Annotated in this window: 65 protein-coding genes (2 of these 65 running past the window's edge); 60 read left to right on the top strand and 5 right to left on the bottom strand. The window is 42.4% G+C overall.

Annotated elements, in window-relative coordinates; genetic code table 11:
• The 10 genes in view from MUF05_05595 to MUF05_05550 are tightly spaced (at most 52 nt apart) and all read left to right on the top strand, a layout consistent with a single transcriptional unit that may run on beyond the window.
• Positions 1-506 carry the 3' portion of a thiamine pyrophosphate-dependent enzyme gene (locus MUF05_05595; GenBank protein ID MCU0666547.1) on the top strand. 1,207 nt of this gene lie to the left of the window's left edge, so the window shows 506 of its 1,713 coding nt (coding positions 1,208-1,713); its start codon lies off the left edge, out of view; it ends in the stop codon at positions 504-506.
• A gap of 7 nt (positions 507-513) precedes the next feature.
• Positions 514-990, top strand: coding sequence for an indolepyruvate oxidoreductase subunit beta (locus MUF05_05590; protein ID MCU0666546.1), 477 nt, complete (start codon positions 514-516; stop codon positions 988-990).
• Positions 977-2,278: a phenylacetate--CoA ligase gene (locus tag MUF05_05585; GenBank protein ID MCU0666545.1), complete on the top strand. Its 1,302-nt coding sequence runs from the start codon at positions 977-979 to the stop codon at positions 2,276-2,278. The genes MUF05_05590 and MUF05_05585 overlap by 14 nt, the downstream gene beginning before the upstream one ends.
• Positions 2,279-2,330: 52 nt before the next feature.
• On the top strand, positions 2,331-2,762 hold the full coding sequence (locus MUF05_05580) for an ACT domain-containing protein (protein MCU0666544.1): 432 nt from the start codon (positions 2,331-2,333) through the stop codon (positions 2,760-2,762).
• 3 nt (positions 2,763-2,765) lie between these two features.
• Positions 2,766-4,082: a phenylacetate--CoA ligase gene (locus MUF05_05575; protein ID MCU0666543.1), complete on the top strand. Its 1,317-nt coding sequence runs from the start codon at positions 2,766-2,768 to the stop codon at positions 4,080-4,082.
• 12 nt (positions 4,083-4,094) lie between these two features.
• Entirely contained in the window at positions 4,095-4,532 is a 438-nt protein-coding gene (locus MUF05_05570; protein MCU0666542.1) for a hypothetical protein, read from the top strand.
• Positions 4,529-5,314: an amidohydrolase family protein gene (locus MUF05_05565; protein ID MCU0666541.1), complete on the top strand. Its 786-nt coding sequence runs from the start codon at positions 4,529-4,531 to the stop codon at positions 5,312-5,314. The genes MUF05_05570 and MUF05_05565 overlap by 4 nt, the downstream gene beginning before the upstream one ends.
• 50 nt (positions 5,315-5,364) lie before the next feature.
• Entirely contained in the window at positions 5,365-6,306 is a 942-nt protein-coding gene (gene bamD / locus MUF05_05560) for an outer membrane protein assembly factor BamD (protein MCU0666540.1), read from the top strand.
• Entirely contained in the window at positions 6,303-6,839 is a 537-nt protein-coding gene (lptE, locus tag MUF05_05555) for an LPS assembly lipoprotein LptE (GenBank protein ID MCU0666539.1), read from the top strand. The genes bamD and lptE overlap by 4 nt, the downstream gene beginning before the upstream one ends.
• Positions 6,833-7,459 (top strand): hypothetical protein, encoded by a 627-nt coding sequence (locus tag MUF05_05550; GenBank protein MCU0666538.1) that lies wholly within the window; start codon positions 6,833-6,835, stop codon positions 7,457-7,459. Before lptE ends, MUF05_05550 begins: the two co-directional genes overlap by 7 nt.
• Here the strand turns inward: MUF05_05550 and rpsT are convergent.
• A complete protein-coding gene (rpsT, locus tag MUF05_05545; GenBank protein ID MCU0666537.1) occupies positions 7,451-7,705 on the bottom strand; it encodes a 30S ribosomal protein S20 in 255 nt (84 codons plus the stop codon). The two genes, MUF05_05550 and rpsT, sit on opposite strands and share 9 nt — an antisense overlap.
• A gap of 76 nt (positions 7,706-7,781) precedes the next feature.
• Here rpsT and murJ point away from each other — a divergent pair, with 76 nt between their 5' ends.
• The 7 genes from murJ to lnt all read left to right on the top strand — a co-directional run bounded on the left by murJ (position 7,782) and on the right by lnt (position 17,506).
• Entirely contained in the window at positions 7,782-9,335 is a 1,554-nt protein-coding gene (gene murJ, locus MUF05_05540) for a murein biosynthesis integral membrane protein MurJ (GenBank protein ID MCU0666536.1), read from the top strand.
• Between the two features lie 3 nt (positions 9,336-9,338).
• Positions 9,339-10,580 carry an excinuclease ABC subunit UvrC gene (locus tag MUF05_05535; protein MCU0666535.1) on the top strand — a complete coding sequence of 414 codons (1,242 nt, stop codon included), beginning with the start codon at positions 9,339-9,341 and terminating at the stop codon, positions 10,578-10,580.
• A complete protein-coding gene (locus tag MUF05_05530; protein MCU0666534.1) occupies positions 10,577-10,846 on the top strand; it encodes an MGMT family protein in 270 nt (89 codons plus the stop codon). Before MUF05_05535 ends, MUF05_05530 begins: the two co-directional genes overlap by 4 nt.
• A 22-nt stretch (positions 10,847-10,868) precedes the next feature.
• Positions 10,869-11,942 carry a PilT/PilU family type 4a pilus ATPase gene (locus MUF05_05525; GenBank protein MCU0666533.1) on the top strand — a complete coding sequence of 358 codons (1,074 nt, stop codon included), beginning with the start codon at positions 10,869-10,871 and terminating at the stop codon, positions 11,940-11,942.
• Between the two features lie 16 nt (positions 11,943-11,958).
• A protein-coding gene (prfB, locus tag MUF05_05520; GenBank protein ID MCU0666532.1) for a peptide chain release factor 2 occupies positions 11,959-13,063 on the top strand; the annotation gives its coding sequence in 2 pieces (ribosomal slippage) (positions 11,959-12,027 and positions 12,029-13,063; 1,104 coding nt in all).
• A gap of 118 nt (positions 13,064-13,181) precedes the next feature.
• On the top strand, positions 13,182-15,983 hold the full coding sequence (secA, locus tag MUF05_05515) for a preprotein translocase subunit SecA (protein ID MCU0666531.1): 2,802 nt from the start codon (positions 13,182-13,184) through the stop codon (positions 15,981-15,983).
• 47 nt (positions 15,984-16,030) lie between these two features.
• Entirely contained in the window at positions 16,031-17,506 is a 1,476-nt protein-coding gene (gene lnt, locus MUF05_05510) for an apolipoprotein N-acyltransferase (protein ID MCU0666530.1), read from the top strand.
• Here lnt and MUF05_05505 read toward each other — a convergent pair.
• Positions 17,503-18,372: a cation diffusion facilitator family transporter gene (locus MUF05_05505; GenBank protein MCU0666529.1), complete on the bottom strand. Its 870-nt coding sequence runs from the start codon at positions 18,370-18,372 to the stop codon at positions 17,503-17,505. The two genes, lnt and MUF05_05505, sit on opposite strands and share 4 nt — an antisense overlap.
• 247 nt (positions 18,373-18,619) lie before the next feature.
• Between MUF05_05505 and MUF05_05500 the strand changes: the two genes are divergently transcribed.
• The 9 genes from MUF05_05500 to crtI all read left to right on the top strand — a co-directional run bounded on the left by MUF05_05500 (position 18,620) and on the right by crtI (position 26,557).
• Positions 18,620-19,102: an adenosine-specific kinase gene (locus MUF05_05500; GenBank protein MCU0666528.1), complete on the top strand. Its 483-nt coding sequence runs from the start codon at positions 18,620-18,622 to the stop codon at positions 19,100-19,102.
• Between the two features lie 72 nt (positions 19,103-19,174).
• Positions 19,175-20,092: a lysophospholipid acyltransferase family protein gene (locus MUF05_05495; protein MCU0666527.1), complete on the top strand. Its 918-nt coding sequence runs from the start codon at positions 19,175-19,177 to the stop codon at positions 20,090-20,092.
• A 17-nt stretch (positions 20,093-20,109) separates the two neighbouring features.
• Positions 20,110-20,301, top strand: a complete 192-nt coding sequence (locus tag MUF05_05490) for a hypothetical protein (GenBank protein ID MCU0666526.1) — start codon at positions 20,110-20,112, stop codon at positions 20,299-20,301.
• A gap of 52 nt (positions 20,302-20,353) precedes the next feature.
• On the top strand, positions 20,354-20,914 hold the full coding sequence (locus MUF05_05485) for a biotin transporter BioY (protein MCU0666525.1): 561 nt from the start codon (positions 20,354-20,356) through the stop codon (positions 20,912-20,914).
• Positions 20,915-20,936: 22 nt separating this feature from the next.
• Positions 20,937-22,319 (top strand): SLC13 family permease, encoded by a 1,383-nt coding sequence (locus MUF05_05480; protein ID MCU0666524.1) that lies wholly within the window; start codon positions 20,937-20,939, stop codon positions 22,317-22,319.
• Between the two features lie 94 nt (positions 22,320-22,413).
• The gene (locus tag MUF05_05475; protein MCU0666523.1) at positions 22,414-22,863 is read left to right on the top strand and encodes a hypothetical protein; all 450 of its coding nucleotides are present in this window, start codon (positions 22,414-22,416) and stop codon (positions 22,861-22,863) included.
• Positions 22,864-22,940: 77 nt separating this feature from the next.
• Positions 22,941-23,591 carry a hypothetical protein gene (locus MUF05_05470; protein MCU0666522.1) on the top strand — a complete coding sequence of 217 codons (651 nt, stop codon included), beginning with the start codon at positions 22,941-22,943 and terminating at the stop codon, positions 23,589-23,591.
• A gap of 162 nt (positions 23,592-23,753) precedes the next feature.
• The gene (locus tag MUF05_05465; protein MCU0666521.1) at positions 23,754-25,097 is read left to right on the top strand and encodes a TrpB-like pyridoxal phosphate-dependent enzyme; all 1,344 of its coding nucleotides are present in this window, start codon (positions 23,754-23,756) and stop codon (positions 25,095-25,097) included.
• A 20-nt stretch (positions 25,098-25,117) separates the two neighbouring features.
• Positions 25,118-26,557 carry a phytoene desaturase family protein gene (gene crtI / locus MUF05_05460; GenBank protein ID MCU0666520.1) on the top strand — a complete coding sequence of 480 codons (1,440 nt, stop codon included), beginning with the start codon at positions 25,118-25,120 and terminating at the stop codon, positions 26,555-26,557.
• Here crtI and MUF05_05455 read toward each other — a convergent pair.
• On the bottom strand, positions 26,544-27,389 hold the full coding sequence (locus MUF05_05455; GenBank protein MCU0666519.1) for a 4-hydroxy-3-methylbut-2-enyl diphosphate reductase: 846 nt from the start codon (positions 27,387-27,389) through the stop codon (positions 26,544-26,546). The two genes, crtI and MUF05_05455, sit on opposite strands and share 14 nt — an antisense overlap.
• Positions 27,380-28,162, bottom strand: a complete 783-nt coding sequence (locus MUF05_05450; protein ID MCU0666518.1) for a phytoene/squalene synthase family protein — start codon at positions 28,160-28,162, stop codon at positions 27,380-27,382. The genes MUF05_05455 and MUF05_05450 overlap by 10 nt, the downstream gene beginning before the upstream one ends.
• An 80-nt stretch (positions 28,163-28,242) precedes the next feature.
• Here MUF05_05450 and MUF05_05445 point away from each other — a divergent pair, with 80 nt between their 5' ends.
• The 3 genes from MUF05_05445 to MUF05_05435 are packed head-to-tail and all read left to right on the top strand — an operon-like array spanning position 28,243 to position 29,719.
• Positions 28,243-28,536: a lycopene cyclase domain-containing protein gene (locus MUF05_05445; GenBank protein MCU0666517.1), complete on the top strand. Its 294-nt coding sequence runs from the start codon at positions 28,243-28,245 to the stop codon at positions 28,534-28,536.
• A 3-nt stretch (positions 28,537-28,539) separates the two neighbouring features.
• Complete coding sequence (locus MUF05_05440) at positions 28,540-28,851, top strand: lycopene cyclase domain-containing protein (GenBank protein ID MCU0666516.1); 312 nt, start codon at positions 28,540-28,542, stop codon at positions 28,849-28,851.
• Positions 28,838-29,719, top strand: coding sequence for a hypothetical protein (locus tag MUF05_05435; GenBank protein ID MCU0666515.1), 882 nt, complete (start codon positions 28,838-28,840; stop codon positions 29,717-29,719). The genes MUF05_05440 and MUF05_05435 overlap by 14 nt, the downstream gene beginning before the upstream one ends.
• Here the strand turns inward: MUF05_05435 and MUF05_05430 are convergent.
• On the bottom strand, positions 29,697-30,749 hold the full coding sequence (locus MUF05_05430) for a polyprenyl synthetase family protein (GenBank protein ID MCU0666514.1): 1,053 nt from the start codon (positions 30,747-30,749) through the stop codon (positions 29,697-29,699). The genes MUF05_05435 and MUF05_05430 overlap by 23 nt on opposite strands.
• A gap of 28 nt (positions 30,750-30,777) precedes the next feature.
• Here MUF05_05430 and MUF05_05425 point away from each other — a divergent pair, with 28 nt between their 5' ends.
• From MUF05_05425 to MUF05_05275, 31 genes are all read left to right on the top strand, one after another.
• Positions 30,778-31,698 carry a prenyltransferase gene (locus MUF05_05425; GenBank protein MCU0666513.1) on the top strand — a complete coding sequence of 307 codons (921 nt, stop codon included), beginning with the start codon at positions 30,778-30,780 and terminating at the stop codon, positions 31,696-31,698.
• Between the two features lie 59 nt (positions 31,699-31,757).
• Positions 31,758-32,888 (top strand): FAD-dependent oxidoreductase, encoded by a 1,131-nt coding sequence (locus MUF05_05420; GenBank protein ID MCU0666512.1) that lies wholly within the window; start codon positions 31,758-31,760, stop codon positions 32,886-32,888.
• An 83-nt stretch (positions 32,889-32,971) separates the two neighbouring features.
• Positions 32,972-33,367 (top strand): DoxX family protein, encoded by a 396-nt coding sequence (locus MUF05_05415; protein ID MCU0666511.1) that lies wholly within the window; start codon positions 32,972-32,974, stop codon positions 33,365-33,367.
• Complete coding sequence (locus tag MUF05_05410; protein ID MCU0666510.1) at positions 33,354-33,698, top strand: cupin domain-containing protein; 345 nt, start codon at positions 33,354-33,356, stop codon at positions 33,696-33,698. Before MUF05_05415 ends, MUF05_05410 begins: the two co-directional genes overlap by 14 nt.
• Positions 33,699-33,702: 4 nt before the next feature.
• Positions 33,703-34,443 carry a ZIP family metal transporter gene (locus MUF05_05405; GenBank protein ID MCU0666509.1) on the top strand — a complete coding sequence of 247 codons (741 nt, stop codon included), beginning with the start codon at positions 33,703-33,705 and terminating at the stop codon, positions 34,441-34,443.
• Positions 34,443-34,676 carry a ferrous iron transport protein A gene (locus tag MUF05_05400; GenBank protein MCU0666508.1) on the top strand — a complete coding sequence of 78 codons (234 nt, stop codon included), beginning with the start codon at positions 34,443-34,445 and terminating at the stop codon, positions 34,674-34,676. Before MUF05_05405 ends, MUF05_05400 begins: the two co-directional genes overlap by 1 nt.
• Positions 34,673-36,400, top strand: a complete 1,728-nt coding sequence (locus MUF05_05395) for a ferrous iron transporter B (GenBank protein ID MCU0666507.1) — start codon at positions 34,673-34,675, stop codon at positions 36,398-36,400. Before MUF05_05400 ends, MUF05_05395 begins: the two co-directional genes overlap by 4 nt.
• The gene (locus MUF05_05390; protein MCU0666506.1) at positions 36,400-37,404 is read left to right on the top strand and encodes a tRNA 4-thiouridine(8) synthase ThiI; all 1,005 of its coding nucleotides are present in this window, start codon (positions 36,400-36,402) and stop codon (positions 37,402-37,404) included. Before MUF05_05395 ends, MUF05_05390 begins: the two co-directional genes overlap by 1 nt.
• A complete protein-coding gene (amrS, locus tag MUF05_05385) occupies positions 37,401-38,420 on the top strand; it encodes an AmmeMemoRadiSam system radical SAM enzyme (protein MCU0666505.1) in 1,020 nt (339 codons plus the stop codon). Before MUF05_05390 ends, amrS begins: the two co-directional genes overlap by 4 nt.
• Positions 38,421-38,433: 13 nt before the next feature.
• Positions 38,434-40,464: a tetratricopeptide repeat protein gene (locus MUF05_05380; protein ID MCU0666504.1), complete on the top strand. Its 2,031-nt coding sequence runs from the start codon at positions 38,434-38,436 to the stop codon at positions 40,462-40,464.
• Between the two features lie 186 nt (positions 40,465-40,650).
• On the top strand, positions 40,651-41,055 hold the full coding sequence (locus MUF05_05375; protein MCU0666503.1) for an Rrf2 family transcriptional regulator: 405 nt from the start codon (positions 40,651-40,653) through the stop codon (positions 41,053-41,055).
• 46 nt (positions 41,056-41,101) lie between these two features.
• A complete protein-coding gene (gene hcp / locus MUF05_05370) occupies positions 41,102-42,394 on the top strand; it encodes a hydroxylamine reductase (protein MCU0666502.1) in 1,293 nt (430 codons plus the stop codon).
• 66 nt (positions 42,395-42,460) lie between these two features.
• On the top strand, positions 42,461-43,186 hold the full coding sequence (locus MUF05_05365; GenBank protein MCU0666501.1) for an ATP-binding cassette domain-containing protein: 726 nt from the start codon (positions 42,461-42,463) through the stop codon (positions 43,184-43,186).
• Positions 43,143-44,264: a SufD family Fe-S cluster assembly protein gene (locus MUF05_05360; protein MCU0666500.1), complete on the top strand. Its 1,122-nt coding sequence runs from the start codon at positions 43,143-43,145 to the stop codon at positions 44,262-44,264. Before MUF05_05365 ends, MUF05_05360 begins: the two co-directional genes overlap by 44 nt.
• Before the next feature lies 1 nt (position 44,265).
• Complete coding sequence (locus tag MUF05_05355; protein ID MCU0666499.1) at positions 44,266-44,976, top strand: FAD-binding oxidoreductase; 711 nt, start codon at positions 44,266-44,268, stop codon at positions 44,974-44,976.
• 20 nt (positions 44,977-44,996) lie between these two features.
• A complete protein-coding gene (locus MUF05_05350; GenBank protein MCU0666498.1) occupies positions 44,997-45,380 on the top strand; it encodes a class II SORL domain-containing protein in 384 nt (127 codons plus the stop codon).
• A gap of 10 nt (positions 45,381-45,390) precedes the next feature.
• Positions 45,391-46,596, top strand: coding sequence for an FprA family A-type flavoprotein (locus MUF05_05345; protein MCU0666497.1), 1,206 nt, complete (start codon positions 45,391-45,393; stop codon positions 46,594-46,596).
• Positions 46,597-46,650: 54 nt separating this feature from the next.
• Positions 46,651-46,809, top strand: a complete 159-nt coding sequence (locus tag MUF05_05340) for a rubredoxin (GenBank protein MCU0666496.1) — start codon at positions 46,651-46,653, stop codon at positions 46,807-46,809.
• A complete protein-coding gene (locus MUF05_05335; GenBank protein MCU0666495.1) occupies positions 46,810-47,274 on the top strand; it encodes a pyridoxamine 5'-phosphate oxidase family protein in 465 nt (154 codons plus the stop codon).
• Between the two features lie 20 nt (positions 47,275-47,294).
• Positions 47,295-47,534, top strand: coding sequence for an NrdH-redoxin (locus MUF05_05330; protein ID MCU0666494.1), 240 nt, complete (start codon positions 47,295-47,297; stop codon positions 47,532-47,534).
• A 3-nt stretch (positions 47,535-47,537) separates the two neighbouring features.
• Entirely contained in the window at positions 47,538-48,443 is a 906-nt protein-coding gene (locus MUF05_05325) for an FAD-dependent oxidoreductase (protein MCU0666493.1), read from the top strand.
• A gap of 7 nt (positions 48,444-48,450) precedes the next feature.
• Positions 48,451-49,107 (top strand): 4Fe-4S binding protein, encoded by a 657-nt coding sequence (locus MUF05_05320; protein ID MCU0666492.1) that lies wholly within the window; start codon positions 48,451-48,453, stop codon positions 49,105-49,107.
• Positions 49,108-49,185: 78 nt separating this feature from the next.
• Complete coding sequence (locus tag MUF05_05315; GenBank protein MCU0666491.1) at positions 49,186-49,746, top strand: LemA family protein; 561 nt, start codon at positions 49,186-49,188, stop codon at positions 49,744-49,746.
• Positions 49,747-49,762: 16 nt separating this feature from the next.
• Positions 49,763-51,409: a zinc metalloprotease HtpX gene (locus MUF05_05310; protein ID MCU0666490.1), complete on the top strand. Its 1,647-nt coding sequence runs from the start codon at positions 49,763-49,765 to the stop codon at positions 51,407-51,409.
• Between the two features lie 54 nt (positions 51,410-51,463).
• Positions 51,464-51,910 (top strand): Rrf2 family transcriptional regulator, encoded by a 447-nt coding sequence (locus MUF05_05305; GenBank protein ID MCU0666489.1) that lies wholly within the window; start codon positions 51,464-51,466, stop codon positions 51,908-51,910.
• Positions 51,911-51,914: 4 nt separating this feature from the next.
• Positions 51,915-52,838 (top strand): cysteine synthase A, encoded by a 924-nt coding sequence (gene cysK / locus MUF05_05300; protein MCU0666488.1) that lies wholly within the window; start codon positions 51,915-51,917, stop codon positions 52,836-52,838.
• Between the two features lie 30 nt (positions 52,839-52,868).
• Positions 52,869-53,090 carry a NifU family protein gene (locus tag MUF05_05295; protein MCU0666487.1) on the top strand — a complete coding sequence of 74 codons (222 nt, stop codon included), beginning with the start codon at positions 52,869-52,871 and terminating at the stop codon, positions 53,088-53,090.
• A 26-nt stretch (positions 53,091-53,116) separates the two neighbouring features.
• Complete coding sequence (locus tag MUF05_05290; GenBank protein ID MCU0666486.1) at positions 53,117-54,319, top strand: homocysteine biosynthesis protein; 1,203 nt, start codon at positions 53,117-53,119, stop codon at positions 54,317-54,319.
• A 13-nt stretch (positions 54,320-54,332) separates the two neighbouring features.
• Positions 54,333-54,740 (top strand): 4Fe-4S binding protein, encoded by a 408-nt coding sequence (locus MUF05_05285; GenBank protein ID MCU0666485.1) that lies wholly within the window; start codon positions 54,333-54,335, stop codon positions 54,738-54,740.
• 2 nt (positions 54,741-54,742) lie between these two features.
• Positions 54,743-55,546 carry an ATP-dependent sacrificial sulfur transferase LarE gene (gene larE / locus MUF05_05280; protein ID MCU0666484.1) on the top strand — a complete coding sequence of 268 codons (804 nt, stop codon included), beginning with the start codon at positions 54,743-54,745 and terminating at the stop codon, positions 55,544-55,546.
• Positions 55,543-55,617: the 5' portion of a biotin--[acetyl-CoA-carboxylase] ligase gene (locus tag MUF05_05275; GenBank protein ID MCU0666483.1), read on the top strand. The gene runs 885 nt beyond the window's last position; the window shows 75 of its 960 coding nt (coding positions 1-75); it begins with the start codon at positions 55,543-55,545; its stop codon lies beyond the right edge, outside the window. The genes larE and MUF05_05275 overlap by 4 nt, the downstream gene beginning before the upstream one ends.

Raw genomic sequence — 55,617 nt, 5'->3', positions numbered from 1 at the left:
ACTCCACATTTGTGCATTCCGGGATTACCGGCCTAATAAACTTAAGTTATAATAAAACCAACGCGGTTCTGGTTATTTTAGATAATTCCACTACTGCCATGACTGGCAGCCAGCCGCATCCCGCTACAGGATGCACCATAAAAGGCGAAGCCACCAAGAAGCTTATTTTAGAAGATATCTGCCGTGCCTGCGGGGCGGACAATGTGGATGTGGTTAACCCCTATGATATTGAAAGCCTTGAGAATCTGGTTAAACAGCGCTCTTCTGAAGATAAGCTTTCAGTTATTATCGCGCGTTATCCTTGTCGTTTGATAAAAAAAGATAAGGCGCCTTATCCGGAATATGACGCCGGCCTTTGCAAATCTTGTTATCTGTGTTTAGCCCTGGACTGCCCGGCGATAAAAAAGGACAGTGACGGGAAGATTAAAATAGAGATTTCTTTTTGCGCGGGATGCAACTTATGCGTAAAGACGTGTAAATTTGGCGCGCTTAAGGCCAGAGGATAATTTCTAAATGAATATACTTTTTTGCGGCACAGGCGGGCAGGGGATTTTAAAGATGGCGGAAATTTGCGCGGTAGCCTGCATGTTTGACGGGTTTCATGTTAAGAAATCCGAGGTGCATGGCATGGCCCAGCGCGGAGGGTCAGTAGAATCGCATCTTCGCTTCGGCAAAGAGATTTTTTCTCCCCTTATCCCTTACGGCCAGGCGGATTTCTTGGTTTCTATGCATGCGGATGAAGAAGCGCGGCTTGCAGGGTTTCTTAAAAAAGAAGGAGTAAACCTTAGCCGCTATTTAGAAGAAGTAAATAAGCTTAAGGATAGAAAATACGCCAATACATTTTTACTGGGGGTTTTATCCGCGCATCTTAAGATAAAAGAGGAAAATTGGATTAAATCAATAGAGCAGGAATTTGCAGGTCGCGCTCCAGAAGAAAACAAAAAAATATTTAAAGAAGGCAGGAAGAGAGGGCAAGATGATTTGGAATGAGAATATGGAATGTATGTCTGCTGGAGAAATGCAAATTCTGCAGTCTGAACGCTTGCGCAAAAAAGTGCAGTATATCTGGGATAATAACAAACTCTACCGCAAGAAATTAGAAGCAGCTGGAGTGCGCCCTTCGGATATACAGGATTTGCGTGATTTGAAAAAGATTCCTTTTACCACCAAAGAAGACATGCGCGATAGTTACCCTTTCAATCTTTTTTCAAGCCCTCTTAAAGACATAGCCGAGATCCATGTCTCAAGCGGGACGACCGGCAATCCCACGGTAGTTGGTTACACCAAAGAAGATTTAGGGCTTTGGTCAGAAGTGATGGCGCGCGTCTTAGGCTGCGCTGGAGCTGTTCCGGGGGACATTATCCAGATTGCCTATGGCTATGGTTTGTTTACCGGAGGATTAGGTTTTCATTATGGGGCTCTTGAGATGGGGTTAACGGTAATCCCTGCTTCATCGGGGCAAACCAAAAGGCAGTTAAAGATCATGAATGATTTTAAGCCCAGGATTTTAGCCTGCACGCCCAGTTATTGTTTGTATATGTCAGAAGAAGCCCGGGAAATGGGATTAAACCCTAAAGAAAGCAGTTGGGAAGTGGGGGTCTTTGGGGCAGAGCCGTGGAGCGAGACCATGAGAGGCGAAATAGAAAAAACATGGAATATTCTTGCTACGGATGTTTACGGCTTATCTGAAGTCATCGGGCCGGGAGTGGCCCAGGAATGCCAGCATAAAAAGGGTTTACATATTTTTTCGGATGTTTTTTATCCCGAAATAATAAACCCCAAAACCGGCAAAGAGGTAAAAGAAGGTGAATTCGGGGAATTAGTTATTACTACGCTTATCAAAGAAGGGCTTCCTTTATTGCGTTATCGCACGCGGGATATTGTTTCTATAAAGTATGAAAAATGCCGTTGCGGGAGGACATCCCCGCGCATAAGCAAGATCAAAGGCCGCACAGATGATATGATCATTGTGCGCGGGATCAATGTCTTCCCGTCGCAGATTGAGCACGTTCTTCTGGGCATTGAAGGGACTAAACCGCATTATCAGCTTGTGGTAGATCGAAAAGTCGGCGACATGGATGAGCTGGAAGTTTTGGTGGAAGTGGAAGATAAATTCTTTTCTGATGAAATGAAGAGTTTGAGCGCGCTTTCCGACAAGATTAAGAAAGAAATTGAATCCGTGCTTGGTGTTTTTGTGAAAGTTAAGCTTGTTGAGCCTAAGGTCCTTGAGCGAAGCGAAGGAAAAGCCAAAAGAGTTATAGATAAAAGAATTCTTTAGCTGATAGCTGAAGGCTGACAGCTGAAAGCTGATAAAATGAAAGGGGAAAGAGATGACGATAACTCAAATTTCCATATTCTTAGAGAATCGCAAGGGCAGGCTCTATGAAGTCTGCGATATTTTAGGAAAGAATAAAATCAATATCCGCGCGCTTACTATTGCTGAGACGCAGGATTTTGGTATTTTAAGGATTGTAGTAGATAAGCCGCAGCAGGCGCTAAAAGCCCTTAAGAAACAGGGGTTTGTAGTGCATCTAAGCGATATTGTGGCTATTGAAGTAGATGACTCTCCCGGAGGATTGGCCGGGATATTAAAGGTTTTATCCCAGGACGGGATCAACCTTGAATATATGTACGGATTTGTGGAAAAATTCTCCAAAAACGCGCTTCTTGTTTTACGCTTTGACCAGCCGGACAAGGCAGTCGCCTTATTAAAGAAAAATAAGATCCGGGTTATCGGAAAAGAAGAAATTGTCAATCTTTAAACTATGCCTAAAGAAATATTTTATTGGGATAAGAATACCGAAACCTTAAGCGCGCAAGAATTAAAAAAGATGCAGCTGGCGCATCTTAAGCAGTCTGTGCATTACGCGATGCATACTGCTTTTTACAACCACCGCCTGAAAAAAGCCGGCATCCGTTCGGCATCCGACATAAAATCGCTTGATGACTTAAAACGCATCCCCTTTACCAGTAAAGATGATTTAAGGCAGTGTTACCCCAATGGCCTGCTGGCGGTAAATATGCAGGATGTGGTCAGGGTGCATACTTCAAGCGGGACTACCGGCACCCCCACGGTAATTTACCATACCCAAGAAGATATCAAGCACTGGGCGGAATTGGTGGCCCGCTGTATTATCGCAACCGGCGCCGACAAGAATGATATTTTCCAGAATATGATGACCTATGGGCTTTTTACCGGAGGCCTGGGGCTTCATTATGGGGCAGAGCGCGCGGGGTTAACAGTTATTCCATCTTCGGCAGGAAATACCAAGCGTCAACTTTCTTTGATGAAAGATTTTAAGGCCACCGTCGTGCATGCCACTCCGAGTTATCTTTTGCATATATATTCAAAGCTGGAAGAATGCGGATTCAGCAAGAAAGACCTTTGCCTGAAGAAGGCCTATGTCGGGGCAGAGCCGTATTCAGATAATACGCGCAAAAAGATAGAGGCTCTTTATGATATTGATGTCTATAATTCTTACGGCCTAAGCGAGCTAAACGGCCCGGGGGTAAGTTTTGAGTGTGTCTATAAAAACGGAATGCATTTGTGGGAAGATAGCTATATCCTGGAGGTAATTGACCCTAAGACAGGCAATATCCTGCCTGAAGAAAAAGAAGGAGAAATTGTTTTAACCCATCTTACCCGCCGCGCAACTCCGTTATTGCGCTATCGCACAAGAGATTTGGCTTTTGTCTATAAGGGTGCCTGTAAATGTAAGCGCACGCACCGCAGGATCTCGCGGATTACCGGAAGAACCGATGATATGCTTATCGTTAACGGCGTGAATATGTATCCTTCGCAGATTGAAGAAATAATCATGCGCATCCCGGAAGTGGGGAATAATTACCAGATCCATCTGGAAAAAGAAGGCACCCTGGATAAACTTATTGTTAAGGTAGAAATATACTCTAAGCTTTTTACCGGAGATGTTGCTCAATTGGACACGATCAAAGAGAAGATCAAGAATGAATTGCGGGCTTCTATTATTATAAGCCCAGTGATAGAGCTTCATGAGCCCGGGGTATTGCCGGAATTTGAAGGAAAAGCCAAACGCGTAGTGGATAACCGCGATAAATTATAAAAGGGGGCAATAATGGCTAAACAACTTAATATTTTCATTGAGAACCGTCCGGGAAGGTTAAAATCTGTTTCTAAAGTCCTTTCCGAGAAGAAAATCAATATTATCGGTTTTACCATTCAGGACAGGGGCGATTTCGGGATGATGAAATTATTTGTTGATTATCCTAAACAGGCGCAATTGGCGCTTACTGAAAGCGGCTTTGCCTCGGCAATGAAGGATGTCCTGGCAGTTTCTATAAAAGATAAAGCCGGGAATCTGTATAAATTAACCGATGTTCTGTCTGGGCACAAGATAAATATTGTGGATGCCCATGGTTTTGTTATGCAGCCGAAAGAAAAAGGAATTTGTATCTTAGAGATTCCGGAGAAAAATATTAAAGACGCTGAAAAAATCGTGCGCAAAGCAGGTTTTAGCGTTTTAACCGACGTTGAAGTCCAGGAATTAGTATGATCATTGATATGCATACCCATGCCTGGCCGGATAAGGTGGCAGAGCGTGCCCGAGAACACCTAGAGTCTCTTTTTCAGCATAAGATGGTGGGCATGCCCACCTTAAACACTCTTGATAAATTCATGCTTAAGAATCATATTGATACAAGTGTAATCTGCGCGGTAGCCACCAAGCCGCAACAGGTACCCTCTATTAACGACTGGCTTTTCGGGATTAAAAGCAGGCGTTACCGGGTGTTCTGTTCTATGCATCCGGATTATCCGCAATGGGAGAATGAGCTTAATCGTATAAGAGTTAATGGGGATGGGGTAAAGCTTCAGCCGGAATTTCAGGGCTTTTATGCCGATGATCAAAAGGCTTTTCCGATGTACCAAGTCATGGAAGAATTGGAGATACCGGTTCTTTTTCATTGCGGGGAAGAGCTTTCCGGGACAATGCTGGTGCGTTCCTCCGGGAAAAGAATAATTAATATCAAGAAAGCATTCCCTAAGCTTAAAATAATTGCCGCGCACTTTGGAGGGTTTAAGCTTTGGGAAGAAGCTGAAAAATATCTTGTGGGCGAAGATATATACCTGGACACCTCTTTTTTCTTTGGATTTCTGCCGGATCAAAAAGTAAGGGATCTTCTTTTCAGCCATCGTCCGGACAGGTTATTATTTGGCACGGATTTTCCTTTGGTGGACCAGGCGCAAGACCTGGAGTATTTGGCGAGATTGGGCCTGCCCCAGATTCTTCATGAGCGCATATTATATAAAAACGCTGAAAATCTTCTAGGTTCTTAACGGCTATTTGTGTTTGACAAAAGCCCCCCAGTGTGTTAGATTTACCTAATATGCAAGCAAAAACCCTTTTGTTCACAATTGTTTTGTTAACTTTTGCGCATAGCGCTTATCCTTACTGGATTTGGACACCCCAGACTAAGAAATGGGTTAATCCTAAAAGTTCAGTAAAGGACACCCCTAAAGATCAGTTTGCCGCGGCTTTGGCATTATATGAAATCAAGAATTATGATGAGGCGGACCGGGAATTCAAGAAGTTGATCAAGAATTACCCCAAGGCCGCGGAAGCCGCCGAAAGCCAGTATTATTTGGGCTTAATCCAGGAAGCCAAGAATAATCTCTATGAGGCATTTCTGGCCTACCAAAAGGTGATTGATAAATATCCTTTTTCCCAGCGGATCCAGGAAATTATTCAGCGCCAGTATAATATAGGAGAGATCTTTCTATCTGGTGAAAAACGTAAATTGGCCGGCCTGCCGATCCCGGTTGAGAATCCGGCGATAGAAATCTTTGCTAAGGTGGTGGAGAATTCCAATTACGGCCCGCTTGCTGCCAAGGCAGAGTATAAATTAGGTTTGGTGTTAAAAGAGTTGTTGCGTTATTTTGAGGCCGAAGAGGCTTTTAATAAGGTGATCTCCAGCTATCCCAATAGCGAATGGGCGCCATTGGCGCAGTATCAGATCGCCCAGTGCCGAGCCGCTGTATCCAGGGGGCCGCAGTATGATCAGGGCGCTGCCGGAGAGGCCAAAGAGAAATTTGAGGAATTTGTCAGGGATCACCCGGACGCGGTTTTATCCAAAGAAGCAGAAGCTAATATTGCAAAGATAAAGCTTAAGGAGGCAGAAAGTAATTATCAGATCGCCTCTTTTTACGAAAAGCAAAAAGCCTATCAGTCTGCCAGGATTTACTATCAGAATATCTTGGATACTTATTCCCAAACAGAATGGGCGAAGAAGGCAGAAGAGAGGCTTAAACAATTAGAGGCCAAAAAATGAAAATAAGAATATTTTCTTTATTTCTTGCCGTTCTTTTATCCGCCGGGTGCGGTTATACTACGCGTTCTTTGCTTTCCGGGCAGTACAAAACCATATATATAGCCCAGTTTGAGAATAAAATGGATTTTACGGATGCCGCTTTATCCGGGAACAAATATAAATTATATAAACCCGGGCTTGAAACAGATGTTGCCAAGGCCACCAGCAGCAGGTATATGTTAGACGGAAATCTCAAGCCAACCCAAGAGCAGTCTTCGGATCTGGTTTTGAGGGGCTCTTTAGTGGATTTCCGCCGCGACCCTTTAAGGTATACTGATAGTGACGATGTCTATGAGTACAGGTTAAATGTTGTGGTTGATTTGAAGCTTTATGACCGGCATAAGGATGAGGTATTGTGGGAAGAAAAAGGCTTTACCGGAGACTACACCTATTTTACCTCTGGCCCGGCAGCTAAATCAGAATCTGTTGCCATAAATGAAGCGGTAAATGACCTGGCCCGCCGCATAGTTGAGAGAACCGTTGAGCAATGGTAAGCAATGCTGCATCCATCTATCTTTTTTTGGGGGAAAGCTCCCAAGAAAAAGACGCCTCTATTGATCAAATCAAAGAAAAGACCATTCCAAAAAATGCCGCGCAGTTTAATCTTGAGCTTTGTTACGCGCGCGACCTTAATTTAAGCCAACTGCAGGAAAAATTCCTGCAGCTTCCTTTTGGAAGCGGCAAGAGGCTGATTATTATTAAAGGCATAGACGCGTTTAAGCCTAAACTAAAAGATTTTCTGCTTGATTACGCCAAAAAACCTGCCGGCTATCTGGTGCTTATTTTGGAATCATCCTATCAAGACAAGCGCGATGAGTTCATAAATAAATTGAAATCATATTCTAAGGTAGTTAATTTTTCTGTTGTTTATCCGAAGACCGCCTTTGACCTGGCCCGCCAGATTGAAACGGGGCGCAAGAAAGAGGCCCTGGCCATACTGAAAAGCCTTCTTCAGGAAGGCGAGAAACCCGAACGCATCATGGGAGGCTTAAGGCATGCCTGGGAGGCTGACAAACACAGAATTAAGCTTCTTCTGGAATGTGATATTGAAATTAAAACCGGAAAGTTAAAACCCCATTTCGCCCTTGAGAAGATGTTGGCAAAATTAGCTTAATTTTCTGCTTAAGCGGGATTTAGTGCGGTTGACCCGGTTGGGATGGATAATATTCTTTTTGGCAGCTTTATCAAGCTGGGAAAAAACATCCATAAGAAACTTCTTGGCTTCGTCATTTTTCTTAGCAGCCACCAGTTTCTGGAAATCCTTCAACACGGTTTTTAGTTTACGGGTAATGCGCAGGTTACGCAGGTATTTTTTCTTGTCTGCGCGGGTCCTTTTGACTGAACTTTTACGTCTTGGCATCTTTCAATTCTCCTTATGTTTAAAGCTTCTTATCGGAAGCTAAATATAGCATAATTTGCCTTAAATGTCAAAATAAATGAGAAGCCAGCATAACGCGATTATTAAGTCAACCTTGGTCATGGGGGTGGCTACTTTTTTATCCCGGCTGTTGGGTTTTTTACGGGATGTGGTTTTGGCCAGGCTTTTCGGGGTCTATTCCTTTGCCCAGGCGTTTGTGGTGGCATTTCGTATTCCTAATCTTTTCCGGGACTTGGTAGGCGAGGGCGCAGCTAATTCCGCGATTGTCCCGGTATTTAGCCAGTATAAACTTGACCATACCAAAGAAGAATTCTGGGAATTAGCCAACATAGTTTTAAATCTTCTATTGGTGATACTTGCCGCTATTGCGATAGCCGGCATAGTTTTGTCTCCGGTAATTGTCCGGCTTATCGCTCCCGGATTTGCCGCTTCTCCAGAGAAATTAGCCCTCACCATAAAACTTAACCAGATTATTTTCCCTTATATAATTTTAGTAAGCTTAGCGGCATATTCTATGGCGATTTTAAATTGCCTGGGGCATTTTAGCGTTCCGGCATTCGCGCCCTGCCTTCTAAATATCTCGATTATTGTTTTTGCTTTAGTCTTTGGGGAGGGGTCTTTAGGCCTGGCAGGAGGCGTTTTGGCAGGAGGGTTCTTACAGCTTGCTATACAGATACCGGTACTTTTGCGCAAAGGTTTTCGCTTGCGTCTTTTTAAAAACTTTAAGCATCCCGCGGCCATTGCGATCGGTAAGCTTATGATGCCGCGGATCTTAAGTTCTTCTATTTATCAGTTGAGTAATTTTGTGGATTCTATTTTTGGGTCTCTGGCATTTTTAGCCGGGGAAGGCGCGGTAGCGGCTTTGTATTTTGCCTATCGGCTTATACAATTCCCAATAGGAGTTTTCAGCAATTCTCTATCACAGGCGGTTTTGCCGAATCTGTCGGTTCAGGCTTGCAGCGAAGATAAAACTTGCCTTAAGCAAACCCTTCTTTTTTCTTTGCGCGCGGTATTCATGGTGATGCTTCCGGTGTCAGTATTTTTCATTATTTTCTCGGATACGATCATCACCAGTATTTTCTTAGGAGGCAAATTTGACTCCTATTCGGCTTCTATCACCTCGCGGGTATTTGCCTGCTATAGCTTAGGCATAACTTTCTACGCTGTGGTTAAAATACTTCAGTCGTGTTTCTTTGCTTTGAAAAATACGGTTATCCCCATGAAGGTATCGGCATTGTCTCTGGGGTTAAGCGTTATTTTTAATCTTATTCTGACTCCTCATCTTAAGGCCTCCGGGATTGCCTTGTCAAGCTCCATAGCGGGATTTATCTGCGCGATAGTGTTGTCTTTCGCCTTAGAGAAGCATATCGGCATCCATGCCTTAAAAGAAACTTTAAGCAGTTTATGGCGCGTGTCCATCGCCAGCGTTTGCATGGGCACGGTTTGTTTTTGGCTAAAGAAATTCTCTCCGGAAACGGCATTTTTCTGGCAGAAGGCATCTTATTTATTGTTAGTGACGCTTCTTTCCTTTTGTTCTTACGTTTTATTCTGTTTTATCTTGGGCTTGCGTGAAATGAAGCAGTTTTTCTGTTTGTTAACTTTAAAAAAATAAAACATGGATGAAGCGCTTAAAAAGAAAGTTATTTCCCTGCCTGATGCCCCCGGGGTATATATATTTAAGGATAAAGATAAAAAGATTATTTACATCGGCAAGGCCAAGTCTTTAAAGAAAAGGGTCTATTCTTATTTTAGCAAGCAGCTTTCTTCAAAGATACAGGCGCTTGTTTCCAGGGTAGAGGATTTGGATTATATAAGTGCCCCTACCGAATCTAAGGCTAATATCCTGGAGGCAAAGCTTATCCGCGATAAACAGCCGCGCTACAATACTGATCTAAAAGACGATAAATCCTTTCCTTTTATAAAAATAACCTCTGAAGATTTCCCGATAGTGTCCATTTGCCGCAGGCGCCAGATTAAGAAAAACGATAATTCCCTGTATTTTGGCCCTTTTACTGATGCGCAAAGTTTGCGTGTGACACTGAAATTAGTGCGCAGGCTTTTTGGTTTCCGCTCCTGCCGCAAGATGCCCAAGGCCCCTTGTTTGTATGCGCGCTTAAAGATGTGCCCGGCTGTTTGCGTTGGAGCAATGGACCGGGATGAGTATAAAAAGATTATCAAAGAAATCATCCTTTTCTTAGAGGGAAAGTTTGAAGAATTAATCCAAGAGCTTTCCTTGAAGATGCACAAAAAGTCCGTGAAGCGGGAATTTGAAGAGGCAGCTGGATTAAGGGATCAAATCCAGGCCCTTTCGGTGATGCGCCAGGCAAGTCCTTTTAGCAATGATGACGCCTTGGAGCAATTGCGCAAGGCGCTTAATTTAGAAAAAGTGCCTTTAAGAATTGAAGCCTTTGATATCTCTAATATTGCCGGGCAGCAGGCCTGCGCTTCAATGGTCAGTTTTTATAACGGCCATCCAGACAAAAATAATTACCGCAGGTTTCGCATCAAGACTGTTTCCGGGGTTAATGATTACGGGATGATGGCGGAAGTAGTGCGAAGGAGGTATTCTTATCTTGTTTCAAACAATCTTGCCTTGCCGGATTTAGTGCTTATTGATGGAGGCAAAGGGCATTTAGAGACAGCCTTGAGGGAAATAAGAAAGTTAGGGCTTTCTATTGCTTTATGCAGTATCGCTAAAAAAAGAGAAAATTTATATATTGTCAATCGCGCTTTTCCAGTGCGCTTTAAAGAAGGCTCAAAAGCGTTAAATCTTATCCGGCATATCCGTGATCAGGCGCATCGATTCGCTATTACTTATCATAGGCTTTTAAGAAAGAAAAATTTGCATAATAAATGACGGATTTTCAGATTAAAGTTTATAAGGCGGTCTTAGGCATTCCATTTGGGCAGGTGCGCACTTATAAATGGGTAGCGCGTAAGATCGGTTTGCCCTTATCAAGCCGCGCAGTGGGGCAGGCATTAAAGAGAAATCCTTATCTTATTATTATCCCCTGCCACAGGGTTATAGCTTCTTCTGGAAAACTGGGGGGATATTCGCAGGGCGCAAATAAGAAAAGGCTTTTGATAGATTTAGAAAGACAAATCCTTAAGCAGATGGTATAATAACTTTTCGGAGGTTAAGAAAATGATGATAAGAGATTTACTTAAAGAAATGGTCAACCGCGATGCTTCGGATTTGTTCTTCAGGGTCGGCGGCCTGCCGCATATCCGCATAGATGGCGTAGTTATCAGCGTAGACAACTCTATTGTGACTATTGAGCAGATGCACAAGGCCATAGAGGAGATTACCACCGCCGGCCAAAGGGATACCTTTCGCAATAATATGGATGTGGACTTCGCGTTTTATCTGGCGGAAATGGACAGGCGTTTCAGGGTCAGCATATTTTGTCAGCGCAATTCTCCTTCAATAGTAGTCAGGAATGTGCGCAACCACATAAATAGTTTCGAAGAGTTAAATCTGCCTTCGAAGGTGCTGGAAAACCTCGCCATGGAGAAAAGGGGCCTGGTGCTTCTAACCGGAACTATGGGAAGCGGCAAGTCCACTACTATCGCCAGTATGATAGAGTATATCAACCAGAACTCAAGCCGGCATATTCTAACCATTGAAGAGCCCATAGAATTTACCTTTTCTGATAAGAAATCCATAGTTAATCAGAGGGAGCTGGGGCTGGATGTATCTTCATATGAAACTGCTTTAAGGGCCTTTACATTGCAGAGCCCGGATGTGATCTATATCGCTAACATCCGCGACCGCGAAACTATGTCCGCTGCTTTGACCGCGGCTGAAACAGGGGTGTTAGTCTTAAGCACGCTTCATACGGTTAATGCCCCGCAAAGCGTGGAAAGAATAGTGAATTTCTTTCCGCCGCATCAGCATCAACAGATCCGTATCCAGCTTTCAAGCCTTCTGAAAGGGATTATTTCTTTGCGCCTTATGCCGTTTAAAGACCAGGCAGGCCGCATCCCGGCGTATGAGACTATGCTTCTTACCCCCACGATAAGCCGGCTTATCCGCGAAGCCAAGGATGATGAGATAACCCGTTTTATTGAAGAGGGGCAGATTTATAATATGTGTTCTTTTAACCAATGCCTGGTGAAATTAGTTACTCAAGGCAAGGTAAGCGAAGAGGAAGCTATGCGGTTTTCCGACAATAAAGAGGAATTTTCGCTTTCTTTAAGAGGGATCAAGAAAAGATAGTAAGAGGAGAAAAGTTATGTTTGAAGAAATAAAAGATCAGCTTTCAGCCATTCAAGCCCGCCTCCAGCAACTACGAGGTTATCTTTGATGTAGATAAGAATAAAGAGAAGATCAGACAGCTTAACGCGCAGATGTCCCAGGAAGGATTTTGGGATAATCAGGATAATTCCACAAAGGTTGTTAAGCAAATCAAAGTTTTAAAGAACATTGTCCAGCCTTGGGACGAGTTGTATTTCCGGGCAACAGAGACAAAAGAGCTTCTTGAGCTGTCCGAAGGCGAGGAGCAAAGTTTTATCCGCCAGATAGAGGCGACCCTTGATTCTATTATTGAAGAAACCAACCGCTTGGAGTTTCACACTCTTTTATCTGGTGAATTTGATAAAAATAACTGCATCTTAAGTATTAATTCCGGAGCCGGCGGCACAGAATCCTGCGATTGGGTAGAGATGCTTTTCAGGATGTACAGCCGTTTCGCGCAAAGCAAAGAATTTACTTTCAAGGTTTTGGATATTTTGCTTGGAGAAGAGGCAGGGATAAAGAATGTTACTGTTCTTGTCGAAGGCCCTTATGCCTACGGATATTTAAAGGCAGAACGCGGGGTGCATAGGCTGGTGCGTATTTCGCCTTTTGACGCTAATAAAAGAAGGCATACTTCTTTTGCTTCAGTGGATGCTATCCCTGAAGTGGAAGAAGTGGATTTCAAAATTGAAGAAAAAGATTTACGCATTGATGTTTTTCGTTCATCAGGCGCCGGAGGGCAAAGCGTCAATACTACGGATTCCGCGGTCAGGATTACCCATATCCCTACCGGCTTAGCCGCGCAATGCCAGAATGAGCGTTCGCAGCATCAAAATAAGCAGGTGGCTTTAAACATATTAAAAGCGCGCATTTATCAGCAAAAGCAGCAGGAGCAGGAGGCTGCTTTAACAAAAACCTGTGGAACGCCTAAGAAAAAGATTGAATGGGGCAGCCAAATCCGCTCTTATGTGCTGCATCCTTATAACATGGTTAAGGACCACAGAAGTGATTATGAGACAGCGGATACCGCGGCAGTTTTAGATGGTAAAATCTGGGGTTTTATTGAAGCCTTCTTAAAATTACAGGCGCAAGGAGCAAATTAAAATGTTCGGATGGATTAAACAGCAGGTGTTAAAAAGCAAGCAGGGCGGCATTGTAAAGAATTTTCCCGGAGTCAATATTGTTTTGCATCCGGATATGCCATCTCCATCAATGAGCAAAATGGCGGATTTGGCGGGGATAGTCTATAAAGTAAATTCCTTTGAAGAAACAATTTCTGGTTTAAGCGATGCGCAGTTAAAAGAGAAAACAGATTATTTCAGGCAACACATTTCCGATAAGGCCAGGGAATGCGCCTCTCAGATAGAACAGTTAGAGGCAGAGCTTTTTGAAGTAGCTATACCCGAGGAGAAGGACCGCATCAAAGAGAAAATAAAATCCACCCGCAATAAAATCTTTGAAGATATCTTGGCAGAAAGTTTTGCCGTAGTAAGAGAAGCCTCTAAGCGCGCCATCGGTTTGAGGCATTTTGATGTGCAGATAGCCGGCGGGGTTATTTTGCACGAGGGGAAAATCTCTGAAATGTCCACCGGAGAAGGGAAGACCCTTGTAGCAACATTGGCAGCTTATTTAAACGCGCTTTTAGGCAAGGGCGTGCATATTGTTACGGTCAATGATTATTTAGCCAGACGCGACCGGGAATGGATGGGGCCGGTGTTTGAATTCTTAGGTTTAACCGTGGGGGTTATTCAGCATGAAATGGATGACCAGGAAAGACAGGCCGCTTATAATTGCGATATTACCTATGGCACCAACAACGAGTTTGGTTTTGATTATCTGCGCGATAATATGAAATACAACCTTGAAGATCTTGTGCAGAGAGGTTTTTATTTTGCGATTGTGGATGAAGTGGATTCAATCTTGATTGATGAAGCGCGCACCCCGCTAATTATTTCCGGCCCGGCTGAAGAGGCAACCGATAAATATTATACTGCCCGGCATATCGCTGATTCTTTAAAGGGCAGAAGAGTGCTTGAGAAAGATGAGATTAATGCCAAGCACAAAGGGATTGATTTAACCAAAGGGTATGAATATCTCGCCGACGAGAAAGCAAGGACGATATCTTTGACTGAAGACGGAGAATCCCGCGCGGCAAAACTTTGGGGGGTAGAAAGCCTGCATAATATTGATACTATGGAATTCAGGCACCATACTATTCAGGCCTTGCGCGCTAAAGAATTCTTCCAGCGCGACGTGGATTATGTGGTTAAGGACGGCGAAGTTATCATTGTGGATGAGTTTACCGGAAGAATGATGCCCGGAAGGCGCTGGTCCGATGGCCTGCACCAGGCGGTAGAGGCAAAAGAAGGCATTAAGATTGAGCGGGAAAACCAAACTTTAGCTACAGTGACTTTTCAGAATTACTTCCGTATGTATGAGAAGCTTTCCGGCATGACCGGCACAGCTTCTACCGAGGCCAATGAATTCAAGGATATATACCGGCTGGACGTGGTCAATGTTCCTACCAACCGGCCCTTGATCCGTCATAATTATCCGGATTGTATTTACCGCACGGAAAAAGAGAAATTTAAAGCAGTGGTAGATGAAATCTGTGAATTGCATGAAAAAGGCAGGCCCGTATTAGTGGGGACAGTATCCATTGATAAATCCGAAAAGCTTTCAGAGATGTTAAAGATGCGCGGGATAGAACATGAAGTTTTAAATGCTAAACATCATGAAAGAGAAGCGCAAATTGTGGCGCAGGCAGGCCATTATAAAGCCGTGACCATTGCCACAAATATGGCTGGCCGCGGCACAGATATACTTTTAGGGGGCAATCCGGATTTCCTAGCTAAAAGTTTTATTCAGCATAAGTTAGATCAAGAGGCCCCGGATTATAATGACCAGGTTAAGAAGGCCCTGCAGGATTTCAAGCAGTCCTGCCTTAAAGAGCATGAGCAGGTGGTTGCTTTAGACGGTTTACATGTTTTAGCTACTGAACGCCATGAGGCAAGGCGTATTGATAATCAGCTGCGCGGCCGCTGCGCCAGGCAGGGTGACCCGGGGTCATCGCGTTTTTATATTTCCCTTGAAGATAATCTGATGCGCTTGTTCGGTTCAGATAAGATTAGCGGCATGATGGCTGCTTTAGGTTTGGAAGAGGGCCAGGTTATTGAGCATCCTTGGGTAACTAGATCCATTGAGGTGGCGCAAAAGCGCGTGGAGCAGCATAATTTTGAAATTCGCAAGCAATTATTGGATTATGACAATGTGATGAATAAGCAGCGTGAGGTTATTTATGCCCAAAGAAGAGATGTTTTAGAGGGGCTTTCGCTTAAAGATAGCATTCTTGATGTCGCCGGTAAAATAATTGAAGAAAAGGTAAATGCCTATGTAGCCTCGGAGAATGACCCGGAAGCGCGTGATTTTCAGGTGGTATTTGATGAGATGCGGCTTAAATTGGGCATAGAAATTGAAAAGAAAGACTTTGAGAAATCTGCCAAAGACGCCGCTGTCTATTTACTGGAGAAGGCCCAAGAGTATTACAATAATAAAGAGCAGGCTATCGGCGAAAAGATGCTTAGGCATTTAGAGCGCATGGTCTTCTTGCAGATTATTGATACCAAATGGAAAGAGCACCTTTACGCCATGGATAGTTTAAGAGAGGGGATTGGGCTTCGCGCCTATGGCCAGCGCGACCCCTTGATTGAATATAAGCGCGAGGCCTTTGAGATGTTTGCGGAAATGATTGCCACCATTGAAGAAGAGGCGGCAGAGATTATTTTTAAACTCCAGCCCCAGAGCCAGCAGGAAAAATTCAAACAGGTTTTCTCAGCGCGTTCACAGCGCATGTTGCATCCTGATGCCGAAGGGTTTCCAGAGCAAGGCCAGGCGCCCGGAGATACAGGTAGTAATATAAATGCCCCGGTTGCGCAGCAACAGGCAACTTCGGAAAAAGTCGGCAGAAACCAACCTTGTCCTTGCGGCTCGGGGAAGAAATATAAGAAGTGCTGTGGAAAATAGCTGATAGCTGAAGGCTGACAGCTGATAGCTGAAAACGAGGTAATGATTTGTTCCCTTTTATTTTAGCTTCCTTTTCAGGGATTTTACTTTTTCTTTCCTTTCCGGATTTTAATCTTTCCTATTTAGCATTCGTTGCCTTTGTGCCGCTTTTCTTTGCTTTAAGAAAACAGCCGCTTATAAAATCATTTTTTATCGCCTATCTATCGGGAATGATATTTTGGTGGGGGGCGATCTATTGGCTGGTGCATGTAACTTTCTTAGGGACAGTGGTTTTAATTGCCTATCTTTGTTGTTATTTCGGGGTTTTCGGGGTTTTAACCGCGGTTTTCCTGAACAAAAAAAGCCCGATGCGTATTTTATGGATTCTCCCGGGGGCCTGGTCTGTTTTAGAATACACAAGGGCGCATCTTTTTACCGGGTTTGGCTGGGCAAGTTTAGGCTATTCTCAATATTTAAATCTTCCCTTTATTCAGGTAGCTGATTTGGCAGGCGTTTACGGGGTTTCTTTTGTTATTGTTCTGGTCAATGCCGGGGTGTTTATTCTATTGCAAAAAGAAATATCTTTAAATTTGCGCCTGAAGCAGGCGTTAGTAGCAGTTGTAGTTTTATTGGCAGTACTCTTTTATGGGTTTATAAGATTAAACAAGGTAAATAGTTTAAGCCAGAAACTTGATTTAAACTTAGGGGTTGTCCAGTCCAATATAGACCAAGAATTAAAGTGGTCCGAGGATAATCGCGATTTTATTATGGCCAGATTCATGGAAACAACCGCGCGTTTATCAGGAACGGATAATCCGGATTTGATTATCTGGCCGGAGGCGGCCTTGCCGGTAGTATTGGAAGAACAGCCGCGATATTTTAAGCTTGTTCAGGATTTTAACCGTGGGCTAAGATCGCAGCTTCTTTTAGGCGCAGTCAGGACAGAAAATCAAAAATATTATAATAGCGCGCTTCTTTTATCCGCTAAAAGCGATATTTTAGCTGTATACAACAAGCTGCACCTTGTGCCCTTTGGAGAATATATTCCCTTTCGCGGCGTATTTCCTTTCTTAGAATCCATTGCTCCGATAGGCGATATTAGCCCGGGGAAAGATTACACATTGTTTCCTGTTGCCGCCAAGAAGGCAAGTTTTTCTGTTAAATGCGCAGTGTTGATCTGTTTTGAGGATCTATTCCCGGAGCTGGCGCGTTCTTTTGTAAAGCAAGGCGCGGGGCTTTTGGTGAATATCACCAATGACGCCTGGTATAAGAAAACTTCTGCGCCCCGGCAGCATTTGCAGGCTTCAGTTTTCAGGGCGCTGGAGAACAGGGTATTCCTGGCGCGTTCTGCCAATACCGGGATTTCAGGTTTTATCGCGCCTTCAGGAAAGATATTGTCTTTGGTAGAAAAAGGCGGGGAAAATACTTTTATAGGTGGTTTTAGTAGCTGTCAATTTCAGGATTGCGCCTTGAGAAATACTTTTTACACCCGCTATGGGGATGTGTTTGTGACTTTGGCGGGGGTAATTTTATTTGTTCTTTAAGAAGTCGGCTCAATGTGCACAATTACATCCGTTACTCCGGGCAGGGTTTTTTTTAGCGTTTCTTCAATAGTGTCACTGACCGTGTGCGCTTTATCCACATGCATGCTGGGGGTAACCTGCACATGTAAATCTACATGCACATCGTCAGTCCTTCCGCGGGTGCGTATTTTATGGCAGGTGCGCACTCCCGGCACAGAAAGAACAATTTTCTCAATGTATTTATCATCTAATACTGTTGAGTCGCATAAAACACGCGAACTTTCTTTTAAGATGCCAATTCCGCTGTAAGCGATAAGAAACGCGATAGCCAAAGTGACAATCGCGTCAGCCAGGAAGAATCCCCGCTGGATAAGTATTAAAGTGATAATAACCGAGAAGGAAACAAAGATGTCCGCTTTTGTGTGCAGGGCGTCAGAAGTCAGGATATCGCTTGAGAGTTTTTTGCCGCGGTTGCGCTCGTATAACATTACCAGAATATTGATTATCATGGTTGAAATCATGACAATGAAACTCGCGAAGTTTATTTCTGGGGTTACTGGTTTGCCTAAGCGGGCGATGCCTTCTTTGAATAATTCTATGGCTACCAAGAACAGTAATACCGCGATGCCTAAAGTAAAGAAGGTTTCAAATTTCTTGTGCCCATAAGGATGGTCGCTGTCTTTAGGCTGGCTGGCAAAATGGATGCCGGCAAGCCCTATAATATTGGATGCCCCGTCAGCAAGGGAATGGAATCCGTCGGCAGTCATACTGGCGCAGCGGGTAAATAGGCCAAAGGCAATTTTAAAGCCCGCTACCAGCCAGTTTAAGATAAGCACAATAATTAAAACCTTGCGGATTGTTTTATACTTATTATCGTTTGTTTCCATAAAATTATTATACAATATTTTATGGGTAGTAACAACTTTTTAATAACCAATAATCAAGTTTACAATAACCAAATAATAACCAAATACCAATTACCAATACCCGAATCTGTTTGGTTAATTGGTTATTGATTATTGGGTATTATTTGGTGTTTGCCTGCCTGCCGGTAGGCAGGTAATTTGGTGTTTGGTGATTGATTTGCTGTCATTCTTATGTTAATATGTAGCCTAAAATAGGGGGGCGAATAAGATGGAAATTGTTACCGTAAAGATAAAGAAATCCGATGATTTGAATGTAATTATCGGCCAGAGCCATTTCATTAAGACAGCCGAAGACATCTATGAGGCAATTGTTAATAGTGTCCCGTTAGTAAAGTTTGCTGTAGGTTTTTCTGAAGCCTCGGGAGTTTGTAAGATCCGCCTTGAGGGCAATGACAGAGAGCTTCTGAAGCTTGCAGAAGATAATCTTTTAGCTGTTTCCTGCGGGCATGTTTTTATTGTTTTCTTAAAAGCCGCGTATCCGGTTAATGTCTTAAACGCGATTAAAATGGTTCCGGAAGTCTGTAATATCTATTGCGCCAGCGCTAACCCGATAGAGGTTATTCTCGCCCAAACAGATTCCGGCAGAGGTATTTTAGGAGTTATTGACGGATTGCCGCCTAAAGGCGTGGAAACAAAAGAGGAAAAACAATCACGAAAAGACCTCTTAAGAAAAATAGGATATAAGTTATAGTTTACAGTTAACAGTTTACGGCGCCATGCGCTGAAAGCTGATAGCTGATAGCTGAAAGCTGATAGCTGACAAATGGATTTTAAAAAGAAGAAAAAAGAATTTTCGCGATTCCTGGCCTTTATTGGGCTTGTTAGTTGCGCTAAGATTATAAACATAACGCCCTGGAGATTTTTGTATCCTTTTGCTAAGGGCATTGCCGCTTTTGGCTATGCGGTTATTGCCAGACAAAGAAAGATCGCCCTGGAAAGTTTGCGCATGGCCTTTCCAGATAAAACACAAGCAGAAATAGAGAAAATTGCCCGGGATAGTTTTACCTTTATGTCTAAAGCATCGTTAGAGCTTATGTTCATGATGGATAAACCTTGGCTTTTAAAAGAAAGAATAACCATTGCCAACAAGGAAAAATTGGATCAGGCTTTAGCAAAAAAAAGAGGCGTGATTTTGGTTAGCGGCCACTTTGGCAACTTCCCGATTATGCTGGGGAAATTAAGCTTGGAAGGATATGCCATAGGCGGGATCATGCGCCCGATGCACGACGCGCGGGTAGAGAAAATATTCTTAGAGAAGCGCGAGAAATATAAGGTAAAAACTATTTACAGTTATCCCAAGAATGTCTGCGTGGACAATACCATAAAAGCCTTGCGCAATAACGAGATAATATTCTTGCCTATTGACCAGAATTTCGGCACATCCGGGGTATTTGTGGATTTTTTTGGCCGCAAGGCAGCTACTGCCACAGGCCCGGTTATCTTTGCCCAACGCACCAGGGCAGTTCTTTTGCCTTGCTTTATTCTGAGGCAAGCTGATGATACGCATAAAATTATCTTTGATGAAGAAGTCCCTTTGATAGAAGGCAAAAATTCTCAGGACACAATTATATTAAATGTGCAGCGTTTAACTGATATAATTGAGCGCTATATCCGTATGTACCCGCAGGAATGGGGATGGATCCATCGCAGATGGAAGAGCCAACCCCCAGTTGGCAAATAGCAAATAGCAAATGGCAAATGGCTAGAAAAGAGAGGTGCAAAGTGAAATTGTCCGTATTTTTAAAGCTTATTTTGGGCCTAGTTTTGGTGACAGCGGGGGTTTGGGCGATGATGCACTGGTTTTACGCTATCAAGGTAATCGCTAAAGGCTGTATCGGCGTGGTTTTATTGCTTTGCGGTTTAGTAATTTTGGGTTTAGCCAGGGAATAATTTTATTTACTTTTCGCGCGCAGGATTTATAATAATAAGAAGGAGATTATTTATGGAATTAATTTATAAGAACGCGGCTTCTTCCAGAAGGGCGTTTTTGGCTGTGGCTGGCGTAAGCCTGCTTGTTATTCTAAATATCGTCGGAGCGCTGGTGCGCATCCCTTTGCCATTTACGCCAGTGCCTTTTACTTTGCAGGTATTTTTTGTGCTTTTGGGCGCTAGTTTCTTAGGCGCGCGCAAAGCAGGCCTGGCCCAGATTTTGTATGTAGTAATAGGGTCTTTGGGCCTTCCGGTTTTTTCTGGAGCAGGAAGCGGTTTTCTTTATTTAGCCGGGCCAACTGCTGGTTATCTATATGGATTTTTCCTGGCAGCTTTATTTTGCGGCTTCTGCATAAAATTTACCCACAACAAGTTCCATAGAGTTGTTTTACTTTTCCTTATCTCAGAGGCGATCCTGCTTATCTCAGGAGCGCTCTGGTTAGTTAATTCTTTAAAAGTATCCTTTACCCAAGGCGTTTTATTGGGAATAATTCCTTTTATCCCGGGGGATTTCTTGAAGATCTTGTCTGCCGCCGCAATTTACAGTTGTTTCGGCAGGAAAAACAGTAAGTAAAAAGAGGGGCAGCCTAAGACTTTTGAAAGTAAAATTCTTATTAATACTATTAATTCCGCTCTGCCTTTTTTTCTTAAGCCAGCAATTCGGCCTTAACCTGCATCAAGCCACTTCGCTTTCTATTTTTGCCGTTTCTATTTTAGGCACGCTTCTTTTTTGGAGTTTCCGCCTGACCTTCGCTTTCTTAGGAACAGCGGTTCTTCTCATGACCAAAACTATTGATCTGGAGCATTTGATTTTATTTTCTTCGCTTGAGGTTATCCTTTTCTTGATCGGAATGATGGTAATCGTCGGGCTGTTGAAGGATACGGGATTTTTTGCCTGGCTTGTCAGCTTAGTTTTACGCATGCGCAGGCTTACCGCGAACAAGTTTCTGCTTATTATTTCTTTTGTCTCGGCAATTTTATCATGTTTAGTGGGAGAAGTAGCGGCGATTATTTTTATTTTGGCGGTTATTTTAGAAATTTGCGATTATTTTGAAGTTAATCCTGTGCCGTTTGTGATTATTGCGGTAATGGCGGTTAACATAGGTTCTGTCGGCACAATCTTAGGCAACCCGATTGGAGTATTAATCGCTATAAAATCCGGGCTTACCTTTGAGGACTTTATTATTAAGGCTTTTCCAATAATGGTCTTAGCGATTATTGTCTGCACAATAATTTTTAAGTATTGGTATCGTAAAGCATTAAGCCAGTTTGATCGGCACATCAAAGAATTAGGCGCTAATGAAATTCTTATCCGTCTTATATCAATTTCCCCTTGCAAGGAATTGAAAATAAGCTTAGGCATTCTCTTGACAACACTTTTTTCTATTTCATTACATCACCGTATTGAGATACTTTTGGGATTGCCAGAGAATACTGTTTTATTGGCGCTGCCTCTTGTGTCAAGCGGCCTGGTGATGCTTTGGAAATCGCACAAGGCGCGCGATTATATAGAGAAAGATGTGGAATGGTGGACGCTCTTGTTCTTTTTGTTGCTTTTTGCGCAGGCCGGGACACTTAAGTACAGCGGCACAACTGACGTTATCGCTTCAAGGCTGGGGCAGGCTATAGGCAATAATGCTTCAGCGCTTACTGGTATAGTGCTGTGGGTCTCCACGATTGGATCAAGCATACTAGATAATGTGGTTTTAGTGGCAGCATTTATCCCGGTACTACAGAGCTTTAGCAGCCTTAATATACATTTAGATTCTTTATGGTGGGCGCTTCTTATTGGAGGCTGTTTCGGCGGCAATATCACTATAGTAGGCTCAACCGCTAATATTGTAGCTTTAGGCATATTAGAGAAAGAAAAGAATCTGCGTCTTAAGTTTCTTCAGTGGCTGGGCATTGGTTTAGTTGTTGGCTGCGTAACTGTTTGTATCGCCTGGGCTGTTCTTATCTTTGTCCCGTATTATCATTAATTACGCCCAGGGCATTCTTGACAGGGATATTTTTTTATGTTATAGTGCAGAAACGTTATGAATTAACGGTGCTTTATTCATAAAGGAGGATTATATGAGAATAGTAATAATTATAACCAGCATATTAAGCGTTATGCTCTTAGGGCAGGTAACCCTGTCTGCTCAAGAGGCGCCTAATCAGCCAGCTGCCCCTGTTGTTAACGCGGAAGGCCCGCAATGGGTTTGGGGTGAAGTTGTATCAGTGGATCCGGCTGCTAAGGTAATCAAGGTTAAATACTTAGACTACGAAACAGACACCGAGAAAGAAATGGATTTAAAAGTAAACGAAGCTACAACCTTTGAAGGCGTGGGCTCTCTTGAGGAAATTAAGCTTCAGGATATGGTCAGTATTGATTGGGCCTTGGGGCCAGGCGGGGTTTCTTTAGCCCAAACTATAAGCAGGGAATCTATTGAAGAGGCTCCCGCGGCAGATAATATGGCTGCTCCTGCTTATGAAATGGATAATCCTGCTGCTGCGCCAGTTCCTGTAGAAAAACAGCCGTAAAAGGGCTTTTCATAAAAAGCTAAAAAATAAGGGCGGGATAATATTCCTGCCCTTATTGGTTTATCTTAATATCGCAGATGAAAAAAATATTAGCTGTATTTTATATCTATTTAGTTGTTATCTGTTTAGCTTTAGGCGGGTGCCTTGCTTCAAAGAAATCGGGGTTAAGGAATAGTCTTTTGTCTGGTAAAAAGGTTAAATTAGCGGTAGCAGAATTTACGGCAACTTCTCCAAACGCGCAAGCCGCGATAAGCGACAGCCTGCGCCGCGTTTTAATCGCTGAACTTAATAAAAATAGCAATTTTAATATAATAGACCTGAAAAAACCCGATGACCCCGGAAGCCCGGCTTATGATCTGATCGCGCAAGTGGATGTTGTTGAATTTGAGCCACAGATGTCCGGCGGCCGCTCTGGTTCAGGAGGAGGCGGCGGGGCAGGAAGCGGTGTTTTAGGCGGATTTTTAGGAGACTCCCTGAACAAGGCGTATGTAGCTTTTGATTTGCAGATAAACGATGCTAACAATAATAAAGTTATTTTGCAAAAGACAAGGATTAAGGGCCAGGCCACAGATTGCTTGAAACAGCAGGCAGGGGGGGTATTTAGTTGCGGGAATATCGCAGCGCTAAAATCTTACCAAAATGCTCCTATGGAAAAAGCGATAAATATCCTGATAAACGAAACTTTGTCTATTATGCGTCAGGCAGTTCCAGTAGAATATTATAAATAAAAGTCGTACCTTTGCCTATTGGAAGGCAAAGTACGCCCCTTTCTGGGGCGGTGTTCATTACTATGAAAGGGGCAGATATGGGAAAACGTAAACGTAGAGGTAAATTAAACTGGCGTTCTAAGAAAGCCAATAAAGGCAGAAAACCTTGTTTGGGATAAGCGTATGGACAGACTAAGGGTTAGCCTGAGCGAAAAAGATATCCCCAGCAGCTGGTATAATCTTTTAAGTGATTTGCCTTTTAAGCTGCCGCCTCCTATAAATCCGCAAACACGCAAGCCTTTAAACAGGGATGATTTAAGCCCGATATTCCCTGATGCCTTGATACAACAGGAGATGTCTTGCGAAAAATGGATTGGCGTGCCGGAAGATGTCCGGCAGATTTATCGTTTGTGGAGGCCGACTCCTTTAAAAAGAGCCAGAAACTTAGAAAAACACTTAAAGACTAAGTGTCGTATCTATTATAAAGATGAAAGCGTGTCTCCCACCGGCAGCCACAAGACCAATACTTCAGTAGCCCAAGTTTATTACAATAAAAAAGAAGGGGTCAAACGTTTAACTACGGAAACCGGCGCCGGACAGTGGGGGGCGGCTTTGAGTTTTGCCTGTAATATCTTTGGTTTAGAATGCCGCATATATATGGTGAAGGTAAGTTTTCATCAAAAACCTTTTCGCAAGTCTCTTATGCATATCTGGGGCGCGCAGGTTTTGGCTTCTCCTTCGGATACAACTAACAGCGGCAGGGAAGTTTTGGCAAAAGATCCGCATTGCCAGGGTAGTTTAGGCATTGCTATATCCGAAGCGGTAGAGGATGCCGTCGGGGACAAGGATACGAAATATTGTTTAGGAAGCGTCCTAAACCATGTGATGCTGCATCAGACTGTCATAGGTCTGGAGCTTAAAAAACAACTTAAAGTTTTTGGCGAGAAGCCGGATTATCTTGTGGCTTGTGTGGGCGGCGGAAGTAATTTTGCGGGTTTTGCTTTCCCCTTTGTTAAGCAATGCATGAAAGATGGCTGCTTAAAGATAGTTGCGGTTGAGCCGGCGGCTTGTCCTAGTCTGACAAAAGGCGTGTATAAATATGATTATGGCGATACAGTGCGGTTAACGCCTCTTATCAAGATGTTCACCTTAGGCCACAACTTTATTCCTCCCGGGATTCACGCGGGAGGTTTGCGTTATCACGGTTGTTCTCCGATTGTAAGCGCCTTGCAGGAAAAAGGGATCATTGATTCGGTTTCCTATAATCAATTAGAGGTGTTTGAGGCAGCTTGTGATTTCGCGCGCGCTGAAGGTATTGTCCCTGCTCCGGAAACCGCCCATGCCGTAAAGGCGGTAATAGATATTGCCAAAAGAAAAAAGAAGGGGTGTATTGTTTTTAATTTCAGCGGGCATGGTTTCTTGGATTTATCCTCTTATGATAAATTCTTAGCCGGAGAACTTAAAAACTACGCCTACCCTAAAGCGGAAATAAGAAAATCTCTTAAAGACCTTCCGGATTTAGCTTAATAAGAAAGAGGGGTGCCTTTATGGCAAAGACAGTTGGTATTGTTGGCGCCGGTGTTTCAGGATTGGCCACAGCAATGCGGCTTGCCTACCATAATCTAGATGTAGAAGTCCACGAAAAACTTTCCCGTCCCGGAGGGCGAAACAATATCATAGAGGACAAAGGCTTTAAGTTCGATACCGGGCCTTCTTTCGTACTGATGCCGGATTTCTTCAATGAGCTTTTTTCTTACTGTGGCTTGGATATAAAAGATTATCTTGATTTAAGAGCCCTCGATGTCCACTATAAAATATTCTTTTCCGATAGAAAAACATTAACTGTATATCATGACACAAAACTCACCTGTGAACAGCTGGAGCGCATAGAGCCGGGTAGCTCGCGCCGTTTTAATGATTTTATAAATGCCACAGGCGATATTTATAAAGCGGTAAAGCCTCTTCTTTACAGGTGTTTTTCCGCAAAAGATATCCTATCTATCCGCTATATGTGGCTGCCTTTTAAGCTGCATATATTCAAATCATACTGGGATATCGCCTCTAAATATTTCAAAAGTGAAAAACTGCGCTATGCCTTTACCTTTGAGGCAATGTTCATGGGGGTGTCTTGTTTTGATGCGCCCGCGTTTTATAGTATTATAAGTTACGCTGATCATATGCAGAAGGTTTTTCATCCCATGGGAGGCATGTATAAAATACCGCAAGCGCTTGAAAGTATCTGCCGTAAATTTGGGGTTAAATTTTATTATGACCACCCAGCGGAAAAGATTAGCCATGGTCATTCGGGGTTAACCATTCGTTTTAAAGAAAAAGAGGTTTCTTATGATGCGGTTGTCTCAAGCGCAGATTATTCTTATACGCAGAGGCATCTTCTAGGAAGAAAGCTGCCTCAGTATAAATATTCCTGTTCTGTTTTTCTGATTTATCTGGGGCTTAAGAAGAAAATAAGCCATCTTGCGCATCATAACTTATTCTTCTCAAGCGATATCAAGCGCAACCTCCACGAGATCTTTCAAACAGTTCAGGCCCCTTTTGACCCCTCTTTTTATGTGCATGTGCCAACAGTAACAGACCAGTCACTTGCGCCCATGGATAAAGAGATCCTTTATATCCTTATTCCCACAGCTAACCTGGAGCATACAGAAGATTCTCTCCGGGGGCATAGAGAGCGCTTAAGAAAGATTACGCTGGATAAAATAAGCCATGTCTGCGGCCAGAACGTTGAGGATTTGATTGAAATCGAGCATCATTTTTATCCCGCTGATTTTATTGGGCGTTATAACATAGAATACGGCGCGACTTTCGGCTTAGCGCATAATTTAATGCAGAGCGCATTCTTTAGGCCAGTCAATTATGATTCCAGAATAAAGAATTTATTTTATGTTGGTGCAAGTACCCAGCCAGGAGGGGGGCTTCCTCCGGTGATTGCTAGTTCCCGTATCGCCGCAGGGCTTATTTTACGTTAAAATTCTTTATTTTTTTAATGATTTGGTCTGTTGTTTGGCAGGGAGTGGACGCCCCGGAAGTAACCCCGATGTTTTTGGCATGCCTGAACCATTGCTTTTGAAGTTCTGCCGGATCTTCTACCCAGTAAGTGCGTTTATTCAGCCTCCATGATATTTCATAAAGCCTTTTGGTATTGGCGGAAGTCCGCGAGCCAATAACAATCATCACATCGTTCTTTAGCGGCATATCCTTGATCTCTTTTTGTTTGGCGCGGGTAGGGGCACAGATAGTATTAAAAAACTTTAACTCCTTAACGCAAGGTTTTATCAGGGAGTAGATTTTATTTACCTTTTTCTCTGTCTGGGTGGACTGGGAAACAAGGCACAGCTTGTCATTAAGCCTTAATTTATTAAGCGGAATTTTGTTTTCATCAGAAATTATAATTGCCTTATTGTCTACTTGCCCTGCGATGCCATGCACCTCATCATGCTTTTGGTCTCCGATAATAACTATGCGGTAGCCATTTTTATCATAGGCCTTGACGATTTTATGGATCTCTTTGACCATTGGGCAGGTGGCATCAACTATTCTGTAGCCCAGTGTTTTTGCTTTTTGGATTGTTTTCTCGCAGGCCCCATGCGCGCGGATAAGCAAAATCTTATTCCTGCCGCATTTTAGTCGGGAAACCTTATCTACGCCTGCTTTTTTTATGCCTTCCACAACTGTTTCATTATGGACGATATCTCCGAGCATCTCTACGTTATTCCCGGAAGAGGCAAGTTCTAAAGCGATTTTAATCGCTCTTTTTACCCCAAAACAAAATCCAGCGGATTTGGCAAGGTTTATGCGCATGGTAAAATATTTCTTTCTATGCGTTTGAGTATATGGCGGTAACGGCCTGACATCAATCCAATTACCAGGCGGAAACGAAAGTTTTTTATCAAATAGATTCCTTTTTCAGCCTCTTGATAATATTCTCGCGCGCGAGCTATCTGAAACTTTAAGAACGACCTGAAGTTATCGTCTATTATGTAATCGCGGATTTGCTCTTCTGTTATTTTATAGCAGGATAATTCGTCGCCAGGCAAATATATCCTGCCCAGAGCGAAATCCTCTTTGATATCCCGCAGGATATTGGTCAGCTGCATCGCCTTGCCTAAGTTAATTGCGTGTTCTTTTGCCTCGGGAATATCGCAGTGGAATATTTTTAACATAATAAGCCCGATGACCCCGGCAGCCTTATAGCAATAATCATCCAATTGCGTGAAATTCGCGTAGCGTTTCTTAGTAAGATCCATGCGCATGCCTTCTAAGAGTTTATCAAAATATTCTTTGGGGATGTTGTATTTTAGTATTGTATCCCGGAAAGCAAAAAGAAGCGCTGAATCAAGCTTTGTATTTTGATAGCAGGAATCTATTATTCTTTGTACGCGCTGGATGTTTTCCAGGGATCCATTGGCGGGGCTGTCTACCGCTTGATCGCTTATTCTGCAGACCGCGTATACTGCAAAGCTTGCCATTCTTTCTTCCTTAGGCAGAAACAATGAAGCAGAATAAAAGTTTCTGGCGCATTTCTTAGTCATTCCCCTGGCAATTAAGAATCCTTGTTCTGCGTTTGTTGGCATAGGGTATATTTTAACCTAAAAATTAAGCGCTTGCCAATGCTTTGTTTTAAACTTACAATGTAACTATGGTTTCTTTATATATGAAAGTTTTGTTATTAGCGGGGATACTTCCTTTGGCGCTTAGTTTTTACCCCAGGCTTGGGTTCTATAGAAACTATCGCGCGCTTGTCTTTTCTATATCTCTGATCGTTATTATTTTCGGCTCATGGGATGTTTTCGCAGTCTGGCGTAATCATTGGTATTTTAACCCTCGGGCAGTCTGGGGAATAAAAATTATAAATCTGCCGCTGGAGGAGGTGTTATTTTTTGTGGTTATCCCGTTTTGCTGTATTTTCACTTGGGAGGCCTTGGAGTTTTTAAGGAAAAATAAATAAGCTATGCGCGAATACACATTCTTATGCTCAATATCTATTCTTTTGGTGCTATTTTTGGATAATTACCTAAAGATAAATATCCTGAAAAAGAAAATTTTCTATCTGTTTTTATTGATTATTTTCATTTTTAAGCTTGTGGTTAATGGCTATCTTACCGCCCGGCACATTGTCTTGTATTCCCAGGAAGCATTTTTAGGTATCAGGCTGGGCAGTATTCCGCTTGAGGATTTCCTGTTTGGTTTTAGTATGGTAAGTTTGACCATTATTTTCTGGGAATTCTTTAAGAGAAAGGATGCAGGATATGTTAAGAAGTAAGGTGTTATTTTTCATAATTGTGGTTTTTTTTATCCATCCTGTGTTTGCTGCCAACTGGAAAACCCTGCACGATAAGGCAAGTGGTATAAACTTAAATAGCGTAAGCGCGGATGCGTTATCCAAATCTGTTTCGCAAGACGATCTTTATGTCTTAGGATTGGTTTATCTTTCCGCGCGCCAGGAAGATAAAGCTAAAGAGGTATTTATAAAAGTAAGAAAAATAGCTCCTTCTTTTTTCCCGGCGCAGTGGGGCGTAGCTGAAATCTTACGCCGGAAGCATGATCTTGAAGAGAGTAAGTTGATCCTTGATGAAATTATAGCGGATCATCCGGAATTTATTCCCGCGCGGCTATCGCGCGTCTATATTTATTATCTGGAAGGGGAATTCCACAAGGCTATGGATTTGACCCAAGAGATTGTTGATCTGGGGAGCGAACAGATGGATAAAGAAAATTATCTTAGGGCAATCTTAATGTTGACCGCTAATAAGGGTATGGTTGCGCATTATGGCGGGATAATCGTGAAGTTATCACACGGAAGAAAGATATTGCCGCTTTTAAGAAAAGCGCAAAGTTTAGCGCCTTACGATGCGCAAGTTTATTTTGGCTTAGGCTCTTATTATCTTCTTTCGCCTACTTTAGTTGGAGGCAACAAAAAGTTAGCCTTGGAATATTTAGAGAAGGCTAAAGATAAAGACCCGCGTTTCGCGGATATCTATGTGCGGTTAGCGCAAGCCTGCCGGATGAATAAAGATGAAGAGGGTTTTAAGAAATACCTTGATTGGGCTTTTATGCTTGACCCTGGCAATGAGTTAGCCAATGATTTTAAATCCGGGAAATGCAGGTTTATTTGTCCGGTTGGATATTAAGGATAAGGCTTGAGTATTGGTCGAGGTAATCTTTAATTTCAGGTGAGATTTTTGAGTTTGAGAGTGATTTCTTAGCGCAAGAAGCGTAATAAACAATATCTTCTTTTGTTTTGGCAAGTGAGCCTGAAGAAATAAGTATATCCTGGGTAAGTTTTAATTCGCGCATCCCGATTTTTTCTCCAGATAAGACTTTCTTTATATATTTTTTTTGTACAAAAGTCCCCATTTGATAGGCATGCCACATAAGAAGCGTTCTTTTGGATTCTTGTAAGTCTGATATCAGGGGCTTGCCGGTTTCCTCTTCGCTGGAGAACATCCCTAAAATGTCGTCTTTGATCTGGAAGGCCCTGCCCAGGTATATGCCGTAGTCATAAAGTTTTTGCGCTTCTTGGTTATTCGCTCCCGCAAGGATCGCGCCTATGGCAAGAGGAGAGGCAAAGGTGTAACAGGCAGTTTTGTAATCATAGACCTGGTAGATCTGCTCTTTTTTAATCTTGCTTATATCCTTGGCCGCTAACATAAGCTCTAAGAATTCTCCGCTTCCAGTATTAATTGCGGCTTCAATGAGCTTACGCATGGCTTTTTCCTTTTTGTCTTTGGCTACATCAATAGACAAAAAAGAGGCCAAGCCCATTGCGTACATTACATCTCCTGCGACAATCGCTAAATCTTGCCCGCTAAATTTTATATTTTTATTTTCGGCTATGTGCCTGTCAAAGATCTTATGCATAGAAGGTTTGCCGCGGCGGAGCCCTGATTTATCAATTATGTCGTCATGCACTAACATAAAATCATGCAGTAATTCTATTGAAATAGCGCTTTCATATAGTCCTTTCGCCTCTTTTTTATTGAATCCCAGGTACCCCAGAATAAAAAGTATGGGGCGGACTCTTTTTCCATCGCGCGTAACAAATTCCCGGATGGTATTTGACAAAATAGGGGAGAGCCGCTTGATCTTATAACAGCTGTCAGCCTTATTCAGGAATTCTTTTATTCTTTTATCAATAGTATTTTTGATTTTCAAGTTCATCAGATTATGTTAACATAAGTATATGGTAATGCAAACAAAAAGTCCTTTAGGCCTGGCAGTTTTAGCGCGCGCTTTTAGAATTCCTTTTTTGGGCGCAAGCATTCTTCCTTTTGTTTTCGGCTCTTTATTAAGCAGGCAGGCTTTGCATCCGGTTATCTTTGTTTTAGGTTTATGCGCAGTTATTTTTACGCATTTGGGAGCTAATCTTATCAATGATTACGCGGATTCCCAGAATACAGCCGACTGGAAAGATAAGAAATTCTATGGGTTGTTTGGAGGATCAAAACTTATTCAGGAAGGAATTCTTTCCGAAAGCTTCTATCTGTTTTCATCCATTGTGTTTTTATTCTTGGCCTTATTTTCGGTTGTCAGCTTGTGTTTTATCATTAAAAGTTTTCTCCCTTTTTTAGTTTTTATTCTCATCGCACTTTTGGGCGCGGGGTATTCTTTGCCTCCTTTAAAATTCTCCTGCAGGCAGACAGGAGAGGTCGTGATCTTTTTTTTATTCGGCCCCGCGCTTGTTATGGGCGGTTATTTTTTGCAAACCGGGATTTTCCCCTCATTAAAAGCATTCTTTTTGTCGGTTCCTTTTGGATTGTTGACAAGCGCTATTCTTTTGGCCAATGAAGTGCCGGATTATCCGCAGGACAAAGAAGCAAGAAAATACACTTGGGTAAATTTTCTGCAACCAAGGCGCGCCTTTATTCTATACGCTGCGCTTGCGGGGCTTTCTGTCATCTTTATAGTTTGCGCGGTAGCGATAGGATATTTGAAAATAAGCGCTTTAGCGGTTTTATTATTTTTGCCCATGGTTTTTAAGGCAACAAAGATTTTAAAGGTTGACTACGCAAGCAAGCAGCTGCTTTTGCGGTCTTCAGCCTTGACCATTAAATTCAATGCGGTAGTAAGCTTAATTTTAATTGCGGCGCTATTTTCCCCGAATCCTTAGGGCAAAATATCCTGAAGGTTCGGGATTCCGTTAATATAGAGAAAATAGATTGAGCTTGTATGAAGAAAAAAGTAGTTATTATCGGTTGTGGGTATGCCGGCGCAGTTACCGCATGGCGGCTTTCTTCTTTTCGGGATAAAATAAGCGTAACAATTATCGATAAGGGGGGCAGCTTTAATTGTTTGCCCTTAATGCCGGATTGTATCGGAAGGGGCATCTTAACTAGCAAACTTTATTTTCCTATAGGGTCGTTGGCTAAGAAATACGGTTGTCAGTTTATTCAAGAGGAAGTAATAAGTTTAGATCTGGAAAATAAAATTGCGCATTGCGCGCATATAAATTTGAACTATGATTATTTGGTAATTGCAACTGGCACAGAAACAAACTTTTATGGCAATAACAAGATTAGGGATTATGCCTATAAGTTAGATTCTCCTGCAGACGCGCAAAAAATCCTTGATGGCCTTTGGGCCCAGGATTTCCAGAATTTTGTTATTTCTGGGGCCGGTTACACAGGAATAGAGGTAGCAACTAATTTAAAACTGCATCTTCAAAAGCGAAAAATATCCAAGCCCGTCATTATTTTAGAGCGCGCCAGTTCTATTTTAGGCCCTTTGCCAGAGTGGATGAAAGACTATGTGGCGAGTAATTTAAAAATTATGAGTATTGAAATACGCTGCGGGGTTTTTATTGAGAATATAGAGGGGGAGGATTTAGTTTTATCTGATAAAACTATTTTAAAAGAGTCATTGCTTATTTGGGCAGCTGGAGTAAAAACTCCACAGTATCTCCAAACCTTGAATATTCCTAAAAATCCTCAAGGAAGAATCATGGTGGATAATTATTTAGAATTTAGAGAGGGGTGTTTTGCCGCTGGAGACAGCGCTTGTTTTAGCCAAGGCAAGAGTTTCTTGCGCATGGCCGTGCAATTTGCCATTGCCCAAGGCCATACCGTAGCGCTTAATATTGCGCGGTCCTTAGAAAATAAACCCAAGGCTGTCTTTAAGCCGCGCGATTGGGGCTATATTATTCCCATGGCAAATAATTTTGCTTGTGGTATAGTATTAGGGCGAAAGGTAAAAGGCAGGAAAGCGATTTTCCTGCATTACCTTTTATGCTTATGGCGCACAGTAGGGTGGGGGAATAAGCTTTCGGTTTTTAGAAGTTTAATATTAAATAGCCGGCAATAATGTACCTTTGCCTATCGGAAGGCAAAGTATGCCGCAATTGCGGCAAATTGCGCCGGTGTTCGCTACTGCGAAGGAGGTATGCCATGCAAGATTGGGCGATCTTAGTATTAAGGTGTTCTTTGGGGATAATGTTTGTTTTGCACGGCAGCCAGAAGGTTTTTGGCATGTTTGGTGGTTCGGGTATGGATAAATTTGCCAAGATGTTAACCGGCCTTGGATTTACTCCGGGAATTTTCTGGGCGTATTTAGCAGGTTATAGCGAACTTATTTGTGGTGCGCTTTTGATCTTGGGACTTTTTACCAGATTGTCAGCAGGCATATTATTGATTGTCATCTTGGTGGCGGCAATTACCGTGCATCTTAAAAACGGATTTTTTATGATGCAGGGCGGGTTTGAATATAATTTTATTATTATCGCCATTTGTGTGGCACTTATACTTTTAGGCCCCGGGAAGATTTCTTTGGGTGATAAATTTTAAGGATGGGACAAAAAGGGTGAAGCCTTTCAAAGTAAACGTAGCTTGTTTAAGGAAATACCGGCGTCTTCTGGGTGACTCGGGCAAAGGCATTAATCTTCGTTCGGGTTTGGTAGTTCTTGCTCCGGGGGTGTCTGTGGGCAGGCATTGCACAACGGCCAAAGAAGAAGCAATTGTTTTCTTAGAGGGCCGGGCGCGTTTTTACTATGGGCAAAAAAGCTTCTTGCAAATAAAAGCCCCGGCGTTTATCTATGTCCCAAAAGACGTGGTCCATGATATTAAGAATATCGCTAATAAACCGCTTAAGTATATTTATATAACTACTGCTTGTTAATAAAATGATGAATTTATTCTGGGCGCTTGGCGCAAGTGCGGTGGTAAGCCTTATTTCTCTTATCGGGATATTTGCGCTTCTTCTTAAAGAGAAGTGGCTGAATAAGATTCTTTTTCTCTTGATTGCTTTTTCAGCAGGCAGCTTAATGGGGGCAGCCCTGTTGCATCTTTTGCCCGAAGCCCTGGAAGAATTCACGACCAATATGCCTTACTATTATTTACTTTTTGGGTTTGTGGTATTTTTTATCTTAGAAAGGTATTTCCATTGGCGGCACTGCCATGACGGAGTCTGTAGCATCCACGCTTTCACTTATCTTAACTTAATCGGAGACGGCATCCATAATTTTGTTGATGGTTTGGTTATTGGGGCAAGCTTTTTGGTGAGTATTAAATTCGGGATAGTTACCACATTGGTTATTATTCTGCATGAGATCCCCCAGGAAATAGGAGATTTTGGAGTTTTGATTTATGGCGGGATGACTAAGATAAAAGCGCTTATGTTTAATTTCTTAAGTGCTTTGACTTGTGTTATTGGGACAGTTTGCGGATATTTTATCGCCACACAAGCGCAAAATTTCTCTCCGGGCCTTTTGGCTTTTACTGCCGGAGGTTTTATTTATATCGCCGCATGCGACCTAATTCCGGAGCTGCACAAACAGCCGGATATTAAGAAGAGTGCCTTGTCCATGGTATTCTTTATTCTCGGAATAGCCTTTATCCTCATTTCTAAAACCCACGCGCATTAATGAAAAAGATCTCTTTGGCCCATCTTAAGGAAAATCAGAAAGCGCGTATCTTGGAAATATCAGGTGGGAGTAATTTAGCCAGCCGTTTGATGAGTATGGGTATTTATCCCGGCACCACCGTAACCAAGCTTAACCATTTTGCTATGCGCGGCCCGGTTACGATTAAATGCGGCAGGTCAACTTTAGCCATAGGCTATGGGGTGGCAGCAAAAATCATTGTGGAGCTTGCATGATAGAAAAAATATTTTTAATCGGCAACCCCAATGTCGGCAAAAGCGTTGTTTTCTCGCGTTTGACCGGGGTGCAGGTTATTTCCGCTAATTACCCGGGGACTACAGTAGGTTTTAGCAAGGGTTATCTTTTATTAAGGCAGGAAAAGTTTGAGGTAATTGATTTACCCGGAACGTACTCTTTAGAGCCTTCTTCAGAAGCGGAAGAAGCAGCAGTTAATATGCTTATGGAGTATCCTGCTGATAAAAGCGTGGTGATTAATATTGTTGATGCTACTAATCTGGAGAGGAATTTATTTTTAACCTTGCAACTCATTGAAGCAGGATATCAGGTGATTGTCTGCCTGAATATGTGCGATGATACAGCGCATCGCGGCATAGAGATTGATGTTAAGAAGCTTGAAGAAATGCTGAAGGTTCCAGTTATTTCTACTTGCGCGGTAACAGGGGCGGGGATTAAATTTCTTATAAGCCGGATAGAGCAGGCAAGGTCAAACAGCCGGGTTAAACTTGAGAGCCAACAGCGTTGGCAGGAAATCGGCCGTATCATTGAGGCTGTGCAGAAGCTTACCCATCGTCATCATACCCTAAGAGAGCTTTTGGAAGATGCCTCTGTGCGCCCCTTTAGCGGAGCATTGATATCGCTTGGAGTTATTTTTCTTTCTTTTAAAGCAGTGCGTTTCTTAGGCGAGGGTTTGATTAATTATGTCGCGGATCCGGTTTTCCATAATTTATATATGCCGGTTGTGGAAAAAATCCATACTTTCATCTTGCCTGGCAGCTTAATGGATCATCTGCTTATCGGGGATATGATCGGCGGTGTTATTGATTTTAAGCAGTCATTCGGACTTTTGACTACCGCGCCCTATATTGAATTTGCCATGGTTTTGCCCTACATTGTTTCTTTCTATTTTGTTTTAAGTATTCTTGAAGACACGGGATACCTGCCGCGTTTGGCGATATTATTGGATAATCTATTGCATCGTTTGGGCCTGCATGGTTTTGCGATTATTCCGGTGCTTTTAGGCTTTGGTTGCAATGTCCCAGGGATCCTGGCAACAAGAGTTCTGGAATCAAAACGCGAAAGGTTCATTGCCGCCACTCTTATTTCTATCGGGATTCCGTGTGTCCCGCTTCAGGCGATGATCTTTGCTTTATTGGGTTCTTATGGGTTAAAGTATGTGGTAGGAGTTTACCTTATATTATTTGTGGTTATTCTAATAATCGGCGCGTTCTTAAACCGTATTCTTAAAGGTTACAGCCCGGAATTTCTATTAGAAATCCCGCCGTACCGTTTTCCTCCGCTTCTGCTTCTTTTAAAGAAACTTTTCTTTAGGGTTAAAGTTTTTATTATAGAAGCGCTGCCGCTTGTTTTTGCCGGGGTATTGATTTTAAACTTGGCTATTTACTATCACCTGTTCGATTTTTTGGAGCATATTTTTGCTTGGGTTATTGAAGGATTATTCGGCCTTCCCCAAAAAGCGGTGGTGGCGCTTTTATTCGGTTTCTTTAGAAAAGATGTCGCCGCCGGGTTATTGATGCCGCTTGGGCTTTCCGCAAAGCAACTTTTGATTTCTTCAACTATACTTGCGATGTCTTTTCCTTGTATGGCCACTTTCATGGTTTTGTGGAAGGAATTGGGGATAAAGGCTTTAATCAAAGCTACTTTTATAATGCTCTCCGCAAGTTTCATCGTAGGCATAACTTTAAATATTATTATCCGATAATGAAAAGGGCGATCGCGCTTATCTCTGGCGGTCTAGACAGTATCCTTGCTTCTTGCGTAGTAAAAGAGCAGGGGATAGATGTCTTTCCAGTCAAATTTATTATTCCTTTCTTAAGCGCCAAGAAATCAAAAGATACTTTTGACAAGACTGCCTTGGTTGTTAAGCAAAAATTAGGCAGGATTTTGGAAGAGATTGATATACAGGAAGAATTCTTAGAAATGATGCGTTACCCGCAGCATGGGTTTGGTTCTAATATGAATCCTTGTATTGATTGTAAGATATTAATGCTTAAGAAAGCAGGACAGCTTCTTAAGGCCGGGCAGGCTGATTTTCTGGTCACCGGGGAAGTCTTATCGCAGCGTCCGATGTCTCAAAATAAGCAGGCGATAAATTTTATTCCGGGCAAGGCCGGGTTAGAGCGTTTGATTTTGCGCCCGCTTTGCGCTAAATTATTGCCAGTCACACTGCCTGAGGAAAAAGGATGGGTCATGCGCGAAAAACTTTTTTCCATAAACGGCAGAAGCCGCAAGGCGCAAATGGAATTGGCAGAGTATTTTAAGATCAAAGATTATGCCCAGCCAGCAGGGGGATGTTTATTAACTGATCCTGATTTTTCCCGGCGCCTCAAAGATTTAATAGCGCATAAACAGCTTAAATCTAAAAATGTTCAGCTTTTAAAATTAGGCAGGCATTTTCGCTTGAATAACCATACAAAGTTAGTCGTAGGCAGAAACCAGCAGGAGAACCTGGCTTTAGAAAAGATGGCCCGCCCGGGAGATTTTCTTTTTTATGTGGATGAGGATACCGCCGGGCCAACTGCCGTTGGCAGCGGCGGTATGGATGATAATCTGATTTCTCTTTCCTGTTCTGTTGTGGCGCGCTATTCGGATATTGATAAGAGCAAGAAAACAGAAATTATGTTTCAAAAGGTTGCTAATGGCAAAGAAGAAAAAGCCTTGGTGTATCCTATTGATCAAGAGTCGTTATCGCGGATAAAAATATGAAAAAAGAAGCAATTCTTTATGAGAGATTAGACTCCAATAATGTGCATTGTTTTCTTTGCGCCCATAACTGCCGTATCGCGGATGCAGATTTTGGTATCTGCGGCATGCGTCAGAATAATTCCGGCGTGCTTTATACCTTTGCCTATGATCAAGTGGTTGCTGCCAATGTGGATCCGGTGGAAAAAAAGCCCCTATTCCATTTTTTACCCGGATCCCAGACCTTTTCTGTGGCTACCATGGGGTGTAATTTTAAGTGTTCATTCTGCCAGAACTGGCAGATTTCGCAGATTAATTTTCGCGATTCAAATGATCCTGCCACAGCTAAGAAACTTTCCCCCGGTGAAATAGTGGATCTGGCTCTTCAGCATGAATGCCGGAGTATCTCTTATACCTATACTGAACCTACGATTTTCTTTGAGTACGCTTTAGAGATAATGAAGCTGGCTAAGAAAAAGGGGCTGTATAATCTTTTTGTCACCAACGGGTTTATGAGCAGGGATTGTTTAGAGCTGGCGCGGGGGTTTCTAGATGCAGCTAATGTTGATTTGAAATTTTTTGATGATTCTTTTTACCAGAAGATTTGTGGCGCGCGCCTGAAGCCAGTTTTGGATTCTATCCGCTTTATGCACGAAATAGGCATTTGGGTTGAGGTTACAACTTTGCTTATTCCAAAACAAAACGATTCGCCGGAGCAATTAAAAGGCATTGCTGATTTTTTATCCGGTGTAGACAAGGATATGCCATGGCATATATCCGCTTTTCATCCTGACTATAAATTATCGCATCTTCCTCCAACAGATTTAGATTCTTTGGAAAAAGCCTATAAAATCGGGAAAGATGCTTTATTGCGGTATGTGTATGTTGGCAATCTGCGCGGGATAAGAGAAGATACTTTTTGCCCTTCATGCGGCAAGAAACTTATCCTCAGGCATGGCTTTAGCGTAGAAGAAAACAAAATAAGTTCCGGACGCTGTTCTTATTGTAATGGTATAATAAAGGGGATATTCAACGAATAAGCTTTCTTGAAAAATGTTTAATTTAAAAAGAGCGGTTACTCTTTTAGGGATTTTGTGCGTGTTGGCTTATGCCAATACGCTGTTTAATGGCTTTATCTCTGATGATGTGACAGTCCTCATTGACCATTCTCCTAATATAAATGAGCTTGGGCAGGCTTGGCATAATCCCCAGCAGGCCATGCATACCTTGACCTATTTCTTCTTCAAACAAAACCCGCTTCCCTATCACTTGACCAGCATTGTTTTTCATATTATCGCCACAGTTATGGTTTTCTTATTTTTGCGCTATTTATTTGGCCTATACCCAAGCCTTTTTGCCGCAAGCCTTTTTGCTGTGCACCCAGCGCATTGCGAAGCTGTGGCTTGGATATCCGGAAGGCCATACATAATCATGACCATATTTTTGCTGGGTAGTTTCTTCTTGTACGAGAGGTCTATGTCTTTTCTTGGGCAAGGCAAGAAAGCCAGCGCAATAAAAACTTATATTTTATGTGTTCTGTTTTATACTTATTTCTTGCTGGACAGCTTTTCTTTTTATGCGCTTTTCCCGTTCTTTATCGCGATTTGGGATATATGTTTTAGGGATTATAGGGAAAGATGGAGATGGTGGATAGTGTTTGTTTTGATCGTGGCTTTAAGGATATTTTTGGCCAGAGAATTCATTGCTGACAGGATTACTTTTGTGGCAAAGGAAACCACAGGAAGCGTTCTTGTGGTGCATAATCCGCTTGTCTATTTCGTTTATTCGTTTTTCGCTCATTTATGGCTATTAGTTTGGCCAAGAGTCCTTACTCTTTATCATGAGCCGGTATTTATCCCTAAATTCATTTTGCATTTTAAGTATTTATTTGCCTTTGGTTTTTTATTTGTTCTCTGGGTGCTATGGAAAAGATCCAGGCGGTTATTCTTTGCCTTGAGCATATTCATAATTTTTCTTTCCTTTACTTATAGCCATATACCGGTTTCTTCGGTTGTCGCGGAACGTTATGTTTATTTCCCGTTGTTGGCATTTTCTATTTTCTTTGCCTGCCTTTACGCGCGCTTATTGGAGGGTAAAGAATCAAAGCGTCCGTATATTTTAGGCTTTTTTATCCTGGTTTTGGTTGTTTTATTAATGCGCACCGCAATCAGGAATACTGACTGGAAAAGCGAAGAAATATTCTGGACGCGCACCTTGGAAACTTCTCCGCTAAGCCCCCGCGCGCTTAATAATTACGGGGTAATCTGTTTGCGCCAAGGCAATGTAAAACGCGCGATAGAGGAATTTCAGAAATCTCTGCGTATTAATTCTAGCTACGCCGATGCGCGCAATAACTTGGCTTTAGTTTATAGCCGGCAGGGGTTCCATAGTCAGGCTGTATCTTTATTGGAGGCTTCAGCTAAACTTGCCGTAAGCAATCAGCCGCAGGTTTATTTGAGTTTGGGCCAAATACAGCTTAAGGTTGGTCAGGCGCAGAAAGCCGTGGCCTCTTTAAAGCAGGCAATTAAGCTGGACCCCGGCCTGTTTAATGCCTGGGCAGTTTTAGGTAAAGCCTATGAAGCATCGGGTGATTTCATAAACGCGCAAGCCGCGTATAAGAGATCTATAGATATCAACCCTTTACAGGATAGTGTTTATTTGGACTTGGCAAATTTTTATTCTACCAATAAAAAGCCTGATCAGGCTATTGCAGTGTTGCGTCAAGCCTTAAAACAAAATCCTAAATTTGCTGAAGGGTACAATCAATTGGGCGCTATCTATTTTGATTTAAATAACAAAGAAGAGGCTGTTAACTGTTTTAAGAAAGCCATAGAAACTAATCCAGAGTATATCCAGGGTTATAATAATCTGGCTAATGTTTACAATAGCATGCATAAGGGGAAAGAGGCGATAAGTGTTTTGCAGGGGGCATTACGCATTAAACCGTTTTATCCAGTGCTTCATTTTAATCTGGCGATCGCATATCTGCAAGAAAAAGATTTGCCCCGCGCAAGGCTGGCTTGCGAAAAGGCCAAGATCTACGGCTATAAAGTCCCGCAGGAATTCGAGAAGAAGTTAAGATAAAAGTTTTTTTCTTGACAAATGATACTATTGTGGTATCATTTATCCAGAGGGAGGTGCCAGATGAATGTGACTATTAAGTATATGCTTAGACCGGTAGCGCACTGCAAAGAGGGCTGTAGTAACATGTCCTGGGCACGACGTAAAACTGCCCGCTTCTTTTAAAGCTATATAACCGAAAGATTATAGATGAAACTAATTACTCGCGATACAGATTATGCATTAAGGTCTCTTATATATATACAGCGTCATTCTAAAAAGATTATTCCTGTATCAGAATTGGTAAAGAATCTAGGGATCCCGCGGCCATTTTTAAGAAAGATCACCCAGGTTTTATGCAGAAATGGCCTTCTTGGTTCTATAAAAGGCCCAGGTGGGGGGTTTAAATTAACGCCAGGCGCGAGAAATATTACCTTAGAAAAGTTGATGTGTGTTTTTCAAGGGCCCTTTAGGTTAAATGAATGCAGCTTCAAGAAAATGCCTTGCCCAAACACTAAGACTTGTTTTGTGCGCAAGAAAATCCAGGAAATAGAATCTTATGTCAGGCGGCAGCTCAAAGGCATTAGATTGTCCCAATTAATAAGGGGAAATTAATGGGTAGGATAAAAAAAGTATAAACAGTTAAAAGGAGGATAGGGTTATGTTTTGTTATCAATGTGAACAAACTGCTCTTGGAACAGGTTGCACAAAGCAAGGTGTATGCGGCAAGAATGAAGATATTCAAAGTTTGCAGGATACCTTAATATTTGGCTTAAAAGGCGTGGCAGCTTACGCGTATCATGCCAGAGAAATGGGTTTTAAAGACGATGAAGTTGATGGTTTTATGCACCGCGCGCTTTTTACCACCTTAACCAATGTTAATTTCGATCTGAATGATTATCTGGCTCTAGTTTTAGAATGCGGGAAAATTAATTTCAAGGCCATGGAATTATTAGATAAGGCAAATACCGATAATTTCGGTAATCCCGTGCCAACGAATGTCTATACCGGGACTAAAAAAGGCCCGGGTATTTTGATAACGGGGCACGACCTGCCGGATCTTTATGAACTTTTAAAACAAACCGAAGGCAAAGGGGTCAATATTTATACCCATGGCGAGATGTTGCCGGCGCATGGTTATCCCAAATTAAAACAGTTTAAGCATCTTGTGGGGAATTTTGGAGGCGCCTGGCAAGAACAGAAAAAAGAATTTAATGAATTTGGCGGAGCAATTTTGGTTACAACTAACTGTATCCAGATTCCGCCTTCTGGCACATACCTGGATAGGCTTTTTACTTCCGGCATCGTGGGTATGGCGGGTGCCAAGCATGTAGAACGTAAAGATTTTTCTGTTGTGATTAAAAAGGCATTAGAATTAGGCAGTATTCCTGAAGTTGCCGGGAAAAACATACAAACGGGGTTTCACCATACCGCGATATTAGGCCTTGCAGATAAAATCGTGGGATTAGTTAAATCCGGGAAAATAAAACATTTCTTCTTAGTCGGTGGTTGCGACGGAGCCAAGCCGGGGAGAAACTATTACACAGAATTCGCGCAGAAAGTTCCCAAGGATTGTATAATTTTAACTTTGGCCTGCGGGAAATATCGTTTCAATAAACTTGATTTTGGTGATATTGAGGGGGTTCCGCGCTTAATTGACATCGGGCAATGTAATAATGCCTATTCTGCGGTGCAGGTAGCGCTTGCTTTATCTAAGGCTTTTAATTGTTCGGTGAACCAATTGCCATTGTCAATGGTGCTTTCCTGGTATGAACAAAAGGCAGTAGCGATACTTTTAAGCCTGCTTTATTTAGGTATCCAAAATATCCGCATTGGCCCCAGCGCTCCGGCATTCTTAAACGCGAATGTTCTGAAATTGCTTCAAGATAAGTATAATTTGAAGCTGGTTACTACTGCGGAAAAAGATTTGGCGGATATTTTAGGCGTTAAATAAAGTTTGCATGGGGTTAAGGATTTTGGTATATAATAATATCATTATCGCAAGCAGGGAAAAAAGAAGATGTTTCTAGATATTAAAGACCTTTCGGTAGAAACTCAGGATAAGCAGATATTAAAGGGGATAGAATTAGAAATCAAGCCCGGTGAAGTGGCTATTTTATTCGGCCCCAACGGCAGCGGAAAATCCACTTTAGTAAAAGCAATCATGGGTTTTAGCGGTTATCGCGTAACCCGCGGACAGATATTAATCAATGGCAAGGATATCAATTCGCTTACTATTGAGCAAAGGGTCAAGCTTGGGCTGGGGATTATGTATCAAAACCCTCCTAAGATAAGGGGGGTAAAACTCGAGCAGATGGCGGGTTTCTTAAGCCGGGATAAAGAGCAGATCTCTTCATGCGCAGAAAGATTATCGCTTACTAGCCACCTCAAACGCGATATTAATCTGGATTTCTCCGGAGGAGAAATGAAGCGTTCGGAATTATTCCAGCTTCTTTTGCAGGACCCGCAGATGATTTTATTGGACGAGCCGGAATCCGGAGTTGATTTAGAAAATATTTCGGTTATGGGGGATGCTTTAAAAGAATTCTTGTCGCGCGAAGGTAAATCCGCGCTTATTATCACCCATACCGGGTATATTCTTGACTACATTAATGCGAAAAAAGGCTGTATGATGATTAACGGAAAACTTTGGTGCGTGGGGGATCCTAAAAAGATGTTTAGTGATATACGTTCCAAAGGTTATGAAAAATGCAAAATTTGCCATGAAATCCAAAGAGTTGAATAAGTTTAATGCTGACGACCAGAAGGCGATGTCTTCTTCCGGGATTGATTTCTCTCAAGAGACCCGTTCCGGGACTTTTATCCAAGAAGATACCCAGGTGCATTTTTCTCACAGCCTGCAAGAGGGGGTCGAGGTATTAAGCATTGAAGAGGCGCTTGCCCAATATCCGGAAGTAAAAGATTATTACGGAGCGAATTTCCGGATGATGGGCCGGGAATTCCCCCTTGATACTCAGGGTGGTTATTTTATCAGGATCAGAAAAGGCGCTCAAGTACAACTTCCGGTGCAGGCGTGCCTTTTTTTAAAAGCCCAGGGCTTTAAACAAAAAGTGCACAATTTGATTATTGTAGAGGAGGGCGCTCGGGTATATCTTATTACCGGATGCTCCGCTTCAAAATCTGCCAATGAAGGTTTTCATTTAGGGATCTCGGAATTCTTTGTCAAGAAAGGCGCGTATCTTAATTTTACCATGATCCACTCATGGAAAGAGGATGTTTCAGTAAAACCTATGAGCATTGCTGTGGTAGAAGAGGGTGCCACCTTCGTTTCTAATTATGTCTGTTTAAGGCCGGTGAAGGAAATTACTATGTATCCAACCGCAGTCTTATCCGGCGGGGACTCCCGGGCAAGTTTTAATTCGCTTATATTGTCTTCCCCGGGCTCATTCCAAGATATCGGCTCCCGGGTTATTTTGAAGGCTAAGAATACCCAAGCGGAAATTGTTTCTCGCGCGGTATCCACAGGCGGCAAGGTAATAGCTCGCGGGCATATCAAGGCAGAAAGCCAGCAGGTTAAGGCGCATTTGGAATGCCGGGGATTGATTTTATCCGAGAAAGGCACAATCCATGCCATCCCGGAAATGGAATCGGATTACCGCGATGTGGATATGTCGCACGAGGCGGCAATCGGCAAGATTAATAAAGAGGAGATTGAGTATTTGTGCGCCCGCGGGTTTACAGAAGACCAGGCGCAGTCAATTATTGTGCGGGGCTTTATGGATGTAGATGTCTTGGCGCTGCCGGATTTATTAAAAGAAGAAATTAATCGCCTTGAAGACGCAACGCTTAAGGGGAATTTTTAGCATGAAAGATTTCCGGATGAAATTTATAGAAAAAATTCCAAGGACCCCGACTGTGATCAGTTTCCGTTTCTTCCCGCAAGAAAGAGTTGATTTTCTTCCTGGTCAATTTATGCGCCTTATCTTTGATGAGCATAATCCTGGTAACAAAGAATTGAATAAATATCTTTCTTTGTCCTGCGGTACAGATAAAGGGTATATCGAAGTTACCAAGAGGATAAGCGCGTCCAGTTTCTCAAATAAGCTTTTAGGCCTTAATAAAGATGATTCCGTGTCTGTTCAGGGCCCTTTGGGGTCATGTGTTTTTGAGAAGCAATTTAAAAAGGTCAGTTTCTTGGTCGGCGGCATAGGGATTACACCTGTTATTTCCATGTTGGAGTATGTCTTAAGCAACAAGATCCAAAGCGATATATCCGTTTTTTATTCTAACCGCAATGAAGAAGAAATAGCTTTTAAGAAACAGCTGGATGATTGGATGGAAATCAATAAATCCTTGAAAGTTTATTATACTGTAACCGAATGTGCGCCTAAAGATAAAAACTGTTTTTATGGAGGCATTAACAAAGAGCTTCTTTCTGCTAATATCTGTGATGCCCAAGAAAGGGTAATTTTTATCTTTGGGCCGCCAAAGATGGTAGAGGCAATGCAGGTTTTAGCCCAAGGGATAAACTGCCCGCAAACTAACATTAAGACCGAGAAATTCATTGGTTATTAAAAGGAGGGAATATGAATACGATGAAAGATATTATTCAGTCTGCTGATTGGAAAAAAGAAAAGCATGTCCCGGTAATTGAATTGAAATCCAATGTTGCTAAGGGCGCTTCTATTGATGTTATAGTAAGCGTCGGTAAAGAAATTGCCCACCCCAATACCACCGAGCATCACATTGCCTGGATTAACGTTTACTTCTTACCCAAAGATGAAAAATTTGCTTATCAAATAATAAAAATAGACTTCGCGTCTCATGGTTCATCAGCGCAAGGCCCCAATACAAGCACGATATTTACCTCTCCGGTAGTGAATTTCTCTTTTAAAACCGAGAAGTCCGGCACTATTATCGCGGAAAGTTATTGTAATATACATGGGGTTTGGGAAAGTTCTTTGGACGTGAATGTATAAGGATACTTTTATGGAAAACATAAGATTAAAAGAAAATATCTTTTGGGTGGGGGCTATTGATTGGAATGTGCGTAATTTTCATGGGCATACCTATGCCACAGAACGCGGTACAACCTATAACGCCTATCTGATTATCGATGATAAGGTAACGCTTATTGATGCAGTGCATAAAGATTTCTCCCAGGGATTATTTGATAATATAAGAGGTATTGTGCCCTTGGAGAAAATAGATTATATTGTGGTTAATCATCTGGAGCCTGACCATACAGGATCGCTTCCGGAGCTTTTAAAGCTTGCCCCAAAAGCAAAACTATATGGAAGCTTTAAATGTAAAGAGGGATTAGAAAAATATTATTTTATCAAACCAGATTTCCAGGTAGTGCGCACAGGCGAGGTCTTAAAATTAGGGAAGAGAAGTTTGTCTTTTATCGAAGCGCCCATGCTGCATTGGCCAGACAGCATGTTTAGCTATTGTCCCGAAGAAAAAATCCTTTTTCCCAATGATGCCTTTGGCCAGCATTTGGCAACATCAGGCAGGTTTGACGATACTGTAGACAATTGCGCGCTGATGGATGAGGCAGCCAAGTATTATGGGAATATACTTTGGCCTTTGAGTTCTTTAGTAGTAAGAAAGATAGAGCAGGTATTAAAATCAGGCATCCCTATTGAAATGATTGCCCCCAGCCACGGAGTTATCTGGCGTAAAGACCCAGCCAAGATCATTAATTCCTATCTTTATTGGGGCAAGAATAGCAGTAAAGAAAAAGTAGTCATTGTTTATGAGACCATGTGGGGAAATACCGCGAAATTGGCTTCTGTGATTGCCGGAGCGCTTATGGATTCTGGCATAGAGGTAAAACTTTTTGATTTAAATGCTTCTAGCCGCACCCAGATCATCAAAGAGATGCTCGATGCCAAGGGTTTTGTCATAGGCTCTTCCACGCATGATAACGATATGTTGGCCAACATGGCAGGATTTTTAGAATTATTAAAAGGTTTTGCCCCCAGGGAAAGGCTTGGTTTTTGTTTTGGTTCTTATGGCTGGGCAGGGGGCGCGGTAGAAAGCATAGAAAATAAATTAAAATCTTTTGGGGTTAATCTTCCCGTAGAGAGTTTTTCGGTTAAGTTTACTCCCAGCCAAGAAGAAATAAAATCATGTTATGAAGCTGCAATACAATTCGCAAAGGAGGTGAAAAATGTCTTGCGGAAAATGTAAGGGGAAAAAGAAAGCAAAGAAAAATAAGAAGTAGTATCAGAGAGGATCGTGAATATGAGCAAATACAAGTGCACTGTTTGCGGGTACATCTATGACCCTGCTGTTGGGGATCTGGATAATGGAGTAGCCCCGGGAACTTCTTTTGAGTCCCTGCCCGGTGATTGGGTCTGTCCGGAATGCGGCGTGGGTAAAGACATGTTTGAGAAGATATAAATGCCCATAATTTCTGAATCTGTACGTGATTTCTTAAGTCAGCAGGGGTTTGTTATTTTGTCTACCATTGACAAAAAAGGAAGGCCGCATAGCGCCTGTAAGGGAATTGTTCGAATCGGCAGTAACGATGATATATACCTTTTGGATTTATACAAGCGCGAAAGCTTTTCTAATCTTAAGGCAAACCCCTGCGTCAGCCTAACAATGGTGGATGAGCACAATTTCAAGGGTTTTTGTTTAAAAGGCTATGCCCAGATCGTCCATATAGCGGAAGCCAGCAAAGATCTTTTAGAGATTTGGGAGACTAGGATTACCAGCCGTATCGCCGCAAGGCTTATCAAAAATATTGGCGCGGATAAACCTTTAAAGCATCATCCTGAAGCCAGCCTTCCCGCGCCAGCCTATTTTATTTTAGTCAAAATTGACCAGGTTGTGGATTTAGCCCCTCTTAAGCTTAAGGCTTGAGGCGCGCACAGGAGAGAAAAATGCCTAAGAAAATTACAGTTTACAGCACTTCCACTTGTTCTTTTTGCATCCGCCTTAAAGAATTCTTGAAAGAGAATAACCTTATCTTTGAGAATAAAGATGTCGCCTTGGACCAAGTAGCCGCAGAGGAAATGATGAGCAAGTCTTCTCAAATGGGAGTGCCGGTTGTGGATATTGAAGGAGAAATTATCGTTGGCTTTGACAAAGATAAAATAAAACAAGCCCTGGGAATGAAATAAACAATGTATGATTTGATTATTATTGGCGCCGGGCCCGCCGGGATTACCGCCGCAGTTTATGCCGCAAGAAAGGCAATGAACATGCTTGTCTTAACCTTGGATATCGGAGGGCAGGCTTCCACAAGCGGCGATATTCAGAATTATACCGGCTATCAATTTATAAGCGGCCCCGAATTAGCTCTTAAGTTTGAAGAGCATATGCGAGCTTATAAAATACCTGTTCATGAAAGAGAGTATGTAATTTCAGTAGAAGCCGTAGATAATATGATCCGCGTTTCTACGGTTAAAGGTGTTTATAAGGCGCGGTGTTTGATCATCGCGTCGGGTAAAAAGTCTCGTTCTCTTAACGTGCCCGGTGAAGAACAATTCAAGAACAAAGGCTTAACTTATTGCGCTACATGCGACGGCCCGATCTTTAAAGGCAAGCCTGTTGCTGTTATAGGCGCAGGAAATTCAGCGCTTGATGCCGCCTTGCAGCTAGTTAGGATTGCCAGCAAGGTTTATATCGTAAATTCAGGTGAAAAAATAACCGGCGATGCTATAATGTTAGAGGCTTTGCAGAAAGAAAAGAACGCAGAAGTGCTTAATAATTCAAAGGTCATTGAAATTATGGGGGATAAATTTGTGAATTCTGTAAGAATCAATAATAGCGGAATTGTTCGAGATATCCCGGCAGAAGGGGTATTTGTTGAAATAGGTTTATTGCCCAATTCTGATTTTATCAATTGCGTGGATAAAAACAGCCTTGGCGAAATAAAAGTGGATAGATTTAATAAGACAAGCGTCCCGGGTATTTTTGCCGCAGGGGATGTTACCGATGTTGCGGAAAAACAGATAATCATCGCCGCCGGAGAAGGCGCGAAAGCGGTATTATCCGCTTTCAGGTATTTAACCGGCGCAGGATCTTAAGTTTTATATGTCAGGGAATAATATTTTTCTCACTCACCGCAGGCTTAAACAAACTTTTCTAGCCGCTATATTTGTGGCCATTCTTGCTTTAAGCTGGCCGTATCCCGTCTTAGGCTTATTTATACCGGTGTGCATGCTTTTAGGGATATTTATCGGTTTTAAGAATGGCCGTAAATGGTGCGATTGGTATTGCCCCAGAGGAAGCTTCTGGGACGCTTTTATTTTGAAGATAAGCCCCCAGAAACCCATTCCGCAGGTTTTCAAGAAAATTGTTTTTAGGGTTTTGGTTATGGCATTGCTAATGTCCGCATTGGTTTTTAATATCTATCGTGTTTATCCGGATCTTACTAAGATAGCGCGCGTTTTTGTTTTTATGCTAAGCGCTACCACTTTATTAGGGGTTGTTTTGGCTTTGTTTATCCACCAGCGCAGCTTTTGTTATTTGTGCCCGGTAGGAACAATGATTCATCTTACCAGTTACGCTAGAAATTATTTAAAGATTGACCCTCAGCTTTGCGTGGAATGTAAGCTTTGCGCTAAAGCCTGTCCGGTCGGGATTAAACCTTATCTTTTTAAGTCTGCCGGGCAAATAAAAGACAGGGATTGTTTAAACTGCCTTTGCTGTAAGTCGGTCTGTCCGAAAAAGGCGATAGATAAAGTTTAGTTATTTTAATGTTTTTAAGTTTTGTGCCTTGGCATAAATGAGTGCCAAGTACGCCCTTGCTGGGCGAAGGAGGTAGCTATGGGGTTAGTAGTGCTTATTATTTTAGGCGGCATGGTTGTTGTGGCGCTGGCATGGTTTTTTGGTATATATAATAATTTAATCGCTTTAAGGGTCAGGGTTGAGAATGCGGTTAGCCAAATTGACGTGCAGCTTAAAAGAAGGCATGACCTTATCCCTAATTTAGTTGAGGCGGTTAAAGGCTACATGGCGCATGAAAAAGACACCTTAGAGCGGGTAATAAAAGCGCGCATGCAGGCAATTGATGCTAAGGGCTTGCAGGATAAAGCAGCTTCAGAGAATTTCTTAAGCCAAACCCTTCGTTCGCTCTTTGCGGTATTTGAAAGATACCCGGATCTAAAAGCTAATCAAAATGTTTTACAGCTTCAGGAGGAATTAATTTCCACGGAGAATCGGATTACCTTTGCCCGGCAGTATTACAATGATGAGGCGGGAAGATTTAATACTCTTATTCAAACTGTCCCCGTGAATATAGTAGCTCAATTAGGGGGTTTTATCAAAAAAGATTTCTTTGAGGTTGGCGATCCCCAAGAACGCCAGGCGCCGCAGGTAAAGTTTTAAACCATTTTACCTATATATGGCCTTTTCCTTTATTGATATAGAGAATAAAAAGAGCAAAGAAATAATTTATCTTTTTATTTTGCTTATCGCTATCTATTTTCTCACCGTCTATCTGGGTCTTTCAATTATTCTTAATAGGTTTCTTGCGTTTAATCAGGCAATAATAGCTTTATTGGCAGCATTTGTTTTTGCCGCCGGGCATTGGATATTTTCTACAAGTAACCTTTTGGGGCAGATAACCCAGCGTTTAGGCACTGATACCGCAGATCCCGAAGATAATTATCATAAAGTCCTGCAGAATGTAGTGGATGAAGTATCAGTTGCTATTGGCGGAAGAAAAATCCAGGCTTTGGTCATTCCCGATGCCTCATTAAATGCCTTTGCCTTGGAAGATTTTAACGGTAATGCTGTGATTGGGGTCACCGAAGGGCTTTTGTCACGGCTCTCCCGCAGCCAAATAGAAGCAGTGGTAGCGCATGAGGCAGGACACATTGCTTCTCACGATTCTCTTACTACTACTATTAGTTGCTCTTTGGCGGAAATCTATAACGAAAGCCTGAAAGGGCTAAACAATTTATTAAGAAAATCCCGCCAGCGCGTCTGGCCGGCTTTGTTTCTTTTGTATTTAGTGATGATGGTAATGAATTTCTTAAGCCTTTTGTTGCGCATGTGCGTTTCGCGGCAGAGGGAATACCGGGCTGATGCCTTGTCTGTGCGTTTAACGCGCAATCCTTTAAGTTTAGCTGAAGCACTTATGATTATATCCGGAAGTTGGCATGGCACTGGCATAGAGGGAGAAGCATTGGAATCAATTTTTATTGTTAACCCGCGCCTGCGCCTTATTGACGAGAAAGATGGTTTTATGGCAAGGCTATTTTCTACTCATCCGCCGATCCAAAAAAGAATTTCTATTCTTTTGGATATGGGGCATCTGGACGGGAATACCTTAGAAGAAAGATTAAGGGCGCAAGGCCGTAATTATCGTCCGACAGTAGCACAAGAAATAGCGCTTGAGCATCAAACCAATACACAAAATCCACGCTGGAAGGTTATGGAAGAAGGTGTGTGGGAAGGTCCGTTTTCCTTAGCCCAGATTAAGGAAAAGAAAGATTTTAGTTTTGATTCCTGGGTTATGCGGGAGGATAAAGAAGAGGTGTTCCCTGCTTATTATGATCCTGTCCTGGCAGGCATCTTTCTTAGAGAATCTGAAGGCGAACAAAGCAAGCTATCCTGCCCGCGTTGTAAGATTGCTTTGGGTAAAGTAAATTATGAAGGCTTAGGCGTATTTAAATGCCCCAGCTGCCTTGGGTATTTACTGCCAAGCAGAAAAATAAGCCGTATTCTTATTCGGGAAGTAGAGGATTTTGGGCAAAATATCATAGACAGGGCAGAGGTTTTGATTAAGACAAAAAATAAATTTAAGCTTCCTATGGGAAGAGATCTTTCTTCGGTTTGGGTGTATAAATGTCCCAATTGCCAGCGTCAGATGCACCGGGAGTTTTTCCTTTTCTCATATCCGATAGAAGTGGATAAATGTATTTATTGCGGTAACCTTTGGTTTGAGAAAGACCAACTGCAGATTTTGGAGTATATATACCAGAATAAGCAGAGATTTTTCCCTGCTGCCACAGCGCAAGAGCCTTGGCAGGAAGAAATATCTTGACAAATATTATTTTTTAGACTATACTCTACTAAGCTAATAGAGATTATAGAGAAAATGCGCATAACCTATAAAGGCGATTACGCCTTAAAAACAATTCTTATACTGGTTGCTTCTTACGGGAAAAAACCGGTGACTATCTCGGAACTTGCTTGCCAGGCGGATATCCCGGTAAAATTCCTTGAGCAAATACTTTTGGATTTAAAGCGCGGGGGATTTGTGCAAAGTCAAAGGGGCAAGATCGGAGGGTACAGCCTTGCAAAGCACCCCTCCAAAATAACCTTAGGGGATGTGGTGCGTTTTATTGACGGGCCGGTTGAGCCGATTGCCTGTGTAAGTTCCTCTTATAGTGGGTGCAATGACATCAGGAAATGTGTTTTTCGCCCGGTATGGCAGGCGATAAGCCGCAAGATAGCCCAGGTAGTAGACAATGTTAATTTTGAGCAATTAGCAAAAGATTATTATAAGAAAAAAGGCAATATTAATCTAACCTATCAAATCTAAAAAGATGAAAATAGCCAAGGATATTATAGAGCTTGTTGGTAATACTGCGCTTGTAAGGCTGAACAGGGTAACAGCTGGTACAGGTGCGCAAGTAGCGGCAAAGCTTGAATTTTTTAATCCTTGCTCCTCGGTAAAAGATCGTATCGGTAAGGCAATGATCGAGGACGCTCTCAAGGCTGGCAGGATCAAGAAGGACACGGTGATTGTTGAGCCTACTTCCGGGAATACCGGAATTGCTTTAGCTTTTGTTTGTGCAGTCAAGGCCCTGAAACTTATTTTAGTTATGCCTGAGACGATGAGCATAGAAAGGCGCAAGCTTTTAAGTTTCTTAGGCGCTCAGATCATTTTAACTGCTGGCGATAAGGGTATGTCTGGGGCGGTGAAAAAAGCGGAAGATTTAGTTGCAGCGCACAAAAATTATATTATGCTGGGGCAGTTTAATAATCCGTCTAACCCAAAGGCGCACTTTGATACCACCGCCCAAGAGATCTGGCGCGATACAGAAGGTAAAATAGATATATTGGTTGCTGGAGTAGGTACCGGAGGCACAATTACAGGTTGCGCCAGGGCTTTAAAGGAGAAAAAGAAAAGTATTAAGATTGTGGCGGTAGAACCGGCTTCTTCTGCGGTTTTATCCGGAGAGCCCGCGGGCGCGCATAAGATACAGGGTATTGGAGCGGGTTTTGTCCCAGAGGTTTTGGATTTGAAACTTGTGGATGAGATTATCAAGGTTACCAATGAAGAAGCTTTTCATGCTTCCAGGGATTTGGCGTTAAAAGAGGGGATTTTGTCCGGGATTTCTTCCGGAGCCAGCCTTGTTGCCGGCCTGAATCTGGCAAGGCGCAAAGAAAATAAAGGAAAACTTATTGTAGTTATTTTCCCGGATACCGCAGAGAGGTATTTGAGTACCGAACTTTTACAGGTATAACTAACACCCTGCGCTTAAAGGAGGTTGCAAATGAAGGAAAAAATTGAACAGGCTTTAAAAAATGTGCGTCCCATGCTTCAAGCGGATGGCGGGGATGTGTCATTGGTAGATGTAACCGCAGATGGCATAGTTAAACTAAGGCTTACCGGAGCTTGCGGTTGTTGCCCGATGAGCCAGATTACTCTAAAAATGGGAATTGAAAAAATGCTTAAAGAGCAAGTCCCCGGGATAAAAGAGGTTCAATCGGTTTAACTTTCTAAAAAAGGAAGTATTTAAAAATGAAGACGATAAAAGAAATAAATGAGAAAATAAAAAAAGGCCAGGTGGTAGTTATTACCGCCAAAGAAGCGGTGCAATTGGTGCGTAAAAAAGGCGCGAAAAAAGCTTCTCAAGAAGTGGATGTGGTCACTACCGGCACCTTTGGACCGATGTGTTCTTCCGCAGCCTACTTTAATATCGGCCACTGCAAGCCGCGGATCAAAATAGGAGGGGGAAGTTGCGATTTAAATGAAGTGCCTTGTTATACGGGTTTTGCCGCGGTAGATATTCTATTAGGGGCAACTGCCTTGCCCGAGGATGACCCGCGCAATAAAGTATTCCCCGGGGAATTTAAATACGGCGGAGCGCATGTCATTCATGAGCTTGTTGCAGGAAAAGATGTGAAGCTGGAAGCCTATGCCTATGGCACAGATTGTTATCCGCGCAAGGAAATCAAGACTTTTATTAATTTAAAAGATATTAATGAGGCAGTTCTTTTTAATATCCGTAATTGTTACCAAAATTATAATGTTGCGGTTAATCTTTCAGATAAGACGATTTATACCTATATGGGGATGTTAAAACCAAAGATCGGGAACGCTAATTATTGCTCTGCCGGAGAATTGTCGCCGCTTCTTAAAGACCCCAATTACCGCACTATTGGTATCGGCACAAAAATATTCTTAGGCGGAGGGGTTGGTTATGTAAGCTGGCAGGGGACACAGCATAATCCAATTGCCAAGCGTCTGCCCAACGGAATAACTTGTGTGCCGGCTGGGACCTTGGCGGTGATCGGAGATTTAAAAAAGATGAGGCCTAAGTGGCTTGTGGGGGTTAGCATGCTTGGGTATGGAGTCAGTTTAGCTGTGGGGATAGGCGTTCCCATACCGGTATTGGATGAACAGGTGATGGCTTCTGCCGGAGTGCCCGATGATGAAATCTTCGCTTCCATTGTGGATTATAGCAAGAATTATCCCAATATGATCGCGGAAAGTTTAGGCCAGATAAGTTACGCTGACCTTGAGTCGGGCAAGATCAATATCAGGGGTAAGGATGTACTTACAGGAAATCTTTCCAGCCGGCTTCGCGCTTTGCAAATAGCCGAGGAATTAAAGAGCTGGATCAAAAAAGGAGATTTTGCTTTAAGTGAAAGCGTGGCTCCTCTTCCGGATAAAGATTCCGGGTATACCTGCCGCGCTTTAAAGGAAAAGCCGTTTAAATAAAAGGAGAATATCAATGGTTTCACGAAAAATAGTTTTGCATTTTCCTAAGACCCTTGTGGAACAGCCGATTGTTTATAAGCTTGTTAAAGAATTCAACCTGCAGTTTAATATTCTAAAGGCATCGGTTATGCCCAATCAAGAGGGGCTTATGGTTTTAGAGCTTGTTGGAAGCAAAGAAGATTTTGATAAAGCTATCTCATATTTGAAGGCCTGCGGGGTTAAGACCCAGCCTTTAAGCCAAGATGTAGTGCGCGATGAGAATAAGTGCACTCATTGCGGGGTGTGTGTGTCAGTTTGCCCGGTGGGGGCCTTGGTTAAAGACCCCAAAGACAACAGGGTAAACTTTGATAATAAAAAATGCATTGCTTGTGAGCTTTGCGTGAAGATCTGCCCGCCGCGGGCCATGGAAGTAAGTTTTTAGATATGAGTCTGGCCCTTAAATTACTTAAGCTTAAACAGATCCTTTGCCGCATGAAAAGCGCGCTAGTAGCTTTCTCAGGCGGTACAGATAGCACGTTTTTATTAAAAATCGCGCTTGATACTCTTGGAGCGAATGTATTAGCGGTTACAGCTGTTTCAGCATCTTATCCGAAAGAAGAGCTTATTTTTGCTGAGAAAACCGCCCGGCTATTCAAGGCAAAGCATAAAATAATTAGAACAAGAGAGTTTAAAGATAAGAATTTTTTGTCTAATCCCGTAAACAGGTGTTATTTCTGCAAAAAAGAGCTTTTTTCCCAGCTGAAAGGCATTGCGCGGAAAAATAAAATGAATTTTGTTTTAGACGCAAGCAATTTGTCTGATAAAAAAGATTTCCGTCCCGGCAATAAAGCCAAGCGGGAATTTAGAATACGCTCTCCGCTTCAAGAGGCAGGATTAACCAAAAGCGATGTCAGGATTTTAAGCAAGAAATTAAAGTTGGCTACTTGGGACAAGCCAACCTTAGCTTGTTTAGCTTCGCGGGTTGCCTATGGGATCAAAATAACCCGCAATCTTCTGGACAGGATTAATAAGGCAGAAAATTATTTAAAAAGTTTAGGTATTTCTTGCGTGCGGGTAAGAGATTATGGCAGGCTTTGCCGGATAGAGTGTGATTTAAGAAAAGCGGATTTGATCTTATCGCGCAATAAACAAATAGCCGGGAGATTTAAGTCTTTAGGCTACCAATATATTACCTTAGATATTTTAGGTTTTCGCAGCGGTAGCATGAATGAGGTTTTGAGGAAATGACGCCAGAAGAAAGAATAATTGATTTATTAAGAGGCAAAAGCGAACATGTTTCCGGAGAGGAAATAAGCGTG

This window comes from Candidatus Omnitrophota bacterium, assembly GCA_025453395.1.
GTDB lineage: Bacteria > Omnitrophota > Gorgyraeia > Gygaellales > Profunditerraquicolaceae > JAlOQK01.
Note: the sequence above shows the minus strand (reverse complement) of the source record. Positions and strands in the feature narration are given on the sequence as shown.

What these genes read in the sequence shown, in the direction of transcription:
- MUF05_05590 (MCU0666546.1), top strand. Translation starts at nt 514, where the DNA reads ATGAATATACTTTTTTGCGGCACAGGCGGGCAGGGGATTTTAAAGATG.
- MUF05_05585 (MCU0666545.1), top strand. Translation starts at nt 977, where the DNA reads ATGATTTGGAATGAGAATATGGAATGTATGTCTGCTGGAGAAATGCAA.
- MUF05_05580 (MCU0666544.1), top strand. Translation starts at nt 2,331, where the DNA reads ATGACGATAACTCAAATTTCCATATTCTTAGAGAATCGCAAGGGCAGG.
- MUF05_05575 (MCU0666543.1), top strand. Translation starts at nt 2,766, where the DNA reads ATGCCTAAAGAAATATTTTATTGGGATAAGAATACCGAAACCTTAAGC.
- MUF05_05570 (MCU0666542.1), top strand. Translation starts at nt 4,095, where the DNA reads ATGGCTAAACAACTTAATATTTTCATTGAGAACCGTCCGGGAAGGTTA.
- MUF05_05565 (MCU0666541.1), top strand. Translation starts at nt 4,529, where the DNA reads ATGATCATTGATATGCATACCCATGCCTGGCCGGATAAGGTGGCAGAG.
- bamD (MCU0666540.1), top strand. Translation starts at nt 5,365, where the DNA reads ATGCAAGCAAAAACCCTTTTGTTCACAATTGTTTTGTTAACTTTTGCG.
- lptE (MCU0666539.1), top strand. Translation starts at nt 6,303, where the DNA reads ATGAAAATAAGAATATTTTCTTTATTTCTTGCCGTTCTTTTATCCGCC.
- MUF05_05550 (MCU0666538.1), top strand. Translation starts at nt 6,833, where the DNA reads ATGGTAAGCAATGCTGCATCCATCTATCTTTTTTTGGGGGAAAGCTCC.
- rpsT (MCU0666537.1), bottom strand. Translation starts at nt 7,705, where the DNA reads ATGCCAAGACGTAAAAGTTCAGTCAAAAGGACCCGCGCAGACAAGAAA.
- murJ (MCU0666536.1), top strand. Translation starts at nt 7,782, where the DNA reads ATGAGAAGCCAGCATAACGCGATTATTAAGTCAACCTTGGTCATGGGG.
- MUF05_05535 (MCU0666535.1), top strand. Translation starts at nt 9,339, where the DNA reads ATGGATGAAGCGCTTAAAAAGAAAGTTATTTCCCTGCCTGATGCCCCC.
- MUF05_05530 (MCU0666534.1), top strand. Translation starts at nt 10,577, where the DNA reads ATGACGGATTTTCAGATTAAAGTTTATAAGGCGGTCTTAGGCATTCCA.
- MUF05_05525 (MCU0666533.1), top strand. Translation starts at nt 10,869, where the DNA reads ATGATGATAAGAGATTTACTTAAAGAAATGGTCAACCGCGATGCTTCG.
- secA (MCU0666531.1), top strand. Translation starts at nt 13,182, where the DNA reads ATGGCGGATTTGGCGGGGATAGTCTATAAAGTAAATTCCTTTGAAGAA.
- MUF05_05505 (MCU0666529.1), bottom strand. Translation starts at nt 18,372, where the DNA reads ATGGAAACAAACGATAATAAGTATAAAACAATCCGCAAGGTTTTAATT.
- MUF05_05500 (MCU0666528.1), top strand. Translation starts at nt 18,620, where the DNA reads ATGGAAATTGTTACCGTAAAGATAAAGAAATCCGATGATTTGAATGTA.
- MUF05_05495 (MCU0666527.1), top strand. Translation starts at nt 19,175, where the DNA reads ATGGATTTTAAAAAGAAGAAAAAAGAATTTTCGCGATTCCTGGCCTTT.
- MUF05_05490 (MCU0666526.1), top strand. Translation starts at nt 20,110, where the DNA reads ATGGCTAGAAAAGAGAGGTGCAAAGTGAAATTGTCCGTATTTTTAAAG.
- MUF05_05485 (MCU0666525.1), top strand. Translation starts at nt 20,354, where the DNA reads ATGGAATTAATTTATAAGAACGCGGCTTCTTCCAGAAGGGCGTTTTTG.
- MUF05_05475 (MCU0666523.1), top strand. Translation starts at nt 22,414, where the DNA reads ATGAGAATAGTAATAATTATAACCAGCATATTAAGCGTTATGCTCTTA.
- MUF05_05470 (MCU0666522.1), top strand. Translation starts at nt 22,941, where the DNA reads ATGAAAAAAATATTAGCTGTATTTTATATCTATTTAGTTGTTATCTGT.
- MUF05_05465 (MCU0666521.1), top strand. Translation starts at nt 23,754, where the DNA reads ATGGACAGACTAAGGGTTAGCCTGAGCGAAAAAGATATCCCCAGCAGC.
- crtI (MCU0666520.1), top strand. Translation starts at nt 25,118, where the DNA reads ATGGCAAAGACAGTTGGTATTGTTGGCGCCGGTGTTTCAGGATTGGCC.
- MUF05_05455 (MCU0666519.1), bottom strand. Translation starts at nt 27,389, where the DNA reads ATGCGCATAAACCTTGCCAAATCCGCTGGATTTTGTTTTGGGGTAAAA.
- MUF05_05450 (MCU0666518.1), bottom strand. Translation starts at nt 28,162, where the DNA reads ATGCCAACAAACGCAGAACAAGGATTCTTAATTGCCAGGGGAATGACT.
- MUF05_05445 (MCU0666517.1), top strand. Translation starts at nt 28,243, where the DNA reads ATGAAAGTTTTGTTATTAGCGGGGATACTTCCTTTGGCGCTTAGTTTT.
- MUF05_05440 (MCU0666516.1), top strand. Translation starts at nt 28,540, where the DNA reads ATGCGCGAATACACATTCTTATGCTCAATATCTATTCTTTTGGTGCTA.
- MUF05_05435 (MCU0666515.1), top strand. Translation starts at nt 28,838, where the DNA reads ATGTTAAGAAGTAAGGTGTTATTTTTCATAATTGTGGTTTTTTTTATC.
- MUF05_05430 (MCU0666514.1), bottom strand. Translation starts at nt 30,749, where the DNA reads ATGAACTTGAAAATCAAAAATACTATTGATAAAAGAATAAAAGAATTC.
- MUF05_05425 (MCU0666513.1), top strand. Translation starts at nt 30,778, where the DNA reads ATGCAAACAAAAAGTCCTTTAGGCCTGGCAGTTTTAGCGCGCGCTTTT.
- MUF05_05420 (MCU0666512.1), top strand. Translation starts at nt 31,758, where the DNA reads ATGAAGAAAAAAGTAGTTATTATCGGTTGTGGGTATGCCGGCGCAGTT.
- MUF05_05415 (MCU0666511.1), top strand. Translation starts at nt 32,972, where the DNA reads ATGCAAGATTGGGCGATCTTAGTATTAAGGTGTTCTTTGGGGATAATG.
- MUF05_05405 (MCU0666509.1), top strand. Translation starts at nt 33,703, where the DNA reads ATGATGAATTTATTCTGGGCGCTTGGCGCAAGTGCGGTGGTAAGCCTT.
- MUF05_05400 (MCU0666508.1), top strand. Translation starts at nt 34,443, where the DNA reads ATGAAAAAGATCTCTTTGGCCCATCTTAAGGAAAATCAGAAAGCGCGT.
- MUF05_05395 (MCU0666507.1), top strand. Translation starts at nt 34,673, where the DNA reads ATGATAGAAAAAATATTTTTAATCGGCAACCCCAATGTCGGCAAAAGC.
- MUF05_05390 (MCU0666506.1), top strand. Translation starts at nt 36,400, where the DNA reads ATGAAAAGGGCGATCGCGCTTATCTCTGGCGGTCTAGACAGTATCCTT.
- amrS (MCU0666505.1), top strand. Translation starts at nt 37,401, where the DNA reads ATGAAAAAAGAAGCAATTCTTTATGAGAGATTAGACTCCAATAATGTG.
- MUF05_05380 (MCU0666504.1), top strand. Translation starts at nt 38,434, where the DNA reads ATGTTTAATTTAAAAAGAGCGGTTACTCTTTTAGGGATTTTGTGCGTG.
- MUF05_05375 (MCU0666503.1), top strand. Translation starts at nt 40,651, where the DNA reads ATGAAACTAATTACTCGCGATACAGATTATGCATTAAGGTCTCTTATA.
- hcp (MCU0666502.1), top strand. Translation starts at nt 41,102, where the DNA reads ATGTTTTGTTATCAATGTGAACAAACTGCTCTTGGAACAGGTTGCACA.
- MUF05_05365 (MCU0666501.1), top strand. Translation starts at nt 42,461, where the DNA reads ATGTTTCTAGATATTAAAGACCTTTCGGTAGAAACTCAGGATAAGCAG.
- MUF05_05360 (MCU0666500.1), top strand. Translation starts at nt 43,143, where the DNA reads ATGAAAAATGCAAAATTTGCCATGAAATCCAAAGAGTTGAATAAGTTT.
- MUF05_05355 (MCU0666499.1), top strand. Translation starts at nt 44,266, where the DNA reads ATGAAAGATTTCCGGATGAAATTTATAGAAAAAATTCCAAGGACCCCG.
- MUF05_05350 (MCU0666498.1), top strand. Translation starts at nt 44,997, where the DNA reads ATGAAAGATATTATTCAGTCTGCTGATTGGAAAAAAGAAAAGCATGTC.
- MUF05_05345 (MCU0666497.1), top strand. Translation starts at nt 45,391, where the DNA reads ATGGAAAACATAAGATTAAAAGAAAATATCTTTTGGGTGGGGGCTATT.
- MUF05_05340 (MCU0666496.1), top strand. Translation starts at nt 46,651, where the DNA reads ATGAGCAAATACAAGTGCACTGTTTGCGGGTACATCTATGACCCTGCT.
- MUF05_05335 (MCU0666495.1), top strand. Translation starts at nt 46,810, where the DNA reads ATGCCCATAATTTCTGAATCTGTACGTGATTTCTTAAGTCAGCAGGGG.
- MUF05_05330 (MCU0666494.1), top strand. Translation starts at nt 47,295, where the DNA reads ATGCCTAAGAAAATTACAGTTTACAGCACTTCCACTTGTTCTTTTTGC.
- MUF05_05325 (MCU0666493.1), top strand. Translation starts at nt 47,538, where the DNA reads ATGTATGATTTGATTATTATTGGCGCCGGGCCCGCCGGGATTACCGCC.
- MUF05_05320 (MCU0666492.1), top strand. Translation starts at nt 48,451, where the DNA reads ATGTCAGGGAATAATATTTTTCTCACTCACCGCAGGCTTAAACAAACT.
- MUF05_05315 (MCU0666491.1), top strand. Translation starts at nt 49,186, where the DNA reads ATGGGGTTAGTAGTGCTTATTATTTTAGGCGGCATGGTTGTTGTGGCG.
- MUF05_05310 (MCU0666490.1), top strand. Translation starts at nt 49,763, where the DNA reads ATGGCCTTTTCCTTTATTGATATAGAGAATAAAAAGAGCAAAGAAATA.
- MUF05_05305 (MCU0666489.1), top strand. Translation starts at nt 51,464, where the DNA reads ATGCGCATAACCTATAAAGGCGATTACGCCTTAAAAACAATTCTTATA.
- cysK (MCU0666488.1), top strand. Translation starts at nt 51,915, where the DNA reads ATGAAAATAGCCAAGGATATTATAGAGCTTGTTGGTAATACTGCGCTT.
- MUF05_05295 (MCU0666487.1), top strand. Translation starts at nt 52,869, where the DNA reads ATGAAGGAAAAAATTGAACAGGCTTTAAAAAATGTGCGTCCCATGCTT.
- MUF05_05290 (MCU0666486.1), top strand. Translation starts at nt 53,117, where the DNA reads ATGAAGACGATAAAAGAAATAAATGAGAAAATAAAAAAAGGCCAGGTG.
- MUF05_05285 (MCU0666485.1), top strand. Translation starts at nt 54,333, where the DNA reads ATGGTTTCACGAAAAATAGTTTTGCATTTTCCTAAGACCCTTGTGGAA.
- larE (MCU0666484.1), top strand. Translation starts at nt 54,743, where the DNA reads ATGAGTCTGGCCCTTAAATTACTTAAGCTTAAACAGATCCTTTGCCGC.